The organism is Enterobacter cloacae complex sp. FDA-CDC-AR_0132 (assembly GCF_003010695.1).
GTDB lineage: Bacteria > Pseudomonadota > Gammaproteobacteria > Enterobacterales > Enterobacteriaceae > Enterobacter > Enterobacter ludwigii.
This window is the reverse complement of record NZ_CP027618.1, coordinates 2,129,271-2,186,941: the sequence shown is the minus strand read 5'-3', so window position 1 is coordinate 2,186,941 and position 57,671 is coordinate 2,129,271. Positions and strand designations below refer to the sequence as shown.

Here is a 57,671-nt window from a genome sequence, read left to right as displayed (position 1 = left end):
ACAAAACATTATGCCTATCCACTCAAAGAGTTATCAGATGAAGATACAGCGTATTGTAACTGGGCGCAGTTTATTTATGCAATTCAACTTATCGACGATGATAAGGAGGAAAAAAAAGATAGTATTTCATCTTTAATCCTTAAATTAAAAACTTTAAACCAAGGAGCTAACATTGAATATCTTCATGAGCCTACATCGAAATGGATGATAAAAAATTTAACTTTCAGTTTAGAACAAGAAAGATAAATCCCACACTCCATTTTCTAAAATGCACTATTTTAACAATGCATTTTAAAATGATTTATTTTAATAAAGCACTAAATATTATATTCACTATCACAACAAATAACCGTTAATTTTCCTTACACTTATATACTATGAAGACATCAAAGATATCCCTTGTTAAGGTTACGCTAAAAATAATAAAAACGTCTATCCTCATCATATATAATATTTGTTTGTTGCATTCCTCAAAAAAAAGAGTAAAATATCAAGATTTAGGAGTTACTTTTGGACTTATATGAAGGCAATTGACTTATTTGCGGGGGCTGGAGGGTTTAGTTTATCCGCCCACAATACAGGCGCTATAGATGTTGTTGCTGCTATTGAATTCGATAGCGCGGCTGCAAATACCTACAGAAAAAATATGTTAGAAAGGCTTGAGCATAAGACCGAACTTTTACAGGAAGATATATTACTCGTAGGCCCAAAAAAGTTAAGAAAAAAAATAAAGCTCAAGAAAGGTGAGCTTGATATGATACTTGGTGGGCCTCCGTGCCAAGGTTTTTCCAGCCATCGAATTAATGATGCAGGTGTTGACGATCCTAGAAACAAATTACTTTTAAGGTATTTCGATTTTGTTTGTGAATTTAAGCCAAAAGCTTTTTTGGTAGAAAATGTCTCCGGCTTGCTATGGAAGAGACATGAAACTCATTTGAAACGCTTTAAGTTTTTGGCTTCCAAAAATGGTTATACTTTAATTCATTGCGATGTATTAAATGCTCGTGACTATGGTGTTCCACAAAATCGCAAACGAGTTTTCATTGCAGGTGTCAGAAATGACATTTTAAAAAAAAGAAATAATATTGAGTTTCCACCTCAAGCGACTCATTTCAACCCTAATTCTAATGAAGTAAAAAACAGTTCAAAAAATACGTGGAGAACCGCATCCTCTGTTTTTGAAAAGATGAATGATAGCTTAATTCAAAGATATATATCAGAATACTTTCTTAAACATACTTCTTACTCATTTGATGAAGCACAAGAGCTACTTGAAACCCTAGAATATCAAGACGCACCAATAAGCGAAAAAGATCCATGCAATATACACATGATACCAACTGAGCGTATGGAAGAGCGTTTCAAAGCAACAAAACTCAATGGTAGTAGAAGCGATGCAGGAAAAGAATTCGAGCTAAAATGTCATTCCAATGGATACGCAGGCCACAAAGATGTTTATGGGCGCATAATGATTCACCTCCCAGCCAATACAATTACAACTGGGTGCAATAATCCATCTAAGGGAAGATTCATTCATCCATGGGAAAATCATGGCATTACTTTAAGGCATGCGGCAAGATTGCAAACATTCCCTGATGACTACATTTTTTGGGGTAATGCGACAGAGCAAGCAAGACAGATTGGTAACGCAGTTCCCCCTATGTTAGGCACAATATTAATAAATGCATTACTTAACATAATTGCACCCAATGGATAAAGCGTAATGAATGAAAGAGGTCAAAATTAGAAGCTTAAATGGACCAAAAACTCATTTGATGATTACTTACCTTATAATAATAGAAGGTGAAAAATGGTAATTTCAGCAGCTTTTCAAACAAGAGCAAGGACAATTGATCATCTAGGACGTGAGCAAATAGCTGATTGTCCAACCGCAATTTCCGAGCTTTGGAAAAATGCATATGATGCTTACGCTCGTAATGTTTCTCTAAATATATTTGACGGCGATACTCCTGTGGCAACTTTAGTTGATGATGGGCATGGTATGTCGTTAGATGATATTATCAATAAGTGGCTTACAGTAGGAACAGAGTCCAAGGCTATAAAAAAAGATATTCCATATGAAGATAGAAATGGAATAGATCATATTCGAGCAAAGCAAGGCCAGAAAGGCATCGGTCGTCTTTCTTGTGCGGCCTTGGGCTCATTAATGCTTTTAGTTTCCAAAAGGAAAGATAGTCCTCTTGTAGCTTGCCTGCTAGATTGGCGTATTTTTGAAAATCCATATTTGATGCTTAATGATATCAAGATACCAATTATGGAATGTAGTGATAAAAATGAATTAATTACTGTTATACCGGAAATGTTTGATGCGTTGATGGGAAATCTATGGGGTGACGGCGATGATATATTACGGGATAACCGTATTGAACAAGCTTGGGAAAATTATACTGAACTAGAAAAAAATGAAAGTAATGATATTACAAAAGAAGCCATCGAAAATACTGTAATTAATGCTTTCTTTGAGGAAAGGCATTTTCAATCATGGCCTGTGTGGAATAATAAAACCACTCACGGCACAGCAATGTTTATAGCCGGAATTCATGACGATTTAATAGCTCAGTTATCAACAGATGCAGGCTCAGAAGCTCAAGGTGCAGAAGTTCGTGCTAAAGAGCGCTTTCTTCAAACATTAAATAGCTTTGTTAATCCATTTAAAAGAGAAGAAGAAGAACAGATTACTGATTTCAAGACGAGCGTTATCGCCTGGAATGGTAATCTTCAAAGATTTATTATCGATGAAGTTAGAAATTTTGATATTTCTAATTTTGACCAGCTAGAACATATAGTTGAAGGGAATATTGATGAGAACGGATTGTTTTCTGGAAGAGTCAAAGCTTTTGGCGAATGGTTCGATAATATTATAGTAAAACCCAAAACTGTTTATAAGACACGAAAAGATACCCGCTTTGGCCCTTTCTTTTTAAGATTAGGCACATTTGAAGTTACAAGAAAAAATAGTACATTGTCAGATGAACAACATGCGACCTTCGATCGGATCCGTGATCAGTTTGGTGGAGTAATGGTTTTTCGTGATGATTTGCGTGTTATGCCATATGGACGTGAAGATAATGACTTTTTTGAAATCGAGAAAAGACGTTCAAAAAATGCTGGTTTATATATGTTCAGTAATAGGGCATGTTTTGGTGGTGTGTATATAACCAAAGAACAGAATCCCAACTTACGAGATAAAGCTGGTAGAGAAGGTATTATTGACAATAAAGCGTCTAAGCTATTTAGAGAAATAGTCGAAAATATTCTAATAGAAATTGCAAAAAGGTTTATTGGTCGTTCATCAGATTTACGAGAAGAAAAACTAGAGGAAATAAATGCTAAACATGCTGCTTTAAAAGCAGATGAAGATAGAAAAAAATTACTTCGTAAAGAGCAAAGAAGAATCAAAACATCGATTCAAAGAGATCGTATTTCGTTAGAACATTTAAGAAACGAATTTTATGAAATATCACAACTTCTGAGTGATAAGAACAATTTCAAAGAGCTAGAAGAGCTATTACAGCTCAAGGAAAACATCGACGTATTGGATGGTACCCTAAAAAACCTATCTTTAGGTTCTGTACCAAGGAATTTAGGAAGTATAGAGAAAGATTATCGTCAATATCGCGATTTAGAGATTGATGCTAAAAGTCTTTTAAAGCAAATTAATAATTCTGTATATTCAGCACTTGATCATTTTACAGTTAAGGATGATTATTCAATTGCTGAAAAAGACTTTCGTAGCAAAGCAGCCATATTGCATGCAAAAATAAGGAAATTCTCTAGTAAAGGACGAAATATATTAAAAGAAGAGACTTTACGTTTTGACGAGATAACAAACAATACAAATAAAGCTTTCCATGAAAAGACATCTCAGTATTTATCCGATCTACAAGAAAATAGGTCTTCACTCAAGAAAACACTTGAGAATTTAGACCTCGCTTATCAGATTCAGGATATTGAAATAAATCAAACCTATGCTCCATATATCACTGCATTAGAAAGCTTAAGAGAGGAAATTGATTTAGAAGGCCTCGCTATATCTTCAGTAAACGAAAATACTCGATTAAAGAAACAAGTAGAACAAGTTAACGCACTCGCTCAACTTGGGATAACTGTGGAGATAATTGGTCATGAAATCGAAGGGTTCGATATGACTATTGAGCGGGGAATAAATAGATTGTCATCTACAAACCTCGATGAATACCAGGAAAATGCTTTATCAAGCATTACCCAAGCACATCAGTCATTAAGCGATTCCTGGCGTTTTTTAAGTCCGCTTAAACTATCAGGTGATAAGGTAAGAGCTTTCTTGAGTGGAAAAGACATTTTTGATTATGTTAATCACTTTTTCAAAAGTAAATTCGAAAAAGATTCAATTGAATTTTCTTGCTCTACTAAATTCTTAGATATTTCACTATACGATCAACCAGCCAGAATTTATCCTGTGTTCATTAATTTAGTAAATAATTCACGATATTGGGTTAAAGAAACTAAAGAAGAACGTCGTATTATTAGATTAGATGTGCTTGATGGTTTTATTTATGTTAGTGATAATGGGCCAGGAGTCGATCCTGATGATGTATCAGAGCTTTTTACTATATTTTTCTCCAAAAAACAAAGAGGTGGCCGTGGGGTTGGCCTTTATCTTTGTAAACAAAATTTAGCGGTGGGTGGCCATAGTATTTTCTACGAAACAAGAGCAGATAAAAAAATGCTTAACGGTGCCAATTTCGTAATTAATTTTAAAGGGATTAAAAATGCCTAGTAATTCTACTTTCGATTACAAACCACATTTAAAATCTGCTTATATTGACCCAATCAGAACTGTGACAGTTATCGATGATGAATACCCAACCATTGATGATTTAATTCTGAGCAGTAAGGAAGATTTTTCCCAAGAAAATATTTATCGGCTTAAAGAGATAATTGATATCAGTCGAAGTGAAGAATACAACTGGCTTTTAGATGTTTACAATGGAAAAGAAAAAAAGGTCCAAGAAGGAACAGTATCGAACCGCCTTTATCACAGTGATTTATTAATTTTAGATTATCATTTAGATGGTGAGGATTCTGGGTATTGTAAAAAATCGATAGATATTATAAAAAACTTATCTGAGAATCGTCATTTTAATATTGTTGCGGTACATACCAAGGGCTATGATGGGCAAAAAGGTTCAGTCAATGAGGTACTTATCGATATCATTACATCATTACAGAAAAGGCCAGCAATTAGTATTTTAAATGAGAAAATTAAATCCAAGGTAGACGATGTTTTAGATGAGTGGGAAATCGATGAACCTGGAATTAGGGACGAGTTAATTGATTCTATATCAACTATAGATTTATTATTTTTAATTCATAAGCATGAAACTGAATTATGCTCAGGGAATTTTCAGAACGAAATCCTTGATGTTTTCCATGGCATCTACGAAGGTAGACCTGATAATATAAACATACAAAAACCATTAATTCTAAAGTGGATTATTTCAAAAAAACTTGAGAAATATGCTGATCAATTCAATAATAAGACTTCCAAATTTTTTGATTGGGGAATAAACAAAAATTGTAACTGGATAAAAACAGAGGACTTATTTATTACTGTCCTTGGTAAAAAAGACACACCGATCAGTGAAATACCAAATCAACTTTTAGAAGCATTATCAGACTCTAAACCACATCCGCATAAACTTATCTTATCAAAGCTCCGAAGTGAGATTGAAAGTAATGGTAGTTACGCTGCAAGCAACATACTGAATAAGAGATTCTTACAAGCCGCATGGTTAAAAGAACTTCTTCTAAACAAAGACGATAATGCAATAAAAACAGCAGCATGGCAAGCAGTTACTAAATTGTGGGAAGAATTAGCATACGAGATTAAAGTTGGTTTAGATCAATTTACAATCAATCTAGTCCAAGATCTAAAAAAAATCGACTCTCCCCTAGACTATTTTATTGATAAGTCTACACTTGCTGACGAATTAGAACAAATCAAACATGCTAATTGCTTCAGCTGCTCTAAAAAAATCACTTCTCATCATTTAGTCACCGGACATGTTTTAGAATTTAAGAATAATCACTGGTTATGTTTAACTCCGATGTGTGATCTTGTTCCAGGTCAAAAAAGCGGGGATAATTTACTTCCGGTTACGCTCGTGAAGATGTATGATGCGAAAGTTGCATTAAATAACACTCGCCAATATATGCAAAGAGAACTTAATTTAGATAGTTTACCACCAATTGACGATAATGAAGCCATTAGGCAAATCTTGAATTACTCAACTCAAAACAACCTATTATTCATTCAACCTGAATTGGACGGCAAAATACATATTCTTAGTTTTACCGTTGGACTTGATGGTAAGGCAAATCCCAAAGCAATGGACTGTTATGTAGAAAATCAGGGCATCTTCACTGAAGCGAACACAATAACACTTAAATATGTCGAGCCAATGGATAATAATATGAATGTAACATCTGTGGAAGCAAAAATAGTTGCGGAGTTACGTTATGAATACGCATTAAATTTATTGGGTAGACTTGGGGTATCCAAATCTCGAGTGGGGTTAGATTTTATCAATTAAGAGATATTAGTACAGTTCGGGCCTGACAGGTATCAATTAATTATATTGATACCTGTCAGATTACATTATATTTAATTTCCCTTATAACCAACATGATGGGTAACAATTAAATTTCACTGCTTTTGCTAGCATGATCGCATTAACATCAGCCTGTTAATCGGTTCATTCCTATGACACCACTCGAAACACTGCAATCAGCCATCTCTAACGTCTCTGTATGGCGTCAGGGAGACGTATGCGCTCCACATAAACCGTTGTTGCTACTGTATGTGCTGTCGCAGTACAAAGCAGGCCACCCACGCCTGTTCAACTACGGCCTGGAGATCCACGAACCACTCACTTGCCTGCTGAAAGAATTTGCCATAAACGACGCATAGGCTATCCCAATATGCCTTTCTGGCGGCTTAGAACTGACGGCTTCTGGGAAATAGCCAACGCAGAAGGCTGTCAACCGCGCAAAGGCAACACCCAGCCGACAAAAAAAGAGCTGATTGATAACCAGGTAGCAGGTGGCTTTGATGAAGCGGCTTACCAGCAGCTACTAGCGCATCCGGAGATGATCGACCAGCTGGCCCAGCAAATACTGATAGCTCGCTTCCCCGAGAGTATTCAGAGGATCCTCGCCAACCAACTGGGTCTGGATTTTATCGACCGTTCAAAGAACCGCGATCCGCGCTTCAGAGATATCGTTCTCCGGGCTTACCATTCGCAATGTGCTTTCTGCGGCTACGACCTACGATTGGATGGTGCGCTGGTTGGTATTGAAGCAGCCCATATCCACTGGAAATCTATGGCGGGCCGTGTGTGGTAAACAACGGTCTGGCGCTGTGTTCGCTGCACCATGATGCTTTTGATATGGGCGCATTCGGACTGGATGAAAGCCTCACTATCCGCATCTCAGGCGGCGTCAGCCGTAGCCCGATGGTGGATAACCTGTTCTGACAACGGAACGGCCAGCGGTTACATCTTCCTCATGACAAATCGCTGTGGTCCACTGAACAATACGTGGGCTGACATCGTAAGCAGATTTTCAAATCCTGAGACCATGAGCTTCACAGATATCATTGATTGCCCGATCTGTTTTATCCCCTTTAGGGGGTAAATTTCTTTTAACCCCTATAGCGGATAATTTGCGCACCAGACTGGATTCCAGAATGCTGGCGGGAGGTACAGAAGAAATTCCAGAACCTGAATCTTCACCGAAAACAAAAAAACGGCCTCAACATCTGGCACTACGCCGTTGTTCACGTCTGAAGGGATATCTGCTTGATGATCCCACGCCGCTTTTTGGAGATGACGTTCTCTTTAATAACCCTCATCTCTTGCTCAGTGAAGGAGAAGACACCCATGACCTTTGAACAGCTCCTGGAAGAGTATTTTTTTGCCCGTCTGCTGCGCCCTAATACCCAGAGCTGCTATTGCACGGCGGTAAATCAGTTTACCCACTGGCGCAACGCACTGCCCGCCGAAGTCACACCGCATAGGGTGCTGGAGTAGCGTCATTACCTGTTAAATGTGCGGTGTATCAAACCAGTAAGCTGGAATCACTATATGCGCCATATGCGTGCTTTGTATAACTTCGCCATTGAACAGGGGCTACTGGAGCAGTTCATCAATCCACTCCAGAAAACATCGCTACGGGAATCTCGTAAGAAAAAGAAAACCCTGACCCGCGAGCAAATCCTCGCATCCCGAAAAGTACTGAACCAATTTATCGAACGGGAGAAAATGCAGCGCGGCTATCGTTCGCCTTTATATCCGGCATGGTTTTGGCTGACCGTGGTTGAAACCTTCAACTACACCGCTATCCGGCTGAATCAGCTTATCCATCTGCGCATTAAGGATGTCGATCTGGTCCATGACACGCTGTTTATTCAGAGCGAAGGCAGCAAAAGCCATGATGAACACATTGTTCCTATCGCCTCACGGCTTCGACCCTATCTGGAGCATCTGCTTGAAGATGCTAAAACAAAGGGAATGCGGGCTGACGATCAGTTGTTCAACATCAATCGTTTCAGTCGGCGCACGCTGCGCCGGGGTAAACCGATGACAGAAAATCAGGTGAGTTATTTCTTTGCCAAACTCAGCGATGCCTGCCACAGCCGTTTCTCATCACATCGCTACCGTCATACCGTTGCCACAGAATTAATGCAGAAACCGGAGCAAAATTTGTATGTCACGCAGAAACTACTCGGACACCGCGATATTAAGGTGACGCTCAGTTATATTGAACACAATGTCGAGAAGCTCAGAAGTTGCGTGGAGAGAGATTGACAAAACAGGGAGTGAGTGAAAAGATCCGGCCTGAGGCTTTATAAACAAAAAAAGCCGGAGATGCGGCCATTTTGTAGTTGCCGTCAACGTCCAGCTTCATTGTACAACGTACTGACTGTTATAGATTTTCCGATTATCACAATCGTTTTTGGTGCCGAAGGCCGGACTCGAACCGGCACGTATTTCTACGGTTGATTTTGAATCAACTGCGTCTACCGATTTCGCCACTTCGGCACTGAAGGGGATGCGGAAACGTTGTGGATTATACCTGTCGCGCGCCGCCATGCAAGCGGCGACGCGCTAAACCTACGCTAAGTGTCCAAAAAACCAGCGCCCTGTCATTCTACCTCGGAAACCGCCAGCCGAATCACGCCTGCCGCCTTCTGCTCTGGCAGCGCCAGCACCTTCGCCCACATCTCCTGCACCATGTCGCAGGAGAGCTTCTCTTTGCCCACCGCCTTCTCCGGCATCTGCAGTAGCTGGATGTCCTCGCCGTACTTGTCGGCCAGCGTTTTCATAATCGAGCGGACATCCGTCACCGCGGCTTCGCGTTCTTCCGGGGTCACGGTGTGGCGATTTTTGCCGTAGGCCGCGCGCATCATGTCGGCGTCGGCCTGCATGCGCCGCGTCATCAGGTCTTTATCCAGCATGCGCATCGGGTTGACGCCCCCTTTTACCGCCGGGTAGAGGAAACGGAAACAGGCGTCGTCGCTCACCTTCTGGATGGCGGCGGTCTGCTCCATGTTGATCGTCATATAGTTCACCACGTTAGCGTCCGGCGCGTTTTGCAGGCGCGACATCTGCAGATGCAGGATCTGCGGCTGGATGGTGTCGATAATCTTCTGTTCCGGCTCGCCGGCTTTTTGCAGGGCCGCCATCTGGTCAAGAATGCGCTGATGAAGCACAGGCTCCTGCTCTTTAATCACCTGCCAGGCGGGCATTGCGTTGAGGGTGGTATCAAGCTGCTGTTCGGGGGTGTGCTGGCGTTGTTTGTCGAAGTAGACCCAGAACGCCACGACGGCGGCCAGGAGAGTCACCACGACTATACGGATCCACGTTTTATTCATCTCGCATCCTTTTCTTTTCGCTATGCCGGTTTACACCGGCACGCCGCTGTGAAAGCGAAACTCGTTGTCCGGTGTCGAGATAAGTGTGGCTTCAATTTCGCCAAAAAGCTGTATGCGCGGTGAGATATCGTCGTCGCTCACCTGTTGGGCAAGCGTCAGGTAGTCCTGATAGTGGCGCGCTTCCGAGCGCAGCAGCGAGAGATAGAACTTCTGCAGGTCGTCGTCGAGGAACGGGGCCAGCGCGGCGAAACGCTCGCAGGAGCGGGCTTCGATGTAGGCACCGCAGATAAGCTTGTCGATAAGCGTCAGCGGTTCGTGCGTGCGCACCGCTTTCAGCATCCCTTTGGCGTAGCGGCTGGCGGTGATTTTGACGTACGGAATGTCGCGCGCCAGCATCGCCTCGCGCACCTGCCAGAAGTGGTGCAGCTCTTCTTTAATCAGCAGCACCATGCTGTCGATAAGCGCCTGGCCCCACGGGTCGTCGGTTTTGGGCATGACGCTTTTGCCAATCTGCTTGTGCAGGGCCACAAAATCCGGTTCCGGGCCTTCGCGGAAGGTGAACGCTTCGTAGGGTTTGAGCCAGTCGAGCAGCGCGTCGGCACCGCTTTCATCGGCGACGTATTTGCGCACCAGCAGCAGCGCGGTCTGGGCAGCCTTGAGCTCGCACACCATGTGGTCGGTGAGCAGCAGCGGCAGGTTCGCCGGGTCGCGGGCTTTATCAATCCATGCTGGCGGGGTCGGGCACTGGAGGAAGTTAAGAACGGGGGCGAGTATCTGCGGGTAATCCATGGTTCTGCCTTGAAAAAGCGGTGGCACGCGCCACCGCCTGAAACGCTTAGTGACGCACGCCGTCGTCGTCTTCGTCGATGAAATCTTCGTCGTCGCCTTCTTCGCCGTCTTCACCGTTCGGATCTTCGAAGTAGGTTCCCCAGCCGTCGTATTCCACTTCAAACTTCTCGGCCAAGTTCATCAGCTGTTCGACCTGAGCGTCGATCAGCTCTGCTTTCAGCGCGCCTTCGCTCAGAATATCGCAGCAAATGACGGTGTCGCCCTCTTCCACTTCCAGCTCTTCCGGCTCGGTCACTTCGTAACCCAGTTTGAAAGCTTCTACCGCCAGTTTTTCCAGCGCGTCGAAATCGTCAGCAGAGAAATGGTGCTCGATGGTGTACAGCGCGTCCGGATCGCTACCGTCTTCCAGCAGTTCTTCGATAATCAGGCGCGTCTCTTCGCGTTGCTCTTCCAGGTGTTCCGGGTTTGCCATGGCTCATTCCTCTTTAAAGTGCGGCAGATACTTCTATTTTCACACACGGACGGGTTTGCCTCCACCTTTGTTGGAAAGATTTGTGAAACGGGGTTGCAAATGAATAATTAGACATATAAAGTGAATTTTAATTCAATAAGTGGCGTTTGCCATGTGAGGATAAAATGTCTGATCTGTACAAGAAACACTTTCTGAAATTGCTCGATTTTACCCCTGCACAGCTCAATTCCCTGCTGACCCTTGCCGCTCAGCTTAAAGCCGATAAAAAAAAGGGTAAGGAAGTACAAAAGCTTACTGGCAAAAACATCGCGCTCATCTTCGAAAAAGACTCAACCCGTACACGATGCTCTTTCGAAGTTGCCGCATTTGACCAGGGCGCGCGCGTCACGTATTTAGGGCCGAGCGGCAGCCAGATTGGGCATAAAGAATCAATTAAGGACACCGCGCGGGTACTCGGGCGGATGTACGATGGCATTCAGTATCGCGGTCACGGCCAAGACGTGGTCGAAACGCTGGCGCAGTATGCGGGCGTGCCGGTGTGGAACGGGCTGACCAACGAGTTCCACCCAACGCAATTGCTGGCGGACCTGCTGACCATGCAGGAGCACCTGCCGGGCAAAGCGTTTAACGAGATGACGCTGGTTTATGCGGGCGATGCGCGTAACAACATGGGTAACTCAATGCTGGAAGCGGCAGCGTTAACCGGGCTGGATCTGCGTCTGGTGGCACCGAAAGCCTGCTGGCCGGAAGAGCGCCTGGTGGCGGAGTGCAGCGCGCTGGCGGAGAAGAATGGCGGGAAGATCACCCTGACGGAAGAGGTAGCGGCCGGCGTGAAAGGGGCGGACTTCATCTATACCGATGTGTGGGTGTCGATGGGCGAGGCCAAAGAGAAGTGGGCCGAGCGGATTGCCCTGCTGCGCGGGTATCAGGTGAACGCGCAGATGATGGCGCTGACCGGTAACCCGGACGTGAAGTTCCTGCACTGTCTGCCGGCGTTCCATGACGACCAGACCACGCTGGGTAAGCAGATGGCAAAAGAGTTCGATCTGCACGGCGGGATGGAAGTGACGGACGAGGTGTTTGAATCGGCGGCGAGCATTGTGTTTGACCAGGCGGAAAACCGGATGCATACCATTAAGGCGGTGATGGTGGCGACGCTTGGGGAGTGATCCTCTGCGGTCTTGTGCCCTCACCCCGGCCCTCTTCCACCGGGAGAGGGCGTAAACCGGCGCCACTTCATTGATTTTTCCGCCTGAAAAAGGTACGTTTTCGCCTTAATTCCTGCGTGGACATACCAGCATTATGCCGATTATTCAGTCTGTTGAACGTGCGTTGCAGATCCTCGACCTGTTTAACGAGCAGGCCACCGAGCTTAAGATCACCGACATCAGCAAACTGATGGGGCTGAGCAAAAGTACCCTCCACTCGCTGCTGAAAACCCTGCAGCTTCACGGCTATATCGATCAGAACCCGGAAAACGGTAAATATCGCCTCGGCATGAAGCTGGTTGAGCGCGGTCATTTTGTGGTGGGCTCAATCGATATTCGTCAAAAGGCGAAAGGCTGGCTGACGGAGCTGTCGCAGCGTACCGGGCAGACCACCCATCTGGGGATCCTGGACGGCCGTGAAGGCGTTTATATCGAGAAGATTGAAGGCAAGCTGGCGGCTATCGCCTATTCACGCATTGGTCGTCGGCTGCCGGTTCACGCCACCGCCATCGGCAAGGTGTTGATTGCCTGGCTTGGCGAGGCCGAGCTGAACGCCCTGCTTGAGGGCTATCAGTACACCACCTATACCCCTTCCACCCTTGCCTCCCGCGACGCGTTGCTGGAGGCCCTCGCCAAGACCCGCGAGCAGGGTTACGCCTTCGACCGCGAAGAGAACGAGCAGGGCGTGCGCTGCGTGGCGGTACCGGTGTGGAACCATGAATCCCGCGTGATTGCCGCCCTGAGTCTGTCGACGCTGACGTCGCGGGTGGATGACGCCGAACTGGCCAGCTTCCGCGAGCAGCTTCAGCAGGCCGGGCTCCAGCTCTCACGCGCGCTGGGTTACCCGGCCTGAGCCGCTATTTCGCGGCCGGTTCGTAGGTGAAGTAATCAAAGTCAGCGTGGCAGCCGTCACCGCTGATGTCTTCGCAGTGCAGGCCGACAAACGCGCCGGTAAAGAAGCCGCGCCCGCCGATGTAGTCATCCGACAGTTTCCACGCTTCATACGTCACCGGCACGGTGTGCCACGTCTCACCGTCAAACGAGTAGCTGTAACGGTAAACCAGGGTGTCGACGTCAACCCGTAACCAGATGCTCTCTGCGCTGTCCGGTACCGGGATCGGCTGTTCATGCAGCGGCCACGACGGCACGTTGTGGTCAAGCTGGATCACTTTGATCGTTCTGCCCTGCCCCTCCTCGTAGTCCACAAAGCAGTAGCTCCAGTTTTTACTGTTGTAGTAGCAGGTCAGCCCGGCGCTCTGCTGGAAGTGAACCGGCAAGAACTGCATGCGCGTCTCTGCCCGGAAGGCGAAGTGCTGCCAGCGGCGGGCCACGGTCGACTGGGTAAAGGTCGAGTTAAGCGAGTCGTTGCCGTAAAGGCGCAAATAGCCCGGGCGCACGCTCAGCGAGCCGAGGGTGTCGTCGAACGGAATGCGAAGTGTCTGCAGCTCCGGGTCAAGCGTGCTGCCGTCGAAATCCTCCCGCCAGCGGTCCCGGGAGGCGGCGGGCTGCTCCGCTATCTGCGGGCCGGGGACGGTCAGCTGCGCGTGTTTGCCGCCTTCAACGTACGGCCAGCCGTCGCGCCATTCGATGCGCGCAATGCCGGTCTCGCGTCCCAGCGGGCAGTAGCCACGCCCGCCCGAGGCCAGCAGCGGTATACCCGGCAGGCGCAGCGGTCGGCTGGTGAGGTAGGCCATATACCACTCCCCGGTGTGGGTCTGCAGCAGCGAGCCGTGGCCGCTCTTCTGCAGCGGGTTCTCCGGCAGATGCCAGCTGGTCATCATCGTCACGTCCGGATGCAACTCGTACGGCCCGTCGAGCGTTTTTGAGCGCAGCACCACCACCGCGTGTTCATAGCTGGTACCGCCTTCGGCGACCATCAGGTAGTACCAGCCCTCTTTACGATAAAGGTGCGCCCCTTCGGTGTAGCAGAGCGGCGTGCCGGTAAACAGGGTTTTGCGCTCGGGCGAAAGGGTGCCGGTCTGCGGGTCAAACTCCTGCATCACGATAGTGTTATGCGGGTTGCTGTGATGGCGCGGCCCCCACGGGCGGTAGAGGTAGTATTTGCGGCCATCGTCGTCGTGGAACAGCGACGGGTCAAACCCTCCGTTGCCCATCGGGATCGGTTCGCTCCACGGCCCCTCGATGGAGGGCGCAGTGACGAGGAAGTTACGGCCATTTTTCCACGGCGAATCGACAATTTTCACGTCGGTGTACAGTAGCCAGAATTGGCCATCGGCGTAGCTCAGGCACGGTGCCCAGATGCCGCCGGAGTCCGGGTTGCCCTTCATGTCCAGCATCGACACCCTGTCCAGCGGCGTGCTGACCAGCGACCAGTTCTTCATGTCGCGGGAGTGGTAGATGCGCACGCCCGGAAACCATTCAAACGTCGAGGTGGCGATGTAGTAATCCTCCCCCTGACGGCACAGGGACGGGTCCGGGTTAAAGCCGGTGAGGATCGGGTTTGTTATCGTTGTCATGTTGCCTCCTGTTAATGGGATGCGGCTGTCGCAGCGTCGGGCACGGCGTCACCCTGCGTTGCACGGTGCTTAATCAGCTGCTGGCTGATGGCCGCCACGCGGGCGTCGGTGAGTTTGTAGAACGACAGCATGATGAACATGCCCACGTAGAGCACCACCGGCACCACGCAGAACAGAATTTTAATGGTGGTCAGCACTTCGACCGGCTGCACGCTGCTGCTGGCGGAGTAGTTCACATACGCCAGGATCCAGCCCACCACCGCGCCGCCAATCGCCAGACCGATCTTCAGGCTGAACAGGTAGGTGGAGAACACCAGCCCGTCGAGGCGGCGTCCACTGCGGCTCTCCTCGTAATCCACCACGTCAGAGGCCATCAGCCACTGCAGAGGCGTGGTGGTGTTAAAGACGAACAGGAACAGAATGTTAAGGGCGAAAATCAGGGCGATATGTTCGGCCGGGATGAAGAAAATCAGCAGGCTGATCAGGGAGTAGGCCACGATAATCCACTTGAAGGCGGTCACCCGGTCAAAGCGCCCCAGCAGGCGGGATGAGCAGAGCGAACCAAACATGGTGGCGAGGCTGCCGTAAAGCAGAAACTGCGTCGCCATCTCCGGGTGATCCATGACGTATTTCACGAAGTAGAGCGTCGCCCCGCCGCGGACCACGTTGGAGCAGGTCGCCATCATCTTGAACGCACACATAATGCGCCACTGGGTATTGCCAAACAGAAGCTTAAGGTCTTTCGACACCGACGATCCCGGCTGCACCTCAAAGGTGTAGCGCTCTTTGGTGGTGAAGAAGCAGACGTAGAGCAGCACCACACCGCTCAGCCCCAGCACGCACATGGCGCCGAAATAGCCGACCTGCTCATCGCCTTTACCAATGATGCTCACCAGCGGCAAGGCAATGCCACTGATGGCCAGCGATCCCGCCGCCGCGAGGAAAAAGCGCCAGGACTGCAGCGCGTGGCGCTCTTTCGGGTCAGCGGTGATGACGCCCGGCATGGCGCAGTAAGGGACGTTAACGAAGGTGTAGACCAGGGTCAGCAGAATGTAGGTTATGCAGGCGTAGATGATTTTACCCTGCGCGGAGAAGTCCGGCGTGTAGAAGGTCAGCACGCAGACAATCCCAAACGGGATCGCGCCCCACAGCAGGAACGGGCGGAACTGGCCGTGACGCGTGCGGGTGCGGTCAACCAGCAGCCCCATCAGCGGATCGGTGACAGCATCCAGCACGCGGGAAACTAAAAACAGCGTCCCCATAATGCCCGCCGACAGGCCAAACACGTCGGTATAGAAATAGGCCAGCAGGAACATGGTGGCCTGCCAGACAAAGCCGCAGGCGGTGTCACCCAGCCCGTAGCCAATTTTATCTTTCATGGTTAATTGCATCATTACCCCCAACGGCAGTACGTGGAACAGTGCAAACGCCAGGGTCCTGATTCAGGCAAATAAATGCCCGGTGCATCATCAGGAATACACCCTTATTTCGTGTGCTGAATTCACAACATCGTGTTAATAGAGTGTAATTAAGTGTTCAATTAACCGACAATGGTCATATCTTATTTCTGAATTATGATATTTTGCTTTTGTGACGCCACTCGATATCCTGATATCATTTAAAGACTTTGCTTTTCATGCAATTACATTATTTGCACAATAATAAAAAACAGACATGCAAAAGCCGTCCACGGAATATTTTCCGTAGACGACAAGAGCCACAAATATAATTAAAGACCGAGCGATTTTTTACCGGCGTTAATTACCTCGATGATTTTATCGGTGTCATAAATACACCCTTTCCAGGTGCCGCCGCTCACCGACTGCAAGGCCGCCCACAGGCGGGTATCGTCCGGCAAAAATGCATGGGCGTGCAGGTCAGGATGCACCGGACGCGACGCCAGCACGCGCCCCCCCTCTTCCGGCGTCAGCGGCTGTTCCGCCGTGCCGATAAAGTTAACGCTGCCCGTTAAGGACAGGCGGTCGACGCTGATCTCAATGATATCGTTGTCGCGCAGCTTGCCGATGGGGCCACCTGCGAGCGCTTCCGGCGACACATGGCCGAAGCACGCCCCGGTTGATACCCCTGAGAAGCGTGCATCGGTGATCAGCGATACCGTCTTGCCCCACGAGATATGTTTCAGCGCGGAGGTCAGCTGGTAGGTCTCTTCCATGCCGGTGCCGGACGGGCCTCCGCCAATCACCACCATAATATCGCCCTGCTGGATCGCTTCCTGCTTAATGGCCTTGATGGCCTGCGCTTCAGAGACAAACACCCGCACCCGGCCGGTATGGCGGTAAACGCCATCGTCATCCACAACAGACGTGTCGATGGCCGTGGCTTTGATCACCGACCCTTCGGGCGCGATATTGCCGGTCGGGAAGCAGACCGTCGAGGTCAGGCCTTTCGCGTGGGCGCGTTCAGGCGGCAGGATCACGTCATCCGGGTCGACGCCGTCCTGCTCGCGCAGGCACTGACGAAAACGCGCCCGACGCGCTGAGTTTTCCCACCAGTCGAGGTTCTCCCCGACCGTCTGGCCGGTAACGGTCATGGCATCTTCATGCAGCAGCCCCAGCTTGCGCAGATGCAGCATCACCTCCGGCACGCCGCCCGCCAGGAAAGCACGCACCGTCGGGTGGTAGTCCGGGCCGTTTGGCAGCACGCTCACCAGACGCGGAACCTTACGGTTGATGCGCGTCCAGTGCGCCACATCCGGAATGGTGCAGCCCGCCGCATGGGCAATCGCCGGGATGTGCAGCAGCAGGTTGGTGGAGCCGCCAAACGCCGCGTGAAGCACCATGGCGTTTTCAATGGCTTTGTCGGTCAGGATATCGCGGGTCGTGATCCCACGGTTATCCAGCTCGCTCACCGCCCGCGCAGACTGACGGGCAATCTCCAGCCACACGGCCTGCCCGGACGGGGCGAGCGCGGAGTGCGGCAGCGCCAGACCCAGCGCTTCGGCCACCACCTGTGACGTTCCCGCGGTGCCGAGAAACTGACAGCCGCCGCCGGGTGATGCACAGGCGCGGCACCCCAGCTCGGCAGCCTCCTGCAACGACAGCTCATGGTTAGCGAAACGCGCACCAATGGTCTGCACTTTTCCGGCATCTTCCCCCACGGTCGGCGGCAGCGTCGCCCCACCCGGCACCAGAATGGTCGGCAGATCATGCATGGAGGCCAGCGCAATCATGGTCGCGGGCAGCCCTTTATCGCAGGTTGCCACGCCGATCACCGCGCGCCGCGTCGGCAGGGAGCGGATCAGACGACGAAACACGATCGCCGCGTCATTACGGTACGGCAGGGAGTCGAACATGCCGTGGGTGCCCTGAGAGCGTCCGTCGCACGGATCGCTGACGAAGGCCGCAAACGGGATCCCACCATTACGGGTGATCTCCTTCGCCGCCGCCTGCATCTGCATGCCAATCTCCCAGTGGCCGGTGTGGTAGCCCAGCGCCACAGGTCGTCCGTCCCCGGCGCGAATGCCGCCCTGCGTGCCGATAATCAGCACCTCTTTGCCGGTCAGCTTGTTGGCGTCCCAGCCCATACCGGCGTTTTGCGTCATGCCAAACAGATTACCGCTGGGGGATTCCATCAGCATTTGCGGGGTCAGCGGCAGCGCCCCCTGCGGCCCGGCCGCATGGGTGATGACGGCATAAAACGCATCGTCCTGTGGGGTGAAAATTTTCTCAATGGTCATCGTCGTCTTCCGGCTCAGCAGAGCTTGAGCTGTTGCAACAGGGTTTTCAGCTGCGCCTTACGCGGCTCATCCAGTGACGACGCGGGCGGCAGCACGTATGTGGAGATCGGGCGGCCGCACAGCACAATCGCCTCTTTAATGACGTTCACAAACGGCGTATCAAGCTGATACATCTGCGGTATTTGCAGCAGGATCTGGTGGTATTCGGCCGCCTTCGCCACCTCCTGGTCACGCCAGGCCTTCAGCAGATTCACCGACACCTGCGGAGCAAAGTTACCGCTGGCCGAGATCGCGCCATCGCCCCCCAGCAGCAGGGTATTAAACAGATGATCGTCATAGCCGCACAGCACCGTGAAGTGCGGATGGGCAGATTTGACGGTGTGGATCATGCTGCGCAGATGGGCGACGGAATCGATCGTGTCTTTGATGCCGACAATATTGCTCCGCGAGTCGGCCAGGGTTTTGACCAGCGCCGGAGTCAGATCCTGCCCGGTCAGCGCCGGGAAGTTATACAGCATTACCGGCAGTGTGACGCTGTCTGCCACCTGTTCGAAATAGCGGATCAGATTCGCTTCGGACACTTTCCAGTAGTACGGGTTGATCACCACGATCCCGTCTGCGCCGGCCTGCTGCGCATGCTGGCTCAGTTCAAGGGTTTCCCGGGCATTGGTGCCACCGGTGCCAATCAGCACCGGCACCCGGCGATCGACATGATCGATAGCAAACCGGGCAATGGTTTTACGCTCTTCGGCGTTTAGCTGGGAGAACTCGCCGCCGCTGCCCAAAAAGAACAGGCCATCGACGCCTGCGGCGATCAGGTCGTCGATCAACGCGGCAGTGCCGTGTTTATCAAGCTGTCCATCGGCGGTAAAGATGGTGGAGACAGGGGGAATGATTCCCGTGAACAACGCGGTCTGCGGCATGAGATCTCCTTGCTGAATTATTTTGTTCTACATTATAGAACAGCGTTCATTAATTTTACGATCATACTATGACGCAGAAAAAGCGCAGGTAAATGGGAGGCGATGAGGGAGTGCGGAAAATATAAGCTGGATCACATAATGACGGGCTGCGGCCTGATGCTTTCACCCTCTCCCACCGGGAGAGGGAACGTTTTACCCTTCTTTAACGCTAACAGGGCTTACCCCACCAGCATTTTCACCACCACTTTACGCACCTTCGCAGGCGCGCCCACCGCGCACAGCGGCTTGTGCACTTCACCCGGATAGAACACCACAAAATCACCTTCACTTAACACCACCGTTTTCTCCTGCCCGCCCTCGGGCAAAAACGCGATGTCTTTATCCGCCAGCCAGTCGGTGTCCGGCGTACCGTGCGGCAGGGTACTGAAGGTCATCCCCTCCTGGCCTTTCATGATTATCTGAATATCCAGATAGCGTGCGTGATACTCAGCACGGCGCTCGGCAAACGGCTGGGTCATATCTTCAGACACCAGATAAAACAGGCTGTTGCCGTCGATGTCGTGTTTGCCGCAGGGGGTAGCATCGGTAACGTGCGCTTTGACGTACTCGATAGCCTGACGCAGTTCTTCAGGTAGCCAGGACTGCAGATGATGGATGTTGCCAGCGATCATAAATAAACCCTCAATATAAAACAGCGTTTCATTTTAATCTTTTATACGAGAATTCAGACTGTCCTACCACCGCTTTTTCGATGAGTTTTGCGCGAGCGCATGTTTATCGGGAAATGTGTTACTCCACTGTTAATCGCTCACAGGCATTTATGCAGTCTTTATGCATAACCTCAGCCCTCCGCTTTCAGGCCGTGATGCTAACTTACTGATCGTATACGTTTCATAGCAAAACTCTCTGTGACTTCACACTTTATCAATTTGGTAATTTGCTATTAAATCCCATAATTATTTATTGATTATTCTTAAGCCAAAAATAGTTAATGGATAATAGTGCATAGTCATTCTGCTCGCCATTTAATTATCTTCAAAATCAATAGCATAACTAAATATGTCAAAACATTAAATTCTACAAAATAATAACAACTCCAAATAATGCCAACGGATCCTGCTTAGCTATTCACCCGCAAATATAATCAAATTAATCATTATCTGATACGAATCATGCAAATGAAAACAAACTCCTTAATAGCCATTTTCACGTGAGCGACGTCACAATATTCATTATTTAAGCGCCTACTATAAATCTCGAAATCAATTGAGCTTAGCCGCCATGTAAATAAAGACATCACATGGCGCATGCCCTTTTTATTCTGAAAAACAGTTAAAGGAATAATTATGGAAAAGCATTACGTCGGTTCTGAAATTGGTCAATTGCGTAGCGTTATGCTGCACCGCCCAAATTTAAGTCTGAAACGTTTAACGCCATCGAACTGCCAGGAGCTGCTATTCGATGATGTGCTCTCGGTTGAGCGGGCGGGTGAAGAGCATGACATCTTCGCTAACACCCTGCGCGAACAGGGTGTGGAAGTCCTGCTGTTGACCGACCTTCTCACGCAAACGCTTGATATTGCTGAGGCCAAAACCTGGCTACTGGAGACGCAAATCTCTGACTATCGCCTCGGGCCAACCTTTGCCGGCGACGTGCGCGGCTGGCTGGCAGATATGCCGCACCGCGAACTGGCACGCAGATTAAGCGGCGGATTAACCTACGGTGAAATTCCGGCGGCCTTTAAAAATATGGTGGTGGATACCCACACGGCAAATGATTTTATTATGAAGCCACTGCCTAACCATTTATTTACCCGCGATACCTCGTGCTGGATTTATAACGGCGTGTCAATTAACCCGATGGCCAAAGCGGCCCGCCAGCGTGAAACCAATAATCTCCGGGCCATATATCGCTGGCACCCTGCATTTGCCGATGGCGATTTTATTAAGTATTTCGGCGATGAAAACATTAATTACGACCACGCCACGTTAGAGGGCGGCGACGTATTAGTCATTGGCCGCGGCGCAGTGTTAATCGGCATGTCTGAACGCACCACGCCGCAGGGGGTTGAGTTCCTCGCCAATAGCCTGTTCAAACACCGCCAGGCCGAGCGCGTCATCGCTGTGGAACTGCCAAAACACCGCTCCTGCATGCACCTCGATACCGTCATGACCCACATCGACGTGGACACCTTCTCCGTCTACCCGGAAGTGGTGCGCAAAGACGCTCAGTGCTGGACGCTCACTCCGGACGGCCGCGGTGGCCTGCTGCGCACCCAGGAAACGGATCTGCTGCACGCCATTGAAAAAGCGCTCGGCATTAATCAGGTACGCCTGATCACCACCGGCGGCGACGCCTTTGAAGCCGAACGCGAACAGTGGAATGACGCGAATAACGTGCTGACCATCCGCCCGGGCGTGGTGATTGGCTACGAGCGTAACGTCTGGACCAACGAGAAATATGACAAAGCGGGTATCACCGTGCTGCCTATCCCGGGTGACGAACTGGGACGCGGCCGCGGCGGCGCGCGCTGCATGAGCTGCCCACTGGAACGCGACGGAATTTAAAGGAGCCATCATGGAACGAAAACCCACTCTGGTTGTGGCGCTTGGCGGTAACGCATTGCTGAAACGCGGCGAGCCGCTGGAAGCGGAGATCCAGCGCCAGAACATCGAGCTAGCGGCCCGCACCATCGCCGGGCTGACGGAACAGTGGCGCGTGGTACTGGTTCACGGCAACGGGCCGCAGGTTGGGCTGCTGGCGCTGCAAAACAGCGCGTACGACAAAGTCACGCCCTACCCGCTGGACATCCTCGGCGCCGAAAGTCAGGGAATGATCGGCTACATGCTCCAGCAGGCGCTGAAAAACAATCTGCCCCAGCGTGAGGTGAGCGTCCTGCTCACCCAGGTGGAAGTGGACGCCGCCGATCCGGCATTTACTAACCCGACCAAATACATCGGCCCGGTCTACAGCGAAGCCCAGGCAAACACGCTGCAGGCGGAGAAAGGCTGGGTATTCAAGGCCGACGGCAGCTATTTCCGCCGGGTGGTTCCCTCTCCACAGCCGAAACGCATCGTTGAGAGCGACGCCATCACGGCACTGATACAGCGCGATCACCTGGTGATCTGCAACGGCGGCGGCGGCGTGCCGGTGGTGGAAAACGCCAATGGGTATCACGGCATTGAAGCAGTGATCGACAAAGACCTCTCTGCCGCCCTGCTGGCGCGCCAGATTGAAGCCGATGCCCTGCTGATCCTGACCGATGCCGACGCGGTGTACCTCGACTGGGGCAAACCAACCCAGCGTCCGCTGGCACAGGTCACGCCGGAACTGCTCAGGGGCATGCAGTTTGACGCCGGCTCGATGGGGCCAAAAGTGGCCGCCTGCCGCGAGTTTGTCGAGGCCTGCAACGGTATCGCCGGGATCGGCGCGCTGGCCGACGGGGCAGACATTCTGGCGGGCGAGAAAGGCACGTTGATTCGCCACTGAACCGTATTTTCCCCTCACCTTCCCTCTCTCCCTGTGGGCGAGGGTCGGGGTGAGGGCACCAGACAACACCATTTTAAAAGGGACGACCCAATGACCATCAATCTGAAAAACCGTAACTTCCTCAAACTGCTGGACTACACCCCGGCAGAAATCCAGTACCTGATCGACCTGGCCATCGAACTCAAAGCCGCCAAAAAAGCCGGACGTGAAAAACAAACCCTGGTCGGGAAAAACATCGCCCTGATTTTTGAAAAAACGTCCACGCGCACCCGCTGTGCCTTTGAAGTCGGTGCTTTTGACCAGGGCGCACAGGTGACCTACCTCGGCCCAAGCGGCTCGCAGATTGGCCACAAGGAGTCGATGAAAGACACCGCCCGCGTGCTGGGGCGGATGTACGACGGCATCGAGTATCGCGGCTACGGCCAGGCCATCGTGGAAGAGCTGGGCCAGTACGCGGGCGTGCCGGTGTGGAACGGCCTGACCGACGAGTTTCACCCTACGCAGATCCTCGCCGACCTGATGACTATGCTGGAGCATGCCCCGGGCAAAACCCTGCCGGACCTGAGCTTTGCCTACCTTGGCGACGCGCGGAACAACATGGGCAACTCCCTGATGGTCGGTGCCGCCAAAATGGGGATGGATATCCGCCTCGTCGCACCGAAATCGTTCTGGCCGGAAGCCGGGCTGGTTGAGCAGTGCCGCGCCATCGCCAAAGAGACCGGCGCACGGATCACGCTCACCGACGACGTGGAGGAAGGCGTACACGGTGCCGATTTCCTCTACACCGACGTGTGGGTCTCGATGGGCGAGCCGAAAGAGGCCTGGGCCGAGCGCGTCAGCCTGATGAAGCCTTACCAGATTAACGCCCAGGTGATGAAAGCCACCGGCAACCCGAACGTCAAGTTCATGCACTGCCTGCCGGCGCTCCACAACGAACACACCAAAGTCGGCCGTGAAATCGAGATGGCCTACGGCCTGAAAGGGCTGGAGGTGACGGAAGAGGTCTTCGAATCACCGAACTCAATCGTCTTTGACGAAGCAGAGAACCGCATGCACACCATTAAAGCGGTCATGGTGGCGACACTCGGCGACTAATCACCGCCCGGCGCGCCACGGGGTGCGCCGGGTACAGGAGAACATCATGGGCAAGTTCAAGTTTCCCTCCGCTTACACCATTCTCTTTTTTCTGATTGCCGTTGTGGCGGCACTGAGCTGGGTCGTACCTGCCGGTCAGTATCAGATGGCAATGAATGAAACCCTCGGTAAAGAAGTGCCGATTGCCGGAACGTACGCGCACGTGGCGGCGCATCCGCAGGGGCTGGTTTCCGTACTGATGGCCCCCATTGCCGGGCTGTACGATCCCGTTTCCGGCCAGGCCGGGGCGATCGACGTCGCGCTGTTTATCCTGATCATCGGGGGATTTCTCGGGATCGTCACCAAAACCGGGGCGATCGACGCCGGGATCGAGCGCGTAACCACCCGCCTTCGCGGACGTGAAGAGTGGATGATCCCGATCCTGATGGCGCTGTTCGCGGCTGGCGGCACCATTTACGGCATGGCCGAAGAGTCCCTGCCCTTTTATACCCTGCTGGTCCCGGTGATGCTGGCCGCCCGTTTCGATCCGGTTGTCGCTGCATCCACCGTGCTGCTCGGGGCGGGGATCGGCACGCTCGGCTCCACCATCAACCCGTTTGCCACGGTGATCGCCGCTAACGCCGCCGGGATCCCGTTCACCAACGGTATCGCCCTGCGCGTGGCGCTGCTGGTGATCGGCTGGATCATTTGCGTGGCATGGGTGATGCGCTATGCCCGTAAAGTGCGGCTGGATCCGTCATGCTCCATCGTCGCAGACAAGCAGGAAGAGAACCTCGCCCACTTCCTCGGCAATAAAGGCGAGCAGTCGCTGGAATTTACCCCGGTGCGCAAAATCATTCTGCTGATCTTCGCCCTCGCCTTCGCGGTGATGATCTACGGCGTAGCGGTGCTGGGCTGGTGGATGGCGGAGATCTCGGCGGTATTTTTGGCCAGCGCCATTATCGTCGGGCTGATTGCCCGCATGAGCGAAGAGGAGCTGACCTCGACGTTTATCAACGGCGCGCGAGATTTGCTGGGCGTCGCGCTGATTATCGGCATTGCGCGCGGTATCGTAGTCATTATGGATAAGGGCATGATTACCCACACCATTTTGCACAGCGCGGAAGGGCTGGTCAGCGGGTTGTCCACGGTGGCGTTTATCAACGTGATGTACTGGCTTGAGGTCGTGCTGTCGTTTCTTGTGCCTTCTTCGTCCGGCCTGGCCGTTCTGACGATGCCGATCATGGCACCCCTTGCTGATTTCGCTAACGTCAACCGCGACCTGGTGGTTACGGCTTACCAGTCGGCCTCCGGCATCGTTAACCTGGTCACGCCGACCTCAGCGGTTGTGATGGGCGGTCTGGCGATTGCCCGTGTGCCTTACGTGCGTTACCTGAAATGGGTTGCGCCGCTGCTGGCGATCCTGACGGTGGTGATTATGGTGGCGTTAAGCCTGGGTGCCTTGTTGTAATTTGCCGGCTGGCACTGCGCCTGTCCGGCCTACGGACCGGTGCGGTGCCACCGGTTATGTCGGGAACTGATATGGGAAATATGATGGATTACGAAGACTGCTCTCCCAGAGAACAACTGCAGCTAACGGTGTGCCAGCAGCTGATCGCCGAAAAGAGTTATCTCTCCCAGGAAGAAATCCGCCGCGATTTGCAGGAGAGAGGGTTTGACAGCATCAGCCAGTCGACCGTTTCGCGTCTGCTGAAATTGCTCGGTGTCATAAAAATTCGAAATGCCAAAGGGCTAAAGATTTATTCGTTGAATCCTCAGTTGCGCCCTGCTCCCGATGCCGCGCGTACCGTTTCCGAAATGGTGGTGAGCGTGGAGCATAATAGCGAATTTATCCTTGTTCATACCGTGGCCGGATATGGCCGTGCGGTGGCGCGAATTCTGGATTATCACCAGTTACCGGAAATTTTAGGTGTGGTTGCCGGAAGCAGTATCGTCTGGGTCGCTCCCCGGGTGGTGAAGCGTACTGCGCTGGTGCATAAACAAATTAATTATTTACTCAGAACGAATTAATATTCATAAAGAACCGTTTGCATTGAGTAAAGTGTGCATTAAACCCCTTGATCCGAAAATCGAGCTGCGTATAATGCCCGACAATTTGCCGGGAGGAAGCATGGTCAAGCGTGTACGACATAACGTCTTACCGCGTCTGAAATCAGACGCTGGCCTGCCGTTTTTCTTCCCGTTGCACAATCTATTCCCAGAGCCCCTCATTTGAGGGGCTTTTTTTTGCCCGGCGTCAGGAGATAAACATGAATCCGCTTTATCAAAAACACATCATTTCCATAAACGACCTCAGCCGCGAAGAGCTGGAACTGGTTCTGGAAACCGCGGCAAAACTGAAGGCAAATCCGCAACCGGAACTGCTGAAGCACAAGGTGATTGCGAGCTGCTTCTTCGAAGCGTCGACCCGCACCCGCCTCTCCTTCGAAACCTCCATGCACCGCCTCGGCGCGAGCGTGGTGGGTTTTTCAGACAGCAGCAACACCTCGCTGGGTAAAAAAGGCGAAACGCTGGCGGATACCATTTCAGTTATCAGTACCTACGTTGATGCGATTGTGATGCGCCACCCGCAGGAAGGCGCGGCGCGTCTGGCGACCGAATTTTCCGGTGGTGTTCCGGTGCTGAACGCCGGAGACGGGGCCAACCAGCATCCGACACAGACCCTGCTGGATCTGTTCACCATTCAGGAAACGCAGGGCCGTCTGGAAAACCTGAACATCGCCATGGTGGGTGACCTGAAATATGGCCGTACCGTTCACTCGCTGACCCAGGCGCTGGCGAAATTTAACGACAACCACTTCTTCTTCATCGCGCCGGACGCGCTGGCAATGCCGCAGTACATCCTCGACATGCTGGACGAAAAAGGGATCCCGTGGAGTCTGCATGCCAGCATCGAAGAGGTGATGGGCAACGTCGATATTCTGTATATGACCCGCGTACAAAAAGAGCGTCTGGATCCGTCTGAATACGCCAACGTGAAGGCACAGTTTGTGCTGCGCGCCAGCGACCTCGACGGCGCACGCGAGAATATGAAGGTGCTGCACCCGCTGCCGCGTATCGATGAGATCACCACCGACGTGGATAAAACGCCGCACGCCTGGTACTTCCAGCAGGCCGGAAACGGCATCTTCGCCCGCCAGGCGTTACTGGCACTGGTTCTGAATCGCGAATTGGCTCTGTAAGGGGAAATGACAATGACACACGATAACAAACTCCAGGTTGAAGCCATCAAACGTGGCACCGTGATTGACCACATCCCTGCCCAGATCGGCTTTAAGCTGCTGACGCTGTTCAAGCTGACCGAAACCGACCAGCGCATCACCATCGGCCTGAACCTGCCGTCGGGTGAAATGGGCCGCAAAGACCTGATCAAGATTGAAAACACCTTCCTGACCGACGAGCAGGTTAACCAGCTCTCTCTGTACGCGCCGGATGCCACCGTGAACCGCATTGACGAGTACGAAGTGGTCGGTAAATCCCGTCCTAATCTGCCGGATCGCATTGAAAATGTGCTGGTCTGCCCGAACAGCAACTGCATCAGTCATGCTGAGCCGGTTTCGTCCAGTTTTGCAGTGAAAAAACGTGCCGATGACATCGCACTCAAATGCAAATACTGCGAAAAAGAGTTTTCTCATTATGTGGTGCTGGCCAACTAATTGAGGTTGGTAAAGGATCCCGGCCTCCCTATAATGGCCGGGAACATTTAATCAGCTGTTATTCTGGAGAAATCATGACCAAAGTACTCGCGACGGAAAATGCACCAGCGGCTATCGGCCCATACGTTCAGGGCGTTGATCTGGGTAGCATGATTATTACCTCTGGCCAGATCCCGGTGAACCCAAAAACGGGTGAAGTGCCAGAAGACGTGGCGGCGCAGGCGCGTCAGTCGCTGGAAAACGTACAGGCTATCGTGGAGTCTGCGGGTCTGAAAGTGGGCGACATCGTGAAAACCACCGTGTTCGTGAAAGATCTGAACGATTTCGCGACCGTTAACGCCACGTACGAAGCGTTCTTCACTGAGCACAACGCCACTTTCCCTGCACGCTCCTGTGTGGAAGTTGCGCGTCTGCCTAAAGACGTGAAAATTGAAATCGAAGCGATCGCCGTACGTCGCTAAGTTTCAGTCAGGGGGCAGCCGGGGCTGCCTTTGCGCCCGGCAGGCAACGCGCTACCGGGCGTTTTGCTACTGATTCCGCGTCGCCCGTAGCAGCGTCTCCAGCGGATACACCGCCGCAATCACCACTTCATCCTGTATTTTCGCCGCGTTATCCAGCTCGCCCTGAATAGAGGCAATCTCGTTGTCATCCAGCGTCCCCTGACGCGCCACCAGATCCGTCAGCCGCAGGCCAATCGAGGCCAGCTTATCCACCTCCTGAATAACCGGTTTAATCGCCTTCAGTGTGTAGCTGTTTTCACTTAATGCCAGCGCATCGCTGGTGTTGCTTTGCCAGCGGTTGAAGACGTGGCGCAGCGCGTCGGCGCTTTCCGTGTCTTCCGCGTCGCTGACCAGGCGGTCAGCCCATTTGTTCATCTGGCGCACCGTGGCACTTTCGGCGTTGAGCGCATCAGCAAACCGGTTAAGCGGTTCGAACTGATGGTAATTTCCGGCCTGGAACTTAAGGTGCTGACGGGTGTAATACTGCGCCGGCTCGATTGCCTGCGCGAGGATTTGCAGCGGAAGGGTATCGGCGTTATTCGCCAGACGCGTGAACTGCACCTGCTGCTGAGTATGCTGCTGCAGCCCGACCGAGACCGTCGACCAGCTGTCCATCGCCTGCAGGCGGGTGTACATATTGTCGACATCGTTAACGTCCTGCGCGGACCATAACCGCTCCGCCACCGCAAAGGTGCGCGGCCACAGACGGATATCCAGCACCGGTGCGACCACGTTTTCCGCCCACAGCGCGGCTTCCCCGCCGAGCAGGTTGACCTGATGAGCGGCGTCCGGTACCACCGGCGGGATGCCTTTGGGGATATCGTCCAGGCGCTTGCCGTCAATGGGATAGCGGGCATTGCCCACCAGGAAATAGCCGCTCAGCTTATCGTTGTCCACCGACACCACCGGGCGCGTTTCGCCCATCCAGGTATCGACGGTAAACGTCACCTGATTGTCGTCGCGCCACGCAATATCCTGTACCGCACGACGGGATTTCCCGGCGAAATCAATAAATCCACGCCAGCCGGAATCCCCTTTCACCAGGGTGAAGCTCCCCTCCACCGGCTTGCCTTTCAGACGCGGCATGGTGAATGACCAGCTCTGGGCGCTGTCGGTGTCGCCAATCACATCCTCGCCGTTTAACCCCTGCGGCACAATTTCATTGCGGTAGTGATAGGCGGTGGACTGGGGCTGATCGAGGTAAAAGCCGGTCGAGAGAATGCCTTTATAGCCATTTTGCGCCACCTGCCCCAGCGCGTCCTGGCCCTGCCAGGACTGGATCAAGATGCTTTTTGGCAGATCAGGATGAGCAATTTCATCCCAGCCCACCATCTGCCGGTGGTGTTTTTCGAGGATATTTTCCAGCTTGCGGTTGAAATAGGCCTGCAGGGCATGGCTGTCTGCCAGTGTGTTGTCGCGCATAAACTGCTGAATGGCGGCGTTCGCTTTCCACTGGGTGTCATCCACCTCATCGCCACCGATATGCAGATACGGATCGGGGAAGATCGCCGCCAGTTCACTGACCATCGCCTCCGCAAACTGATAGGTCGCCGCTTTTGTCGGATCCAGGACCGGTTTCAGCACGCCCCAGTGGCGCGCCATCTCATACGGTCCCGGCGCGCTCATCAGTTCCGGGTAGGCCACGGCAATCGCCGAGGCGTGGCCCGGCATGTCGATCTCCGGCACCACGCGGATGCCGCGTTCGGTGGCATAGCGCACAACGTCGCGCATCTGTTCCGGCGTGTAAAACAGCCCGTCGCTGGCGAGCTGCGTGAGCTTTGGATAGCGTGTCGAGCTGAAGCGCCAGCCCTGATCGTCGGTCAAATGCCAGTGCAGCACGTTGAGTTTTGCCGCCGCCATACCGTCAATCTGCCGCTTGATATCCGGCAGCGGGATAAAGTGTCGTGCCGAGTCAAGCAGCAGCCCACGCCACGGGAAACGGGGGGAATCCTCAATAGTGACCCACGGCAGGGAGGTGTTTTCCGCCCCGTTTTGTATCAGCTGGAGCAGGGTTTCCATGGCGCGCAGCGCGCCAAAACGGGTGTTGGCGGTGATATCCACGCCACTGGCATCGACCGTGAGCGTATAGCGCTCATCGCTGTCCGGCAGCGGCTGCGGCTTCACTTTTTTGGTAATGGCAATGCGGATAGTGGGCTTGTCCGGTTTAACGGCCTGCGGCTGTAGCGTCCAGCCGGTTTGCAGGGCGATGCGCTGGCGCAGACGGTTGACCGCGTCGCCGAGGTCGTCTCCGGTAACGCTGACGGAAAGGGTGTTGCTGAGTACCAGTGCGCCCTGCGTCGTTGGACGTTCAACCTTCGCAGGCCAGGGCATCAGGGGAAGGTCGCCTGCCGGAGCGGCAAACGCTGACGCGCCGAGCATCAGCCCGGCGGTTAAGAGACTGTACCGTAACATGAATGTTCCTTATCTGACGGGCCAAATAAAGGCAAAACATTCAGTTAACATGCGCTCATTTTGTCGTCAAGCGAATGCGCTGACGGAGATCACAGGTTGTTGAATTTGGGAAGAAACGTACCCTCTCCCGTGCCGGGAGAGGGGGGAAATCACTGCCACCCATACCGACGGCTATAGAAGCCTTTGACCATCTGCGTCAGCACCATATAGCCCGCGAGGATCGCCACCAGCCACGGGAAGTAGCTCAGCGGCAGCGCCTGCAGCTGGAGGTAGCTGGCCAGCGGCGAGAACGGCAGTGCAATGCCGAGCGCCATCACGATGCCGGTCATGACAATCAGCGGCCACGCGGCCCGGCTCTGGATGAACGGGATGCGACGCGTACGGATCATATGCACAATCAGCGTTTGCGACAGCAGCCCTACCACGAACCAGCCGGACTGGAACAGCGTCTGGTGTTCCGGCGTGTTGGCATGGAACACAAACCACATCAGGCAGAAGGTCAGAATGTCGAAGATGGAGCTGATCGGGCCAAAGAACAGCATAAAGCGCCCCAGATCGGACGGATTCCAGCGCTGCGGCTTCTGGATCTGCTCGTCGTCCACGTTATCAAACGGGATGGCGACCTGAGAGACATCGTACATCAGGTTCTGGATCAGCAGGTGCAGCGGCAGCATCGGCAGGAACGGCAGAAACGCACTCGCCACCAGCACGCTGAAAACGTTACCGAAGTTGGAACTGGCGGTCATCTTGATGTACTTCAGCATGTTGGCGAAGGTACGACGTCCCTCGATAACGCCCTCCTCCAGCACCATCAGGCTCTTTTCCAGCAGAATGATATCCGCCGCTTCACGGGCAATGTCCACCGCACCGTCTACGGAGATACCAATATCCGCCGCACGCAGGGCGGGCGCATCGTTAATGCCGTCGCCCATAAAGCCCACCACATGCCCTTCCCGGCGCAGCAGGGTGACAATGCGCTCCTTGTGCATGGGTGTCAGCCGGGCGAACAGCGTGGTGCGCTGCGCAAGCGTCGCCAGCGCATCATCGGAGAGGGGCTCAATATCACTTCCCACAACGACGTCACCCGCATCCAGCCCCACTTCATGACACACTTTGGCGGCCACCAGCTCGCTGTCGCCGGTAAGGATTTTCACGGTGATGCCGCTGGCCTTTAATGCTTTCAGCGCAGGCGCGGTGGTCTCTTTCGGCGGATCGAGGAATGCGATATAACCCTCGAGGATCAGATCGGATTCGTCGATACGCTGATAGTCCCCTTCGCGTGCAGGCAGGAATTTGCTCGCCACCGCCACCACGCGCAGCCCCTGACGATTCAGGTTATCGGTGACGCGCTTGATACGGCGCAGCATGGTTTCATCCAGCGGCACAATGTCGCCGTTATAGCGCACCTGGGTTGAGACATTGAGGATCTCCTGCAATGCGCCTTTGCAGATCAGCTGATGCACGTCCGGATGCTCGCTCACCACCACCGACATGCGGCGGCGCTCGAAGTCGAACGGGATCTCATCCACTTTCTGCCAGCGCCCGGAGAGCGTGCGGGCAGATTCTTCATCCACGCCTTCGAGCACGGCGACGTCGAGCAGGTTTTTCAGCCCGGTCTGGTAGTGGCTGTTCAGCCAGGCGCTGTGCAGCACGCGATCGCTGGTTTTGCCGGCGATATCGGTGTGGTTCTCCAGCACAATTTTGTCCTGGGTCAGCGTGCCGGTTTTATCGGTGCAGAGAATGTCCATCGCGCCAAAGTTTTGAATGGCATCCAGGTGTTTGACGATCACTTTTTGTTTTGACAGTTTGACCGCCCCGCGCGCTAGCGTGGAGGTGACAATCATCGGCAGCATTTCAGGCGTTAACCCCACGGCGACGGAGAGTGCAAACAGCGCCGCTTCCCACCAGTCGCCCTTGGTATAGCCGTTGATCAGCAGCACAATCGGCGTCATCACCATCATAAAGCGGATCAGCAGCATGCTGACGCGGCCAATCCCCTTCTGGAAGGCATTCGGTTCGCTCTCCTGCTCGCTCACGCGCCCGGCCAGCTGTCCAAACCAGGTGTTGCCGCCGGTAGCGATGACCATTGCCTGCGCCGTGCCGCTGACCACCGTAGTGCCCATAAAGCAGAGGGTGTCACACTCGAGCGGGTTCATCTGCTGCGGGTCGCGGGTGCGCGCCACTTTTTCCACCGGCAGAGATTCGCCGGTCAGCGAGGCCTGCGCCACGAACAGATCCCGCGCCTGAAGAATACGTAAATCCGCGGGGATCATGTCGCCGGCCGCCAGCTTCACCAGATCGCCCGGCACCAGCTGGTCGATGGGCAGCTCAACCCAGGCGTTCTCCCCGAGATCGTTAATGACGCGCGAGACGGTTGCAGTGTTGCTTACCATCGCTTTCAGGGCGTCTGCCGCGCGGGTAGAACGGGCCTCCTGAATAAAGTTCAGCAGCGTGGAGATCCCCACCATCAGGGCGATAACCCCGGCGGCAAACAGATCTTCGGTGGCATAGGAGATAATGCCAAGCACGGTCAGCAGCAGGTTGAACGGGTTACGGTAGCAGGTCCACAGATGCACCCACCACGGCGCCGGTTTTTGCGCCGGAATTTGGTTATCGCCATGCACGGCACGGATTTTTTCCACTTCCGCCGCGTTCAGCCCCTCCGGATGCCCGCCAAAGGCACGCCAGACTTCGTTTTCATCCATCGCCGCCACGTTCAGGCAGCGTTGGCTCAGGGAAGCAGGGATCGCTGCAGAGGCCATATTTTTGGCATTTGGCAGCGGGTCGCGCTGAACAAGACGATGTGGCAGGTGGCGGCTCAGCATCGCCTGCAGCTGCCGGGTGATATTTTTAAACATAGTCATTCCCCCGCGCCCGCAAACGCGGACACAGTATTTCCTGCAGGCGTGGCAAGGCCGTACCTGACAGGCACTTAATGTTTTAAGCAGGAACGTGCAGGACGTTGCTGCCTCACATACCGGTGAGACAGCACAAAGGCTGGCTTACCGGAAAGAAAGAACGCTCCCGTTCAGGAGAAGCGTGGGATCGGGATCCATGTCACCTCCGGTAAGTAAAAAAGTAGGGTGCCGCCGCGCAGTATAAGGATTTAACCGTACCGTTTGCGGCGATTCGGGCGGTATTATACTCCCCCGCAAATAAACCGAACGTAAACCAGACTTTGCCCATAGCGAAAACACGCTATAGCATTAGGCTCTACTGACCACGTTGTCATTGTTACAGGGAATACAGCATGCAGAACCGCCTTACGATAAAAGACATCGCGCGTTTAAGCGGCGTGGGGAAATCCACCGTATCGCGCGTGCTCAACAATGAGAGCGGTGTCAGCGAACGCACCCGCGAGCGCGTCGAGGCGGTAATGAATCAGCACGGTTTTTCCCCTTCCCGCTCTGCGCGCGCCATGCGCGGGCAAAGTGACAAAGTGGTTGCCATTATCGTCTCGCGTCTGGATTCCCTGTCCGAAAACCTCGCCGTTCAGACCATGCTGCCCGCCTTTTATGAGCAGGGCTACGACCCGATCATGATGGAGAGCCAGTTCTCCACGCAGCTGGTTGAAGAGCATCTGGGTATGCTCCAGCGGCGCAACATTGACGGCGTGGTGTTGTTCGGATTTACCGGCATCAAAGAGGAGATGCTGAAGCCCTGGCAGGCGTCGATGGTGATGCTGGCGCGCGATGCCCACGGTTTTGCCTCCGTCTGTTACGACGATGAGGGGGCGATTATTACCCTGATGCAGCGTCTGTACGATAAAGGCCATCGCCATATCAGCTACCTCGGCGTACCGCATGCGGACGTTACCACCGGCAAACGGCGTCACGAGGCCTACCTGACCTTCTGTAAACAGCACAACCTTTCCGCCGTCGCGTCTCTGCCGGGTCTGGGAATGAAACAGGGCTACGAGCAGGTCGCCAGCGTGCTGACCCCGCAGACCACGGCGCTGGTGTGCGCCACCGATACCCTGGCGCTGGGCGCGAGTAAATATCTCCAGGAGCAACGCATAGAGGGACTGCAGATCGCGAGCGTAGGCAGTACGCCGCTGATGAAGTTCCTGCACCCGGAGATTATCACCGTCGACCCGGGCTACGCCGAGTCAGGCAGGCAGGCCGCTGCACAGCTGATCGAGCAGATCAACGGGCGTGCTGAGCCGCGTCAGATCGTGATTCCCGCCCACCTTTCATAACCCTCGTTTATCAGTTTATTGTGATCTTCGCCTGATTTCGGGAACGTTCCCATTTTCGCCGTCACGCTGAAGGAGTAGGCTTGCGCTCAGGTCATTACCCCCCTCACCATCGGTCATGAGGTTTCATGATGAGTAAAGTCAAACAAGAAGATATCGACCAGTTGATTGTCCTGGTAGGCGGCCGTGAAAACATCGCGACCGTCAGCCATTGCATTACCCGCCTGCGCTTCGTGCTGAACGACCCGTCCAAAGCCGATCCGAAAGCCATTGAAGCGCTTTCCATGGTTAAAGGCTGCTTCACCAACGCCGGTCAGTTCCAGGTCGTCATTGGTACCGAAGTGGGCGATTACTATCAGGCTCTGCTGGCGACAACCGGGCACAGTTCAGCCGATAAAGAGCAAGCCAAGAAAGCTGCACGCCAGAATATGAAATGGCACGAGCAGTTAATTTCCCACTTCGCGGAGATTTTCTTCCCGCTGCTCCCGGCGCTGATCAGCGGCGGTCTGATTCTGGGCTTCCGCAACGTTATCGGTGATGTGCCGATGAGCGACGGCAAAACCCTGGCGCAGATGTACCCGGCGCTGAAAACCGTTTACGACTTCCTGTGGCTGATTGGCGAAGCGATCTTCTTCTATCTGCCGGTCGGGATTTGCTGGTCAGCGGTGCGCAAAATGGGCGGCACGCCGATTCTGGGTATCGTGCTGGGCGTCACGCTGGTCTCTCCGCAGTTAATGAACGCTTACTTACTTGGTCAGCAGGTGCCTGAGGTGTGGAACTTCGGTCTGTTCACCATCGCGAAAGTGGGCTATCAGGCGCAGGTGATCCCAGCCTTGCTGGCCGGTCTGACGCTGGGCTTTATTGAAACGCGCCTGAAACGCATCGTACCGGATTACCTCTATCTGGTGGTGGTGCCGGTTTGCTCCCTTATTCTGGCCGTCTTCCTCGCCCATGCGTTTATCGGTCCGTTTGGCCGCATGATTGGCGACGGCGTTGCCTTCGCGGTACGTCACCTGATGACCGGCAGCTTCGCGCCGATTGGTGCCATGCTGTTTGGCTTCCTGTACGCCCCGCTGGTGATCACCGGCGTGCACCAGACCACGCTGGCGATTGATATGCAGATGATTCAGAGCCTGGGCGGTACACCGGTCTGGCCTATCATCGCGCTGTCTAACATTGCGCAGGCCTCGGCGGTCACGGGCATTATCCTGGTCAGCCGCAAGCATAACGAGCGTGAGATTTCTGTTCCGGCCGCCATCTCCGCCTATCTCGGCGTCACCGAACCGGCGATGTACGGTATCAACCTGAAATACCGCTTCCCGATGCTGTGCGCGATGATCGGCTCCGGTCTGGCAGGCCTGGTATGCGGTCTGTACGGTGTGATGGCGAACGGGATCGGTGTCGGCGGTCTGCCTGGTATTCTCTCCATCCAGCCCGCTTTCTGGCAGGTGTTTTCCCTGGCGATGGTCATCGCGATTGTCGTCCCAATGGCTCTCACCACCGTGGTTTACCAGCGTAAGTACCGTCAGGGCGCGCTGCAGATTGTTTAACTTCATCTTTCGGGGCGCAGTTGCGCCCCTTCGCATTTGCAGGAACGCATTATGAATACCCTTCCTCACTGGTGGCAGAACGGCGTTATCTACCAGATCTATCCAAAGAGTTTTCAGGACACGACGGGCAGCGGTACCGGCGATTTACGCGGCGTCACGCAGCGGCTGGACTACCTGCAAACCCTCGGCATCGACGCCATCTGGCTGACGCCGTTTTATATTTCCCCGCAGGTAGATAACGGGTACGACGTGGCGAATTACACCGCCATCGATCCGGCCTACGGCACGCTGGATGATTTTGACGAGCTGGTCGCGCAGGCCCATCAACGCGACATTCGTATCGTGCTGGATATGGTGTTCAATCACACCTCAACGCAGCACGCCTGGTTCCGGGAATCGCTGAATAAAGAGAGCCCGTATCGCCAGTTCTACATCTGGCGCGACGGTACGCCGGAACAACTGCCCAATAACTGGCGCTCCAAATTTGGCGGCAACGCCTGGCGCTGGCACGCTGAGAGCGAGCAGTACTATCTGCACCTGTTCGCCCCCGAGCAGGCGGACCTCAACTGGGAAAACCCGCAGGTGCGCGCTGAGCTGAAAAAGGTGTGCGAGTTCTGGGCCGACCGTGGCGTGGACGGTTTACGCCTCGATGTGATTAACCTGATTTCCAAAGACCAGGATTTCCCGGATGACGCCGTGGGCGATGGCCGTCGCTTCTATACCGACGGACCGCGCATTCATGAGTATCTTCAGGAGATGAGCCGCGACGTCTTTACCCCGCGAAACCTGATGACGGTAGGCGAGATGTCGTCGACCTCGCTGGAAAACTGTCAGCAATACGCCTCTCTCGACGGGCGCGAGCTGTCGATGACCTTCAACTTCCACCACCTGAAAGTGGATTACCCCGGCGGCGAAAAGTGGATCCTGGCCAGGCCGGACTTCGTGGCGCTGAAAACCCTCTTCCGCCACTGGCAGCAGGGCATGCACAACAAGGCCTGGAACGCGCTGTTCTGGTGTAACCACGATCAGCCGCGCATTGTGTCGCGCTTTGGCGATGAAGGGGAGTACCGTCCCCACGCCGCGAAAATGCTCGGCATGGTGCTGCACGGAATGCAGGGCACCCCGTATATTTACCAGGGCGAAGAGCTGGGTATGACCAACCCGCACTTCAGCCGTATTACCGATTACCGCGACGTTGAAAGCCTTAATATGTTCGCTGAACTGCGGGCCAACGGTCGCGCCCCTGAAGAATTGCTGGCTATTCTGGCGAGTAAATCCCGCGATAATGGCCGCACGCCAATGCAGTGGGATGCCACACACAGTGCGGGCTTTACCGAGGGTGAGCCGTGGATTGGCGTTTGCGACAATTACGAGACGGTCAATGCCCGTGCCGCACTGGACGATACTGATTCGGTGTTTTACACCTACCAGACGCTGATTCGCCTGCGCAAAACCCTGCCGGTGCTGACGTGGGGAGATTATGAAGATCTGCTGCCCGACCACCCTTCCCTGTGGTGCTATCGCCGGCGGTCGCAGGGCCAGACGCTGATGGTGGTGGCAAACCTGAGCCGTGAGCGCCAGCAATGGATTCCCGCGTCAGTACAGGGGGCCTGGCGGGTCGCACTGAGCAACTATGCGGATGCTCCCCCTCAGCCCGACAACCTGCTGTTGCGCCCGTTTGAAGCCATCTGGTGGATACAGGAATAACCCTCAAGAGATACAGCAGGCTGTATCTCTTTTTTTTTATGTTTAGCGATACGCTAAATGTACGACGATAACTTTTACTTCACGGTGTGCCAAAATAAGAATAGCCCTGCCATTTAAATAACCTCGGCAGGACATTATGAAAAAGACAATTATTAAAGCAACATGTATTAGCGCATTATTATTAAGTACCCAGGGATGGTGCGGAAATACCTCCGTCGATCTTCGCTTTGGTCATAATACGCGCTCAGACGTAAATGATTCACGTATTAAAGTGATGCATCAGGCTGATAACGGTTTTTACTTCTCCGTCGAAGCGGCGCAAAACCATAACGATACGTTCTTTGGTGATACCGACCGATATAATCCGGACGAAAAAGGGTTAACGGAGGCAGCACAGGAAATCGAAACGCGCTGGCGTTTTGATCTGGGAAATGGGTTCGCCATCGCGCCAGGGATGGTGACCGTCTTTACCGCCAGCAATACGCATTACCGCCCCTTCATCCAGGGCTGGAAAGCATTCGATAATGGCCTGAACCTGTCTGCCCGCTACCGCTATAATACCGTTAACGACGCGCACAGCGACAAACGCCTGGACGGCAGCGGCTACACCCGCCGCGAGTCGCACCAGTTCGACCTGTGGTTCGCGTACAACATCGGGAAATTCGGCATGTCCTATAACCCGCGCTTCCGCTGGCAGGATAATGTCGATCAGGGAACCGGGGATGATACCTACTGGGAGCACACCGTAGCGTTCAACTACAAGCTCGACGACGGCTGGACGCCTTACGTCGAACTGGTGTCGCTGGATAAAACCTACCTTACTCAGGATGGCAATCATGAAAATGATTACGCCATTCGTCTGGGTATCGTGAAACAGCTCTGACGGCCTGCCTACTCCGTATCGTGCTGCAGAAGCCTGCAGCCGATACGATCGACGGCGCTTAACAGGTCCAGCTGTCCCTCTCGCTGATATAAAGAGACGGCATTTATATCAATCGACAACGGCCAGCACAGCGTAGAAAGCCCGGCCAGCGTCGAACCCTGACGGGTAATCGCAATAATCTTTAGCCCCTTACGCAGGGCGTTACGCGCCATTTCTATCAGCGACTGCGTCTCCCCGGATTTACTGATCAACACCAGCGTGCCCTTCGATACCCGGGTCAACTGGTGCATATCATTCAGAATCAGGTGCGGCAGGCTCGCCAGTGACAAAAAACGCGACAGGTAGTTGAGGCTGGTGAGAGATGCCCCGCGTGCATATAAATAGATATGGCTGGAATGGGTCAGTAACCGGGACACGTCCACCACGATATCGTCTGCCTGCAGCCCCATCGCAGGCTCGGCAGGGACAGACGTAAAATGGTCGCGTAAAAACCGATAGCGAAGCTCGGTATAGCTTTTATAGCCCATTTTCTTACAGACACGATTCACCGAGGTGGTTGTCGTAAAAGTATCACGCGCAATCTCTTTTGCCGATATATCAGAAATATTGCGTGCGTGGTGCTGAATGTATTCAAATATCAACCGTTCACTTCCCTGAAATGAATTCATTTATTACGTCCTGTTAAAACCTAACAGGATATTAGCAGAATAGCGAAATAGTCTCTGGAAGGCGCTTCACATATTGCAACATAGCGTATGACGATACGTAATTAGTATTAGCAAACCTTAAACACTGTTTTAAGTTCTCTTTATACTTTCGCTATTTTCACACCCAGGGAATTATTACAATGATGAATCAAAAAATTATCGCTGTAACGGCTTGTCCTACAGGGATCGCGCACACGTTTATGGCGGCAAGTAAAATTATTGCATGGGCAAAAGAGCATAATATTGAGGTCAAGGTCGAAACGCAGGGCAGCGACGGCGTAAAAAACAGATTAACAAAACAGGATATTGCCTCCGCCACGGCCATTATTCTTGCAACCGACGTTCCCATTCAGGACGCAGAACGTTTTGAACACGTTCCTCACCTTCAGACCCGCACGCAGGAGCTGATTAAAAATACCGACCGCTACCTGCGTCAGGCGCTGGCCATGCAGAAAAACGTCACCACTGTGGCGGACGAAGACGCCATTCAGCGTTCGGCTTACCAGATTTTTATCGGCCATATCATGGCGGCCATCAGCTATATGTTACCGGTCGTGGTGATGGGCGGCCTGATGATGGCGACGGCCAAAATTACCGGGCAGTTTATAAACATTGAGCATTCGCCGTTCAGCGTGCTGGATAAAATGGGCTTTATGACCATCAAGTTCATGTACCCGGTCTTTGCGATGTATCTGGCCTTTTCCATTGCCGGTAAACCGGCGCTGATCCCCGGACTGATCGGCGGCATCATGTCAGATGAGGTCTACAAACGCTTCTTTGATATTGAAGGCTTTATGCCCTCCGGCTTTTTCGGCGCAATTGGCATCGGCTTTTTTGTCGGCTATCTGGTGCGCTGGCTGAATGATGCCATTCACGTCCGACAGCAGCTTACCACCCTAAAAACCATGCTGGTCGTTCCGCTGATCACCGGTATTACGCTGGTGATGGTAATGGAATATCTGATCAACCCGATTTTTGGTTCGCTTAACCAGCTGATGGTGGTCTTTTTTACCTCGGCGGGTGATACCGGACGCGGCTTCTATTCGGCCATGATCGCCGCGGGTACCGCGTTCGATCTCGGCGGCCCGGTCAACAAGGCGGCAGGATCGGTCGCGCTCGGCCTGAACGGCATGAGCGAGACTTTTGATTTAACCGCCCGCGAGCTCTCCATCGTGATTCCTTCTATTGGGGTAGGCCTCGCCGCGTTCCTCAATGGGCGTTTTGGCCTGCCGGACGTGTTCAGCCGTGAAGAGAAAACCGTTGGCAGCACTTCGTTATTGCTGGGCTTTATCGGTATTTCAGAAGGCGCTATCCCGTTCATCCTGAAAAACCCACGCCTGATCCCCGTGTTCATGACAGGAGCCGTCGCGGGTGCGCTGGTGGCGATTACCCTCGGCGTGAAGCAGACGTTGCCCCTGCCGGCTATCTGGGGCTGGCCGCTGGCGACCAATGTGGTCGGGTACCTGGCAAGCGTCTTTATTGGCGCACTGATTTGCGCCCTGGGCGTGCTTTATCTCAGCCCAAAGAACGCCAGATAAGGAGAGCGCAATGAGCCAGATCCACGTCATAGCCCATACCCACTGGGATCAGGAGTGGTATTTCACCCGCCAGGACAGCATGGTGCTGGCGTCATATAACTTTGCGGAGGTCATCGAGACGCTGGAGCAGGACCCGGCCTGGCAGTGCTATCACCTTGACGGGCAGATGGCGGTGGTGGATGACTTTCTCGCCATCAATCCCGATTACCGGCCCCGGCTGGAAAAACTGGTCAGGGAGAAAAGCGTGTTTGTCGGGCCGTGGTTCACCCAGACGGATACCTACAACGTTCACGGCGAATCGATTATCCGCAATCTCAAATACGGCATCTTCGCCGCTCGGGCGCTGGGGCATGCCATGCAGGTCGGTTATCTGCCGGATACCTTTGGGCATAACGCGCAGATGCCCACGATTTTGCAGGGCTGCAATATCGATAACATCGTTTTCTGGCGCGGTATCGACCACGACACTCAGGCCAAAAACAGCCAGTTTCTCTGGCGCGCGCCCTCAGGTGCAACCATCTTCGCCTGTGCAATGGCGCTGGGGTATGGTGCGGCCAAGAACATGCGCGCGGAGGCCAGCCATCTGCACGGCAAGATCTACCCGATGGTGGATCTGCTGCGTTCACGGTCGCAGATTGACGACCTGCTCCTGCCCTGCGGCGGCGATCAGGTCAGCATCGACCCGGCGCTGCCGCATATCCTGCAGGCTGCCAGCGCGCACTCTCCCACGCAGGACCGTTACGTCCTCAGCTCGCTGGAGCAGTACGTCGCTCTGCTGCGCACAAAACGGGAACAACTGGCATTATGGGAAGGTGAGCTGAAATCGCCGCGCTACACCCGCATTCACAAAACGATCGGGTCTGTGCGTTACGATATCAAAAAGAAAAATGCCGACATTGAGCAGTTCATCCTGCGACAGCTGGAGCCCACCATCGCCATGGCGCGTCATCAGGGCATTCCGGTCACGCTCCCGATTGTGGACACCCTCTGGAAGAAGCTTCTGCGAAGCCATGCCCACGACTCCATGGGCGGCTGCAACAGCGATGCCACTAACCGCGACATTCTTCATCGACTCGAGCAGACAGAGCAGCTTTGTCACAGCCTGTGGAATCTGGTGGTGAAGTCACTGGCCGCCACATGCTGTCAGGAGGGTGACCTGCTCATTTTCAACCCGCTGGCCACCCCGACCCGCTGCGTGATCCACACCACCCTGTACAGTCGGGCCGACAATATCACCCTGACGTATCAGGGCCAGCCGCTGCCCTTCGACGTTCTGGAATGCGAGACGTTACCCGGAGGAACGGCCATCTCCCTCACCTGTGAGGGTGAACGCGAAACGCACCTTCCGCCTTATTTCCGCTGGCATGTTGTTCTGCAGACGCCTCTCCTGCCGCCGGTGGGCTATATCACCGTCAACCTAAAAGACACGCCGGCTCCGTTTGCCAGGACCCGCGCCGCGAAAGGAGAGGCGATAGAGAATACGGTTTATCGACTGACGCTGGAGGCCGGTACGCTGGTGCTTGAAGACAAACGCAACGCCAGGCGCATCACGTCGTTATTCAGTCTTGAAGACTGCGCGGATGCCGGAGACAGCTATGATTTCTCGCCGCTCGCGGGCGATGTACCGACGCGCTGCGCGCATTTCACGCTGATCGACTGCAGCAAAACCCCTCTTTGCCAAACGATGGTGCTTGAGGCGGTCATGTCGCTGCCGCCGGATCTCGCTGGACGCCGGGAAAATACCCGCACGCCGTTATCGATACGCATAGTGTGCGAGTTACGTCACGACGATCCGAACCTGCATGTTGATAGCTCGCTGGTAAACAGCCACTGCGATCACCGGCTGCGTTTACTGATCAACAGCGATATTTGCACCCGTCACTCCCTCGCCTCGCAGCCGTTCTCGATAATCGAGCGCGAAACGGGGTACGACGATACTCACTGGCAGGAGCGCTATCGTGAGAAGCCCGTGGATATCGAAACCAGCGAGGGCATTATCGCTATCGCGCAAGCGGGCAAAGCGCTGGTCGTGAATAGCCGCGGCATGAAAGAGTTTCAGGTTATTGGAAGCGATCCGGCAGTCATTGCCCTGACCTTATTCAAATCAACCGGCGTACTGGGGCGCAGCGATCTTGACTGGCGACCTGGCCGGGCGTCTGGCATTAACAATACGGTGGTCGACACGCCCGATGCGCAGCTGCTCAAACCGCTGCACTTTTCCTTCACCGTGGCGCTGGCCGATAACGCAGACCATCTGACGCTGCGCCAGCTGGAGAATCAGGCGACGGGTCACCCCTTCACCTATCAACGGCAAACGCTGCATACCCTCGATAACCGGCTTGAGCGTTTTTCGCTGCGCCTGCCCGAACGCACGCTGCCGGCAGAATTTTCGTTATTCGCCTTACCGGAACCGCTCGTTCTTTCAGCCCTGCCTCATGCGCAACGATCGCCTGGCACGATCGCCCGCGTGTTCAACGCCGGGACGCAGCCTGTCCCTGTTCCGGCTGGCCTGGCAGAGCGTCCCCAGCTCAATTATCTGGAAGAACACGTGCCATCGGTGACGACGATCCCTCCTTCTGCGACCTGTGATTTTTTGATTGAGGCTTAACATGAACTTGCTTGAACTCACGCACCCCGAACTGGTGTTTATTAACCCACCCTGCCGCACGCCTGAAGCGCTGATCCGCTGGCTCTCCGAACCGCTTGTCGGGCGAAACGTCATCACCGATAAAGACGCCTTTATCCAGAGCGTCTTACACCGCGAAAGTGAAGGTCCCACCGCGCTGGGCGAAGCGCTGGCCGTTCCGCACGGTAAATCAGACGCGGTGCAGCAGGCGGCGTTTTGCCTGGCGCTTTTTGATGAGCCGGTTATCTGGCCGGGGCTGGAAGGCGATGAAGCGGTCAGGATGGTTTTTCTGCTCGCCATCCCGCACGCCGAGGCCGGCAGTACGCATATGCAGCTGCTGACGACGCTGACCAGTTCGCTGGCGGAAGAGCGCGTGCGTAACGCGCTTCTGGCGGCGCGTACCGGCGAAGAAGCGTTGTCCGCGTTGCGCAGAGAAACGCCACAAAACGCGGACGCCGAACCCGGGCGCTCACTTGTTATCCCGCTGATACTGGGGAGTATTGCGGCGGCAGCCTTTCTCCAGGCCGGACTGAACTGGGCATGCGGTGTGAGTTAACCGACTGGCGCTCGGCACATGCTGCTGAGCGCTTGTTTTTGTTGAATAATTAATCAGAATTTTCCCTCTCGTCTTTACAAACGCTGGAGTGCCCGTCGTTTGTACTCTCGTCTTTTTACTTTGTTCTGAATCAAATAAATCGCAAACATGTTTGATGCAAATCACTATATGTAGCACTTAAAATGCACGCCGACCCAACATATTGTATTTATCGTCTACTATTCCAACAACAAGACGGCGACTCAGCTCTCCGGAATTGTGGATAACACGCGTTGGGAACGAGGGAAGTCTCTGGCCTGGCTGACAATACGCCCGGTGAACACTTCTCCACCTCTGTGGATAACCTGTTTTTAAAAATGGAGTGATCATGACACCGCATGTGATGAAACGTGATGGCTGTAAAGTGCCGTTTAAATCAGAGCGCATCCAGGAAGCCATTCTGCGTGCAGCTAAAGCAGCGGGTGTCGATGACGCAGATTACTGCGCCACCGTCGCAGAAGTCGTTAGCAGCCAGATGAACGAACGCAGCCAGGTCGATATCAATGAGATCCAGACCGCGGTTGAAAACCAGCTGATGGCGGGCCCCTACAAGCAGTTAGCCCGCGCCTATATCGAATACCGCCACGATCGGGACGTTCAGCGTGAGAAACGCGGTCGTCTTAATCAGGAGATTCGTGGCCTGGTGGAGCAGACCAACTCCGCCCTGCTGAATGAAAATGCCAACAAAGACAGCAAAGTGATCCCCACCCAGCGCGACCTGCTGGCCGGCATTGTTGCCAAACACTATGCCCGTCAGCACCTGCTGCCGCGCGACGTGGTCTCGGCGCATGAGCGCGGTGAGATCCACTACCACGATCTCGATTACTCGCCCTTCTTCCCGATGTTCAACTGCATGCTCATCGACCTGAAAGGCATGCTGACCCACGGTTTTAAAATGGGGAATGCCGAGATTGAGCCGCCAAAATCGATCTCCACGGCCACTGCGGTCACGGCGCAGATTATCGCTCAGGTCGCCAGCCATATTTACGGCGGCACCACCATTAACCGCATTGATGAAGTACTGGCACCGTTCGTCACGGCAAGCTTCAATAAACACCGTCAAACCGCTGAAGAGTGGCAAATCCCGGACGCCGATGGCTACGCGCACTCCCGTACCGAAAAAGAGTGCTACGACGCGTTCCAGTCGCTGGAATACGAGGTGAACACCCTGCATACCGCCAACGGTCAGACGCCGTTTGTGACCTTCGGTTTTGGTCTGGGTACCAGCTGGGAATCACGCCTGATTCAGCAATCTATCCTGCGCAACCGTATCTCCGGGCTTGGTAAAAACCGTAAGACAGCGGTGTTCCCGAAACTGGTGTTCGCTATCCGCGACGGCCTGAACCACAAGTTTGGCGATCCTAACTACGACATCAAACAGCTGGCGCTGGAGTGTGCGAGCAAGCGCATGTACCCGGACATTCTGAACTACGACCAGGTGGTCAAAGTGACCGGCTCGTTTAAAACGCCGATGGGCTGCCGCAGCTTCCTCGGCGTGTATGAAGACGAAAACGGCGAACAGGTTCACGACGGCCGTAACAACCTCGGTGTGATCAGCCTCAACCTGCCGCGTATCGCCCTCGAAGCCAAAGGCGACGAAGCGGCCTTCTGGGCGCTGCTGGACGAACGTCTGCAGCTCGCACGTAAGGCCCTCATGACCCGTATCGCGCGTCTGGAAGGGGTGAAAGCCCGCGTTGCGCCCATCCTGTATATGGAAGGGGCCTGCGGCGTACGCCTGAAGGCGGACGATGACGTGTCGGAGATCTTCAAAAATGGTCGCGCGTCGATTTCTCTGGGCTACATCGGTATTCACGAAACGATCAACGCGCTGTTCGGCAACCAGCACATGTATGACAGCGACGCCCTGCGTGAAAAAGGTGTCGCCATTGTTCAGCGCCTGCGCGATGCGGTTGACCAGTGGAAAGACGAAACCGGCTACGGCTTCAGCCTGTACAGCACCCCGAGTGAAAACCTGTGTGACCGTTTCTGCCGCCTGGATACCGCTGAATTTGGCATTGTCGAAGGGGTAACCGACAAAGGGTACTACACCAACAGCTTCCACCTCGACGTTGAGAAGAAGGTGAACCCTTACGACAAGATCGACTTTGAAGCCGCGTATCCGCCCGTCGCGAACGGTGGCTTCATCTGCTACGGCGAGTATCCGAACATTCAGCACAACCTGAAGGCGCTGGAAGATGTCTGGGATTACAGCTATCAGCACGTACCGTATTACGGGACCAACACCCCGATTGACGAGTGCTACGAGTGTGGCTTTACCGGTGAGTTTGAGTGCACCAGCAAAGGCTTCACCTGCCCGAAATGCGGTAACCACGATGCGGCTCGCGTCTCGGTGACCCGCCGCGTGTGTGGCTATCTCGGGAGTCCCGATGCGCGTCCGTTTAACGCCGGTAAGCAGGAAGAGGTTAAGCGACGCGTGAAGCATTTGGGGAATGGGCAGATCGGTTAAGGCGTCGGGGGTTTCCCCTCACCCTACCCCTCTCCCTCAGGGAGAGGGAACCGAACGCGCACCTACGTTTTCCCCTTCTCCCGGTGGGAGAGGGCTGGGGTGAGGGCACCCGCGCACACACACTCTGGACATCTTCTTATGCGATATCATCAATACTATCCCGTCGACATCGTCAACGGCCCCGGCACCCGCTGCACTCTGTTTGTCTCAGGCTGCGTCCATGAATGCCCCGGCTGTTACAACAAAAGCACCTGGCGCGTAAATTCAGGCCTGCCGTTCACCGCGGAAATGGAACAGCGGATCATCCACGATCTCAACGACACGCGCATTCCCCGCCAGGGGATTTCACTCTCCGGTGGCGACCCGCTTCACCCGCAAAACGTGCCGGACATTCTGAAGCTGATAAAACGCATTCGCCGCGAATGTGCAGGAAAGGATATCTGGGTCTGGACGGGTTATAAGCTCGAAGAACTGAATGCTGAACAGAGGGAAGTGGTGGATTTGATTAACGTGCTGGTTGACGGCAAGTTTGTGCAGGATTTAAAAGACCCTGCGCTGATCTGGCGCGGCAGCAGCAACCAGGTTGTGCATCATTTGCGGTGATCGCTAAAGCCGTTTGTTTACGTCATGATAAACGGCTGATTTCTCTCTCTTACCGATAGCAATAACACATACCGTCACAACGTTGTCCTGAACCTGATAGACCAAACGATAACCCTGGGATCTGAGTTTTATCTTGTCGCAATCAGGCAGGCCATGCAGGCGAGCCGATTCAACCCTGGGGTTCACCAACACGTTCGCAAGCTTCTACTTAAACTGATTTTTTACAGTATCACCCAGCCTGGTCCACTCCTTGAACGCCCTCGGATCAAATACGAGTTCATAAGTCATCCAGCCTAACCTTAATTCCTTTTTGCGGATTAGCCAGCCGCTCCCGGACTGTGTGTATGAGTTCATCTTCACTGTCGCTGACAGTGACCGTTTTCACCGGCATACGCCCCGTCTCCGCAACGTACTGAAACAGTAACCGAACGGCTTCCGTTGGCGTGATATTGAGTTTTTCAAGCACGGCATAAGCCTCGTTTTTGAGTTTGTCATCCAGACGGACGTTCAGCGTGGCCATTATGTCTCCAGTGAAATCGAATGTGTAATGCATTTTAGCATTACATTTGCATTACATAGAATTCTGGATAACGTCTCTCAAAACCGGCTCACACTCTCCATCGCCACCGCTTTAAACCCGGCGAAATCATTGCAACTGCACAGCCGTGACATGGCGCGCTCACGCAGGAAAGTCACGAAAATATCGTAAATCGCCATCGCCTCTTCGTACTCGCGCTTGCTGATGGCGAGCAGGAAAATCACATGGGCAGTTTCATCCCCCCAGGCAATACCCTGCGGTGCCAGCACGGTGTAAACCACCGTTTTTTGTGCCAGTAGCCCGAGGGAGTGCGGTAGCGCAATGCCGTCGCCCAGCATGGTGCTGACGATGGCCTCTCGCTCCACGACCGAATCCAGAAACTCCGCGCCAACAAACCCCTCTTCTTCGAGCTGCTCGCACAGCTCCCGGAACAGCGTTTGCTGGTCAATCGGCCTGTCGATAATGCGGAAATGGGCGGCATCGAAGTATTTATCCAGCATCCACGGGCGGGTTCGGTCCACCAGCACCAGCTTACCTATCTGCTCAAGCTGGTAGTCCGTCGGGAACGGGGCGATCATCACCACCGGTTTAGACTTTTCGCTCACCCGGGCGGTCGAGATAACAAAGTCTTCGCCGATCGGTTCCGCCAGCTCATACTCGCGCAGCGTGAGCGTGCGGGTCACCTCAATCTGCGGATATTTGCGCTGCAACACCGCTTCAATCATCCGGACCATCGCATTCCCGGCATCGCAAACTAACAGCACCCGCGGCTGGCGCTGGTAGCCGATGTTGTAGTGGCGCTCCAGCCCGACACCGATATGCAGCACCAGGAAACCGATCTCGTTTTCGCTGATCACATACGGCGTGTATTTCCCCCAGCTCGACACTGCCGCGAGGGTCATATCCCACGCCATCGGGTAGTGCTGCTTGATGTTATCCAGAAGCGGATTCGGGATCATGATTTGATAGCGCACACGGGTGATCATGGTTTTGATGTGGGTGAGCAGATCCGCATGCAGTTGCTCGTCGCTGAGCAGGTTGTAGTTATAGTGGGTATTGATGTAGCGCAGGATGTAATTGACCAGCGCTTCGTCGTCATCGGCATTGATGGCACTGGGGGCAATCTCCTGGATCTGACGTGCCGCGATGTGAACGCAGAGCCAGCTCTCTTCTGAAGGCGAAAGCGCTTTATCCGCCAGCTGTTGAATGGTCACAGCGATGTCTTTCGCCGCCTCACGGACATTCTCGGCCACATCTTCTGCGTGAAATTCCGGCAGCGGATAGCCTTCGCTGATGCGACGCACCGACACCGCACAGTACAGGCGCAGGAACAGCTCGCCCTCGTCAGTCAGACGAATGTGATGCCGCGTCAGCGCATCATGCAGCACGGGAACCATCTGCTCCGCGACCCCCGCATTGAGCGCAACGTCGGTCACCAGCGGGTTCAGGCTATCCTGCTGCGCCAGCTCCCAGAGCAGATCGGTGAGACAGGCGCGGGTCGCCATCTCGCTGCCAAACAGCTTCATGCCGTGGCGCGGTCGGGTTTCCAGCGTCAGGTTGTAGCGGTGGAACCACTCGCGCACTTCCACCATGTCACTTTGCAGCGTCGCACGGCTGACAAACCACTCATCCGCCAGATCCTCCAGCTTGAGCGAAAACGCGGAGGTAAGAAAACGGACCACCAGATAGTGCACGCGCTCCGGCCCGGTGCGGGGAATGCGCAGCGCGCGCGGGTGGGAGGACTGAAGCTGCTGATAGCGTTCTGCATCGTCAATTTTGAGCTGATAGCCATTGCCGCGGCTGAGAATAAACTGCGCGCCGTGGCTCGCCAGCAGCGCGTTCAGGGCGGTGATATCAGCGCGGACGGTTCGCGTGGAGACCGACAGCCGCTGCGCCAGTTCGTCCTGCGGCAGCGTCTCGTTTTGCAACAGATCGAAAAGTTGCGCTAAACGTTGGTTCGGAAATCGCACGGGGTTGTCCTCTTACGGCTTAGGGTGAAATGACCATCTGGGATGGGCTGCCGACCGGGGTATAGTCCGGCTCGGCGCTGAGTTTGCCGTCCTGCGCCACGCGAAAACGGGTAATGTTGTCGCTGCGCTGATTCATGACGTACAGCCAGCGCCCCTGTTTGTCGAGCGTCAGGGTGCGCGGGTAATCACCACGCGTCCACACATCGTCCTGATGCGTCAGCGTGCCATCCGCTGTTACGGTAAAGTGCCCGATGCTGTTATGCAAACGGTTAGCCACATACAGCTGTTTGCCATCGGCACTGAGCGCCAGCCCGGCGGCAAAACTGGTGCCTTTATAGCCGTGTGGCAGGGCGGAGAGGGTTTTCCCCTCCTGCAGCCTGCCTCGCGCATCCAGCGTATAGTGCGTGAGCGTGGATGCCTCTTCGTTAATCAGCCATAACGCATCGCCTTTCGGCGTAAAGACGAAATGCCGCGGACCGGCCCCTTTCGAGGAGGCACTGATAAACGGCGGATCGTTCGGGGTCAGCTTGCCTGTTTGATCGTCAAAACGGTACTGGTAGATACGATCCAGACCCAGATCGGTAGAAAAAACGTATTTCCCGCGCGGATCGGCGGCGATCATGTGCGCATGGGGGCCATTGTGATCGCTAATGGCAAAACTGCCTTCCACCGCCGCCACCGGTTTCGCCGCGCCCGGCTCTCCCCGATCCTGATGCGTGTCCGTGGTCTCCCCCAGACTGCCGTCTGCATTAACGGGCAGAACAGCAATCGAGCCGCTGACGTAGTTCGCCACCAGCAGGTGGTGACCCTTTGGCGTCAGGGAGAGATAGACCGGCCCTGCACCGCCGGACGCCATCTGATTAAGCTCGCTCAGTTCGCCGTTATCGCCCACGCGCAGCGCCTGCACCACGCCCTGCTCCACTTCGCTCGCCAGATAGAGCGTCTTACCATCCTGCGAGACGGTGAGCTGCGCGGCGTTTGGCAGCGTGCTGACCAGCGTTTTATTCGACAGCGCGCCAGTGTGAGGATCGACCGTAAAGCGGTACAGCCCCTCGCCGTTGGGGTTGTACGTCCCGACCCAGGCGTACTGCGTCTGGGCGATGGCGGTGGTAGCGAGTAACGAGAGTGAAGCGACGAGCAGATTGCGGGTGTGCATGGTGGCTCCTTTGGTTTTGTGCGGTTTGTGCCCCTCACCCTAACCCTCTCCCCAAAGGGGAGAGGGGACGATTACACCCTCTCCCCTTTGGGGAGAGGGCCGGGGTGAGGGGTAAAGACTACTTAGCCAGCTTCTTCGTCATCTCCAGCAGCGTACGCACATCTTCCGGACGCGTGTCGCCGCTGGCTTTGTCGATAATCGAGCTGTAGATATGCGGAATGATTTTACTCACGCCCGCATCAAGGGCGATCTGCAGGATCGCTTCATAGTTCTCCAGATCGATCCCACCGGTCGGCTCCAGCCAGAAATCGTGACGGGCGCAGGCTTCCGCCACTGCCTGGTATTCGTCCCGACACGCCAGGCCTCCCATCGGGAAGTATTTGATGGAGCTGCCGCCAAAATCTTTCAGCAGGGCAATCGCGGTTTCAACCGGCACAATGCCGTCCGGCGCCGTGCTGCTCAGCGGACCGGTGGAGATTTTCACCTTGCCAACGGTGCCGGTCGGAGAGACCAGGCCGTTGACCACGGATTCACTCTGCCCCAGCAGCGCACGGCTGGTTGCCACGCCGGTGAACACCTGGTTAACGTGCTGCGGCTGCACCTGACGGGCGATCTCACTGACCATCGCGGACTGGTTCGGATCGCCCGCGCCGAGGCCCACAGAGAGCGCATTATCGATAAGCTGAGCGTAGTCGCGCATATCGGCAACCGCACTGGCGACATCCGGGTAATTTTTGGAGAGCACGCCCACCAGCACGTGGCCTTCCGCCGCCTCGTAAATGGCGCTGGCGTTGGCTTTCGATCCTGCCAGCACGTTCAGGCAGACGCGGTCACGGTAAAAGTTGGGGGTCAGTTTCATGCCTTTTTCTCCTGTCCTAACACTTCACTCATGCGGCGATAAACAATGTTCAGCTGATCGGCATTCACGCTGCGCACGTCCGCTTCGATAATCCCTTCGTTGGCCTTGTAGCCACGGAAGTAAATGGCGTACTCGCCCTGCTTCAGCGCGGTCACCAGGTCGCCGGTGCCAACACCGGTGGTGGCTTCATCAAACTTAATCTCGGTACGGGCGATATCGCGACCGGCACTGTCCCAGACCACGCGTGCCGTCACGCCGTTAAGGGTATTAAGCGCGTCAATAAATGGCGTCATCTTCGCCACCATCTCTTCGCCGCTCTCTTTGGTCGCCGTCAGGTAGTGTTCGATGGCACAGGTGAGGCCGAGGATCCCCTCTTTACCCACTTTCATTGCGCGGCCAATCCCCGCCGTCTGGCGTTTCACCCACTCAACATACTGCGTTTTGCCGATCACCAGCCCGCTGGTTGGCCCTTCAATCGCTTTCGCACCGCTGTAGATAACCAGATCGGCACCGGAGCGGTAGTAAACGTGAAGATCTTCTTCCGCGGCCGCATCCACGATCAGCGGCAGATCGTGCTTACGCGCCACCACCGCCGCCTGCTCTACGCTGAGCATGCTTTTCTGCACGCAGTGGTGAGACTTGATGTAAAGAATGGCCGCGGTACGTGGCGTGATGGCCGCCGCCAGCTGATCGGCGGAGCATTCGTTCGCGTAACCCGCTTCCACCAGCTTGCCGCCGCCCAGCGCCACCATAGTGCCTACCGGTGCGCCAAAGTTAACGTTATGGCCTTTCGGCAGCACGATTTCGTTGTTCTCAATCGGGGTGACGTGCAGGTTCTCCAGCAGCCAGTCGCTGTCTTTGACCAGCACCGCCGCCACGGACTGGGCGATGCCCGCTGACGCGCAGGAGACCACCGTCGCCCCTTCCACATCCAGCAGCTTCGCGATGTATTCGCCGGTTTTGTTGACCAGATCCTTCATCTCGAAATAGTGATTCATGCCATCCATCGCCGCCTGCACCACGTCCGGGCGCGGCGTGGAAACCCCCAGCGCCGTCATACGGCCTGAGGTGTTGATGACTTGCTTTAAGTGATACTTCTCATAAATCGAAGGCATGTTCCGTGCTCCCTTGTTCGGTCATGTAGCCCTTGCCTGCGCGGATGGCGGCAAGCGGCACCAGAATGTGTTCAGCCTGCAGGCTGTCATTTTCAGCATCCACCAGCAGCGTTGGCTGGCGTTTTATCGTGAACAGCGTCAGGTCGGCATCGAGGCCTGGCTGAATACGGCCTTTGTGCGTCAGACGCAGCCCGTCGGCGGCATTCGCGGTGACGCACTCAATCACCTGCGGCAGCGACATGCCGATGGCGAGAAACTTCGACATCACGCTTGCCAGCGACCCTACCGGGCCGTTAATGCGGTTGCGGCAATAAATATCCGAGCTGATGGTGTGTGGCAGAATGCCCATCGCAATGGCGCGTCTCGCCACCTCAAAGCTAAAGCTCGCGGTACCGTGCCCGACGTCCAGGCGCACGCCGCGTTTCAGGGCGGAGGTGATGGACGCACGCAGTTCACCGGAGGGCGTCAGAATGCGGTTCGGCTTGCCGTTGTAGCAGTGGGTGATGATGTCACCTGAGCTGAGCAGGTCGGCAATTTCATCGAGGTTGGGCGGGTTGTTGCCGATGTGCACCATCAGCGGCAGGTCGCCGTTCTCTGCCTGGATGGCTTTCGCGCGCTCAAGCGGCGTTATGCCGTTTTCGCCGACCACGCTGCTGCTCATGCGCGCTTTCAGGCCAACGATAAAATCCGGGTAGCGCGTAACGGCCTGCTTCACGGCCTTCGCATCAATGTTGGCCATATTGGCCAGTTCGTTCTGGGCAATCAGCCCCACGCGGGAGATGTTCAGTAAGGCATAAACGTCGGTTGAGGCTTTACGGGTGATTTCATAAAAATCGTCCACGTCATCCGCGCCGGTACTGCCGGCATCCACCACCGAGGTCACGCCGGTGGCGATGCCCACGCTGTCCGGTTCGTCGTGATAAATAGGGGAGTTCGGGTAGCAGTGAACGTGGGAGTCAATCCAGCCTGCGCTGACGAACACTTCACCGTTCAACTCAACCGTTTTGCGGGCGGGCGCGGTAATGTCGCCCAGCGCCGCGATTTTTCCGTCCTGAATGGCGATATCGGTCAGGGTATCGTCGGTGAGGCGCGCACGGCGCAGGAGTAAATCAAACATGAGGATCTCCTGATAAGGCGGGCGCCGAAGCGCCCGCGGGCATTAAAGGGCGACCGGGAACAGCCAGCCCAGAATCATTGCACCGAGAATGGCACCACCGGTAATCGGCTTCTGCCAGATATAGAACAACAGCGCACCTACCAGAGAGCCGACGCCAATAGGAATGGAGGCGGTCATGGCGCTGAGGATAATCAACGGCCCGAGGAAACGACCGGAGGCGTTACCGGCCCCCATCATCACGTCCGCCCCGTAGGTGGAGTTGCTCTGATTGATGGTGAACTTACGCGCCAGGATGATGACGTAGCCAATTGCCAGGCCAATCACCAGGCCGGTGATCAGCGCGGCGATAAAGTTGGTCACCGGGAACATGATGCCCGCGCCCAGCAGCAGCGCCGGAACCCCGAGGCCCACCCCGGTCTGGATCGCCCCGCCGATATCAAGGATACCGACCAGCGACCCTTCGATAATACGGGCGAACAGGAAGCTCGCACCGAACGCCGCCACCGCGCCGTAAACGCCGGTATCCATCCCCGCTTTCAGCATCGCCACGAAGGCCACTTCGTTGAACGCGCCGATGCCGTAGAGGTAGTACATATGCGTCCCGGCGAAAACACCGGAAGAGAGCAGGCCAACGAAGATCGGGAACGACCAGTCGGCATACCAAAAACCTTTATTCTGTTCCATGTCGAGGCTCCTGTTATTTACCGCTGAGCGCGTTGTGGATCATGTCGAGCCAGTTCGGCACGGTCAGATGGAAGGATTCGATCATCTTCATGTCGAAGCCACGGAAGAAACCGCTCAGCACGAACAGCGCCACGATGGCCGCCATCATCACTTTGGTGACGTGGTTCCATCCGCTCTCTTCAACGCCCTTACCGATCAGGATACCCAGCACCAGACCCGGTACGGCGTTACCCATGATCAGCTGCGCCGCGCCGCCAAAAATGGTGGCCCAGAAGCCCGATTTTTTACCCGCATCGATGGCGGCCAGCCAGAAGATCACCGGCATCACGGTGTTGACCAGCAGGTTTGCCGCAGGCACCAGCACCTTCACGGCGGTCACCTGAAGCGCAGCCGGAACAGAAGAGGCGGTGAGGTTAAGGAAGGTGACGACAATCATGCCGATTACGCCGCAGGCAATCGCCATTTTGCGCGGATCGTGCAGCGTTTCGCCGACGTTACGGTTTTTAATCATCAGTGCTGCAGCACCCCAGTTCGGGATGATGCGGTGATCAACGTCCTGTGTGAATGCACCTGCGGCCACGGAAGAGGCCCAGGCGTTAAAGAAGAAGCCTAACCCAAAGGAGAAGTGAGAAGCCGGATCCCCTTCACAGGAGTTCAGTTCCCCCAACGTACGAAACGCGCCCATACCCTGAGTGGTAGGCGCATGAAACATGCGTGCAGCCCCGGCCCCCACACCGACGCCAACCAGGCCGCCAATGATGAGCGATTTTATTAATATAATTAAGAACATCAGTCTGCCCTTTTATGAATAATCAGCGTTGCGTGACGAAATCCACCTGGTCGAGATTGATGGCAGTCACGTTGACGGTCACATCCAGCTCCACGCTGTAGGTGCGTCTTTCCCGGCGCAGAAAGAAGAACAGAAAAGCTTCTTTACGCACCGCTTCTTGCGCCTGAACGACCTGCACATCCTGTGGCTCAATACGCAGTAAGATATGCGGTGAGGCTTTCATCACCGCGGCCTGAACGTGGTTGAGCGCATCAGCAAAGGCGCGCGCTTTAGCGTCGCCTTTGCCCTTCACTCTCACCGTGGTTGTGAACTGTTCTTTCATGCTTATGCGCCGTGTTTCTTCTGCCACGCCTGAACCAGACGCTCGCCCAGCTCTTCTTTATCCATAAAGCCAAAGCCCAGCACATTGCAGCCTTCATTGATGGCGGTGACGCCTTCATCCACTGAACGCATGCCGTATTTGGCTTTGTAGCCATATTTGGTTTGTGCGGTGATGGCACCCGCGCCGCCGCTGCCGCAGAAGGAGATGCCGAAGGTGGCATTTTCCGCTTTCATCACGTCACCGAGCTTCATGTCTGCCGCCACACCCGGCACGACAACCGCGCGTCCACCGGCTTTTTCAACACCTGCCGCCACTTTCTGACCTTTACCCAGGCGATCGCCAATCACGACTGTAATCTGTTCCATGTGTTGCTCCTTAAAGGTTGTCTTTTGCGACTTCGAAGTGAACGGAGAGCAGCCAGGCCTCTTCATCAGGAAGGTTGCCAAACTGCGCGACCACTTCACGGGCAAGCCGCATTGAATCGGGAGAAATTTCGTCGAACAGCTCGGCTTCAACCTCCGGCAGCGGCTCGCCGGTCACGGACCGGTGCGCCATCGCGCGAACGTGGGAGGTGAGCATCTGTTCCTGTACTGCGTTGGGGATGATGTTGTGCCGGGCCAGCAGGGCATACACCTGCGCCAGCATGGTGTTAGCGAGCTGCTCTGTTTGCACCGCCTGATCTCCAACGTCGTTCATTACCGCTCCGTTAATCACTCGTCTTACCCCGTTAATGGCTCTGGAATAAAACTAACGTTGGGGGGGAATTGTTTGTAGCGAGTTGTTTTCCACTTCGAAGTGGAAAGGCGAGCACCGGCAGTGATCTGTGCCACATAAATATGCTGAATATAGATAAATCACTGTATTTACGTGATGAATATCACGCTATCTGACGGCAATTAAGGGGGCGTGGGAGCGAAAAAGATTATGGGCAGGCGTGCAAATATGTGAGGTGGATAAGGTTTTCTTATGCCCGGAAAGCAAACATGCGGGGGCGATTAACCGCCCCCGCACGGGGAAAGCGCGTACCGAGAATTAACGATACTTTTTGTGATAGGTATTACGCGTGGTCACAAACTGGTCGGCTGCCGCCTGGGCTTCCTTCACTTTGCCTTCGTTGGCAAGCTTCAGTGCACCGTCAATCTGGCCGACCAGCACGTCAAAGCCGTGGCGGTAGTCTTTCATCTCAGCGCTGTCTGCCGCTTTATTTTCCAGCTTTGGCGGCGTGGATTTCTGCGCGTCCAGTGCCGCTTCACGCATTTTGGTCAATGCGCCTTTCATTTCCGCCGCATTGTCCGTTTTCTGCACCACCTTCAGGTTTTCACTGAGGATGCCCATGTCGTCTTCGAGATCGGCAGCAAACGCAGAAGAACCAAGAACCAGCGTTGACGCTGCGACGATCGCTAACAGGTGTTTACGCATTGCTCACTTCCTTTTTTATTATTAAACGCCTTTACGGGTATTACTGCCCGGCGATTTTCATCTCCGGTAAGAGGACTGAACCACACTGTATATTGCTACGTGTTTCAATATCGTTACCGACAGTAACAATATTGCGCCACATGTCTTTCAGGTTGCCGGCGATGGTAATTTCGCT

General features: G+C 54.3%; 51 protein-coding genes, 1 tRNA gene and 4 pseudogenes (2 of these 56 cut by a window edge). 29 read left to right on the top strand and 27 right to left on the bottom strand.

Features of this window, described 5'->3' with window-relative positions; translation table 11 throughout:
• The 8 genes and pseudogenes from AM379_RS10575 to AM379_RS10545 form a co-directional block, all read left to right on the top strand.
• Positions 1-246: the final stretch of a hypothetical protein gene (locus AM379_RS10575; RefSeq protein WP_106503684.1), read on the top strand. 1,485 nt of this gene lie to the left of the window's left edge; the window shows 246 of its 1,731 coding nt (coding positions 1,486-1,731); its start codon lies off the left edge, out of view; its stop codon occupies positions 244-246.
• 274 nt (positions 247-520) lie between these two features.
• The gene (locus AM379_RS10570; protein ID WP_106503683.1) at positions 521-1,717 is read left to right on the top strand and encodes a DNA cytosine methyltransferase; all 1,197 of its coding nucleotides are present in this window, start codon (positions 521-523) and stop codon (positions 1,715-1,717) included.
• Positions 1,718-1,810: 93 nt separating this feature from the next.
• Positions 1,811-4,780 carry an ATP-binding protein gene (locus tag AM379_RS10565; protein ID WP_106503682.1) on the top strand — a complete coding sequence of 990 codons (2,970 nt, stop codon included), beginning with the start codon at positions 1,811-1,813 and terminating at the stop codon, positions 4,778-4,780.
• Positions 4,773-6,596 carry a response regulator receiver domain gene (locus AM379_RS10560; protein ID WP_106503681.1) on the top strand — a complete coding sequence of 608 codons (1,824 nt, stop codon included), beginning with the start codon at positions 4,773-4,775 and terminating at the stop codon, positions 6,594-6,596. The genes AM379_RS10565 and AM379_RS10560 overlap by 8 nt, the downstream gene beginning before the upstream one ends.
• 170 nt (positions 6,597-6,766) lie before the next feature.
• A pseudogene (locus AM379_RS10555) lies at positions 6,767-7,610 on the top strand (phosphorothioated DNA-binding restriction endonuclease).
• Between the two features lie 138 nt (positions 7,611-7,748).
• Positions 7,749-7,954 (top strand): annotated as a pseudogene (locus tag AM379_RS24625) (conjugal transfer nickase/helicase domain-containing protein); the annotation flags it as partial.
• Positions 7,944-8,093 carry a hypothetical protein gene (locus AM379_RS24320; protein WP_236900328.1) on the top strand — a complete coding sequence of 50 codons (150 nt, stop codon included), beginning with the start codon at positions 7,944-7,946 and terminating at the stop codon, positions 8,091-8,093. The pseudogene AM379_RS24625 and the gene AM379_RS24320, both read left to right, overlap by 11 nt.
• A 9-nt stretch (positions 8,094-8,102) precedes the next feature.
• On the top strand, positions 8,103-8,870 hold the full coding sequence (locus AM379_RS10545) for a tyrosine-type recombinase/integrase (RefSeq protein ID WP_335673695.1): 768 nt from the start codon (positions 8,103-8,105) through the stop codon (positions 8,868-8,870).
• Between the two features lie 149 nt (positions 8,871-9,019).
• On the opposite strand, the gene AM379_RS10540 is transcribed toward AM379_RS10545, so the two are convergent.
• From AM379_RS10540 to rraB, 4 genes are all read right to left on the bottom strand, one after another.
• Positions 9,020-9,104: transfer RNA gene (locus AM379_RS10540), tRNA-Leu, on the bottom strand.
• Positions 9,105-9,208: 104 nt separating this feature from the next.
• Positions 9,209-9,937, bottom strand: a complete 729-nt coding sequence (locus AM379_RS10535; RefSeq protein WP_106503680.1) for a topoisomerase II — start codon at positions 9,935-9,937, stop codon at positions 9,209-9,211.
• A gap of 30 nt (positions 9,938-9,967) precedes the next feature.
• The gene (gene miaE / locus AM379_RS10530; RefSeq protein ID WP_047954973.1) at positions 9,968-10,726 is read right to left on the bottom strand and encodes a tRNA isopentenyl-2-thiomethyl-A-37 hydroxylase MiaE; all 759 of its coding nucleotides are present in this window, start codon (positions 10,724-10,726) and stop codon (positions 9,968-9,970) included.
• A gap of 46 nt (positions 10,727-10,772) precedes the next feature.
• Positions 10,773-11,198 (bottom strand): ribonuclease E inhibitor RraB, encoded by a 426-nt coding sequence (gene rraB / locus AM379_RS10525; protein WP_014168417.1) that lies wholly within the window; start codon positions 11,196-11,198, stop codon positions 10,773-10,775.
• Positions 11,199-11,318: 120 nt separating this feature from the next.
• Here rraB and argL point away from each other — a divergent pair, with 120 nt between their 5' ends.
• The 3 genes from argL (at position 11,319) to xynR (ending at position 13,259) form a co-directional block, all read left to right on the top strand.
• Positions 11,319-11,393 carry a putative translational regulatory protein ArgL gene (argL, locus tag AM379_RS24255; protein ID WP_223399268.1) on the top strand — a complete coding sequence of 25 codons (75 nt, stop codon included), beginning with the start codon at positions 11,319-11,321 and terminating at the stop codon, positions 11,391-11,393.
• Positions 11,363-12,367, top strand: coding sequence for an ornithine carbamoyltransferase (gene argF, locus AM379_RS10520; protein ID WP_032679528.1), 1,005 nt, complete (start codon positions 11,363-11,365; stop codon positions 12,365-12,367). Before argL ends, argF (AM379_RS10520) begins: the two co-directional genes overlap by 31 nt.
• 133 nt (positions 12,368-12,500) lie before the next feature.
• The gene (gene xynR / locus AM379_RS10515) at positions 12,501-13,259 is read left to right on the top strand and encodes a DNA-binding transcriptional repressor XynR (RefSeq protein WP_025205733.1); all 759 of its coding nucleotides are present in this window, start codon (positions 12,501-12,503) and stop codon (positions 13,257-13,259) included.
• Between the two features lie 4 nt (positions 13,260-13,263).
• Here xynR and AM379_RS10510 read toward each other — a convergent pair whose 3' ends face one another.
• The 5 genes from AM379_RS10510 to AM379_RS10490 form a co-directional block, all read right to left on the bottom strand.
• The gene (locus AM379_RS10510; RefSeq protein WP_106503679.1) at positions 13,264-14,883 is read right to left on the bottom strand and encodes a glycoside hydrolase family 43 protein; all 1,620 of its coding nucleotides are present in this window, start codon (positions 14,881-14,883) and stop codon (positions 13,264-13,266) included.
• Between the two features lie 11 nt (positions 14,884-14,894).
• Positions 14,895-16,277 (bottom strand): MFS transporter, encoded by a 1,383-nt coding sequence (locus tag AM379_RS10505; RefSeq protein WP_072126504.1) that lies wholly within the window; start codon positions 16,275-16,277, stop codon positions 14,895-14,897.
• Positions 16,278-16,612: 335 nt separating this feature from the next.
• The gene (gene yagF, locus AM379_RS10500; protein ID WP_106503678.1) at positions 16,613-18,580 is read right to left on the bottom strand and encodes a xylonate dehydratase YagF; all 1,968 of its coding nucleotides are present in this window, start codon (positions 18,578-18,580) and stop codon (positions 16,613-16,615) included.
• A 14-nt stretch (positions 18,581-18,594) separates the two neighbouring features.
• Positions 18,595-19,503 (bottom strand): 2-keto-3-deoxygluconate aldolase, encoded by a 909-nt coding sequence (gene yagE, locus AM379_RS10495; RefSeq protein ID WP_063925714.1) that lies wholly within the window; start codon positions 19,501-19,503, stop codon positions 18,595-18,597.
• Between the two features lie 218 nt (positions 19,504-19,721).
• Positions 19,722-20,174, bottom strand: coding sequence for a YhcH/YjgK/YiaL family protein (locus AM379_RS10490; protein ID WP_014168409.1), 453 nt, complete (start codon positions 20,172-20,174; stop codon positions 19,722-19,724).
• A gap of 675 nt (positions 20,175-20,849) precedes the next feature.
• Here AM379_RS10490 and arcA point away from each other — a divergent pair.
• The 5 genes from arcA (at position 20,850) to AM379_RS10465 (ending at position 26,097) form a co-directional block, all read left to right on the top strand.
• Entirely contained in the window at positions 20,850-22,070 is a 1,221-nt protein-coding gene (gene arcA, locus AM379_RS10485; RefSeq protein WP_020885388.1) for an arginine deiminase, read from the top strand.
• Between the two features lie 10 nt (positions 22,071-22,080).
• Complete coding sequence (arcC, locus tag AM379_RS10480) at positions 22,081-22,992, top strand: carbamate kinase (RefSeq protein ID WP_040018496.1); 912 nt, start codon at positions 22,081-22,083, stop codon at positions 22,990-22,992.
• A 90-nt stretch (positions 22,993-23,082) separates the two neighbouring features.
• Positions 23,083-24,087, top strand: a complete 1,005-nt coding sequence (gene argF, locus AM379_RS10475) for an ornithine carbamoyltransferase (RefSeq protein ID WP_106503677.1) — start codon at positions 23,083-23,085, stop codon at positions 24,085-24,087.
• A 46-nt stretch (positions 24,088-24,133) separates the two neighbouring features.
• Positions 24,134-25,537 (top strand): YfcC family protein, encoded by a 1,404-nt coding sequence (locus AM379_RS10470; protein WP_020885390.1) that lies wholly within the window; start codon positions 24,134-24,136, stop codon positions 25,535-25,537.
• An 80-nt stretch (positions 25,538-25,617) separates the two neighbouring features.
• Positions 25,618-26,097, top strand: coding sequence for an arginine repressor (locus tag AM379_RS10465; RefSeq protein ID WP_025205741.1), 480 nt, complete (start codon positions 25,618-25,620; stop codon positions 26,095-26,097).
• A 3-nt stretch (positions 26,098-26,100) separates the two neighbouring features.
• Here AM379_RS10465 and AM379_RS24620 read toward each other — a convergent pair.
• Positions 26,101-26,218 (bottom strand): annotated as a pseudogene (locus AM379_RS24620) (hypothetical protein).
• On the opposite strand from AM379_RS24620, the gene AM379_RS10460 reads away from it, so the two are divergent.
• The 4 genes from AM379_RS10460 (at position 26,198) to ridA (ending at position 28,204) form a co-directional block, all read left to right on the top strand.
• Positions 26,198-26,302, top strand: coding sequence for a pyrBI operon leader peptide (locus AM379_RS10460; protein WP_168769597.1), 105 nt, complete (start codon positions 26,198-26,200; stop codon positions 26,300-26,302). The pseudogene AM379_RS24620 and the gene AM379_RS10460 overlap by 21 nt on opposite strands.
• 34 nt (positions 26,303-26,336) lie before the next feature.
• Positions 26,337-27,269 (top strand): aspartate carbamoyltransferase, encoded by a 933-nt coding sequence (pyrB, locus tag AM379_RS10455; RefSeq protein ID WP_106503676.1) that lies wholly within the window; start codon positions 26,337-26,339, stop codon positions 27,267-27,269.
• Between the two features lie 12 nt (positions 27,270-27,281).
• Entirely contained in the window at positions 27,282-27,743 is a 462-nt protein-coding gene (gene pyrI, locus AM379_RS10450; RefSeq protein WP_025205744.1) for an aspartate carbamoyltransferase regulatory subunit, read from the top strand.
• Between the two features lie 74 nt (positions 27,744-27,817).
• Entirely contained in the window at positions 27,818-28,204 is a 387-nt protein-coding gene (gene ridA, locus AM379_RS10445; RefSeq protein WP_014168399.1) for a 2-iminobutanoate/2-iminopropanoate deaminase, read from the top strand.
• Positions 28,205-28,270: 66 nt separating this feature from the next.
• On the opposite strand, the gene AM379_RS10440 is transcribed toward ridA, so the two are convergent.
• Together AM379_RS10440 and mgtA are read right to left on the bottom strand one after the other, a co-directional pair.
• Positions 28,271-30,655: a beta-N-acetylhexosaminidase gene (locus AM379_RS10440; RefSeq protein WP_106503675.1), complete on the bottom strand. Its 2,385-nt coding sequence runs from the start codon at positions 30,653-30,655 to the stop codon at positions 28,271-28,273.
• Positions 30,656-30,804: 149 nt separating this feature from the next.
• Complete coding sequence (gene mgtA / locus AM379_RS10435) at positions 30,805-33,513, bottom strand: magnesium-translocating P-type ATPase (RefSeq protein ID WP_020885394.1); 2,709 nt, start codon at positions 33,511-33,513, stop codon at positions 30,805-30,807.
• 392 nt (positions 33,514-33,905) lie between these two features.
• On the opposite strand from mgtA, the gene treR reads away from it, so the two are divergent.
• The 4 genes from treR to AM379_RS10415 all read left to right on the top strand — a co-directional run bounded on the left by treR (position 33,906) and on the right by AM379_RS10415 (position 38,990).
• Positions 33,906-34,853: a trehalose operon repressor TreR gene (gene treR / locus AM379_RS10430; protein WP_014168396.1), complete on the top strand. Its 948-nt coding sequence runs from the start codon at positions 33,906-33,908 to the stop codon at positions 34,851-34,853.
• Positions 34,854-34,981: 128 nt separating this feature from the next.
• Positions 34,982-36,400, top strand: a complete 1,419-nt coding sequence (treB, locus tag AM379_RS10425; RefSeq protein WP_020885395.1) for a PTS trehalose transporter subunit IIBC — start codon at positions 34,982-34,984, stop codon at positions 36,398-36,400.
• Between the two features lie 51 nt (positions 36,401-36,451).
• A complete protein-coding gene (gene treC, locus AM379_RS10420; protein WP_106503674.1) occupies positions 36,452-38,107 on the top strand; it encodes an alpha,alpha-phosphotrehalase in 1,656 nt (551 codons plus the stop codon).
• A 136-nt stretch (positions 38,108-38,243) separates the two neighbouring features.
• Complete coding sequence (locus AM379_RS10415; RefSeq protein ID WP_025205757.1) at positions 38,244-38,990, top strand: oligogalacturonate-specific porin KdgM family protein; 747 nt, start codon at positions 38,244-38,246, stop codon at positions 38,988-38,990.
• A gap of 8 nt (positions 38,991-38,998) precedes the next feature.
• Here AM379_RS10415 and AM379_RS10410 read toward each other — a convergent pair whose 3' ends face one another.
• A complete protein-coding gene (locus AM379_RS10410; protein WP_032679520.1) occupies positions 38,999-39,658 on the bottom strand; it encodes a MurR/RpiR family transcriptional regulator in 660 nt (219 codons plus the stop codon).
• Positions 39,659-39,837: 179 nt separating this feature from the next.
• Between AM379_RS10410 and AM379_RS10405 the strand changes: the two genes are divergently transcribed.
• The 5 genes from AM379_RS10405 (at position 39,838) to nrdG (ending at position 47,526) form a co-directional block, all read left to right on the top strand.
• The gene (locus AM379_RS10405) at positions 39,838-41,235 is read left to right on the top strand and encodes a PTS fructose transporter subunit IIC (RefSeq protein ID WP_072031469.1); all 1,398 of its coding nucleotides are present in this window, start codon (positions 39,838-39,840) and stop codon (positions 41,233-41,235) included.
• 10 nt (positions 41,236-41,245) lie between these two features.
• Positions 41,246-43,843, top strand: a complete 2,598-nt coding sequence (locus AM379_RS10400; RefSeq protein ID WP_032679518.1) for a glycoside hydrolase family 38 C-terminal domain-containing protein — start codon at positions 41,246-41,248, stop codon at positions 43,841-43,843.
• 1 nt (position 43,844) lies between these two features.
• Positions 43,845-44,417, top strand: a complete 573-nt coding sequence (locus tag AM379_RS10395) for a PTS sugar transporter subunit IIA (protein ID WP_032679517.1) — start codon at positions 43,845-43,847, stop codon at positions 44,415-44,417.
• Between the two features lie 367 nt (positions 44,418-44,784).
• Positions 44,785-46,923, top strand: a complete 2,139-nt coding sequence (gene nrdD / locus AM379_RS10385; protein WP_032679516.1) for an anaerobic ribonucleoside-triphosphate reductase — start codon at positions 44,785-44,787, stop codon at positions 46,921-46,923.
• A gap of 138 nt (positions 46,924-47,061) precedes the next feature.
• Complete coding sequence (nrdG, locus tag AM379_RS10380; RefSeq protein ID WP_032679514.1) at positions 47,062-47,526, top strand: anaerobic ribonucleoside-triphosphate reductase-activating protein; 465 nt, start codon at positions 47,062-47,064, stop codon at positions 47,524-47,526.
• A 3-nt stretch (positions 47,527-47,529) separates the two neighbouring features.
• Here the strand turns inward: nrdG and AM379_RS10375 are convergent.
• From AM379_RS10375 to pmbA, 14 genes and pseudogenes are all read right to left on the bottom strand, one after another.
• Positions 47,530-47,814: pseudogene (locus AM379_RS10375) on the bottom strand (type II toxin-antitoxin system RelE family toxin).
• A complete protein-coding gene (locus tag AM379_RS10370; RefSeq protein ID WP_032679513.1) occupies positions 47,804-48,046 on the bottom strand; it encodes a type II toxin-antitoxin system RelB/DinJ family antitoxin in 243 nt (80 codons plus the stop codon). The pseudogene AM379_RS10375 and the gene AM379_RS10370 overlap by 11 nt, the downstream one beginning before the upstream one ends.
• 77 nt (positions 48,047-48,123) lie before the next feature.
• Positions 48,124-50,034, bottom strand: a complete 1,911-nt coding sequence (locus AM379_RS10365; RefSeq protein WP_014168384.1) for a BglG family transcription antiterminator — start codon at positions 50,032-50,034, stop codon at positions 48,124-48,126.
• A gap of 19 nt (positions 50,035-50,053) precedes the next feature.
• The gene (locus AM379_RS10360; RefSeq protein WP_106503673.1) at positions 50,054-51,190 is read right to left on the bottom strand and encodes a lactonase family protein; all 1,137 of its coding nucleotides are present in this window, start codon (positions 51,188-51,190) and stop codon (positions 50,054-50,056) included.
• A 118-nt stretch (positions 51,191-51,308) separates the two neighbouring features.
• Positions 51,309-52,049 carry a 2-dehydro-3-deoxy-phosphogluconate aldolase gene (gene dagF / locus AM379_RS10355; RefSeq protein WP_014168382.1) on the bottom strand — a complete coding sequence of 247 codons (741 nt, stop codon included), beginning with the start codon at positions 52,047-52,049 and terminating at the stop codon, positions 51,309-51,311.
• The gene (locus AM379_RS10350) at positions 52,046-53,164 is read right to left on the bottom strand and encodes a DgaE family pyridoxal phosphate-dependent ammonia lyase (protein ID WP_014168381.1); all 1,119 of its coding nucleotides are present in this window, start codon (positions 53,162-53,164) and stop codon (positions 52,046-52,048) included. The genes dagF and AM379_RS10350 overlap by 4 nt, the downstream gene beginning before the upstream one ends.
• Positions 53,148-54,281 (bottom strand): amidohydrolase/deacetylase family metallohydrolase, encoded by a 1,134-nt coding sequence (locus AM379_RS10345; protein WP_032679511.1) that lies wholly within the window; start codon positions 54,279-54,281, stop codon positions 53,148-53,150. The genes AM379_RS10350 and AM379_RS10345 overlap by 17 nt, the downstream gene beginning before the upstream one ends.
• A gap of 42 nt (positions 54,282-54,323) precedes the next feature.
• Complete coding sequence (locus AM379_RS10340; protein WP_014882285.1) at positions 54,324-54,965, bottom strand: DUF4310 family protein; 642 nt, start codon at positions 54,963-54,965, stop codon at positions 54,324-54,326.
• 13 nt (positions 54,966-54,978) lie between these two features.
• Positions 54,979-55,755 carry a DUF4311 domain-containing protein gene (locus AM379_RS10335; RefSeq protein ID WP_014168378.1) on the bottom strand — a complete coding sequence of 259 codons (777 nt, stop codon included), beginning with the start codon at positions 55,753-55,755 and terminating at the stop codon, positions 54,979-54,981.
• A gap of 22 nt (positions 55,756-55,777) precedes the next feature.
• Positions 55,778-56,077: a DUF4312 family protein gene (locus AM379_RS10330; protein WP_006810338.1), complete on the bottom strand. Its 300-nt coding sequence runs from the start codon at positions 56,075-56,077 to the stop codon at positions 55,778-55,780.
• A 2-nt stretch (positions 56,078-56,079) separates the two neighbouring features.
• Positions 56,080-56,442 (bottom strand): SFCGS family glycine-rich protein, encoded by a 363-nt coding sequence (locus tag AM379_RS10325; RefSeq protein ID WP_003830384.1) that lies wholly within the window; start codon positions 56,440-56,442, stop codon positions 56,080-56,082.
• A 10-nt stretch (positions 56,443-56,452) separates the two neighbouring features.
• Positions 56,453-56,791 (bottom strand): glycine dehydrogenase, encoded by a 339-nt coding sequence (locus AM379_RS10320; RefSeq protein ID WP_014168376.1) that lies wholly within the window; start codon positions 56,789-56,791, stop codon positions 56,453-56,455.
• A 318-nt stretch (positions 56,792-57,109) separates the two neighbouring features.
• Complete coding sequence (gene cybC / locus AM379_RS10315) at positions 57,110-57,496, bottom strand: cytochrome b562 (RefSeq protein ID WP_014168375.1); 387 nt, start codon at positions 57,494-57,496, stop codon at positions 57,110-57,112.
• A gap of 40 nt (positions 57,497-57,536) precedes the next feature.
• Positions 57,537-57,671 carry the end of a metalloprotease PmbA gene (gene pmbA / locus AM379_RS10310; RefSeq protein WP_032679509.1) on the bottom strand. Its footprint extends 1,218 nt past the window's final position, so 135 of the gene's 1,353 nt are visible here — the last part of the coding sequence; its start codon lies beyond the right edge, outside the window; its stop codon occupies positions 57,537-57,539.

What these genes read in the sequence shown, in the direction of transcription:
- AM379_RS10570 (WP_106503683.1), top strand. Translation starts at nt 521, where the DNA reads ATGAAGGCAATTGACTTATTTGCGGGGGCTGGAGGGTTTAGTTTATCC.
- AM379_RS10565 (WP_106503682.1), top strand. Translation starts at nt 1,811, where the DNA reads ATGGTAATTTCAGCAGCTTTTCAAACAAGAGCAAGGACAATTGATCAT.
- AM379_RS10560 (WP_106503681.1), top strand. Translation starts at nt 4,773, where the DNA reads ATGCCTAGTAATTCTACTTTCGATTACAAACCACATTTAAAATCTGCT.
- AM379_RS24320 (WP_236900328.1), top strand. Translation starts at nt 7,944, where the DNA reads ATGACCTTTGAACAGCTCCTGGAAGAGTATTTTTTTGCCCGTCTGCTG.
- AM379_RS10535 (WP_106503680.1), bottom strand. Translation starts at nt 9,937, where the DNA reads ATGAATAAAACGTGGATCCGTATAGTCGTGGTGACTCTCCTGGCCGCC.
- miaE (WP_047954973.1), bottom strand. Translation starts at nt 10,726, where the DNA reads ATGGATTACCCGCAGATACTCGCCCCCGTTCTTAACTTCCTCCAGTGC.
- rraB (WP_014168417.1), bottom strand. Translation starts at nt 11,198, where the DNA reads ATGGCAAACCCGGAACACCTGGAAGAGCAACGCGAAGAGACGCGCCTG.
- argF (WP_032679528.1), top strand. Translation starts at nt 11,363, where the DNA reads ATGTCTGATCTGTACAAGAAACACTTTCTGAAATTGCTCGATTTTACC.
- xynR (WP_025205733.1), top strand. Translation starts at nt 12,501, where the DNA reads ATGCCGATTATTCAGTCTGTTGAACGTGCGTTGCAGATCCTCGACCTG.
- AM379_RS10510 (WP_106503679.1), bottom strand. Translation starts at nt 14,883, where the DNA reads ATGACAACGATAACAAACCCGATCCTCACCGGCTTTAACCCGGACCCG.
- AM379_RS10505 (WP_072126504.1), bottom strand. Translation starts at nt 16,277, where the DNA reads ATGATGCAATTAACCATGAAAGATAAAATTGGCTACGGGCTGGGTGAC.
- yagF (WP_106503678.1), bottom strand. Translation starts at nt 18,580, where the DNA reads ATGACCATTGAGAAAATTTTCACCCCACAGGACGATGCGTTTTATGCC.
- yagE (WP_063925714.1), bottom strand. Translation starts at nt 19,503, where the DNA reads ATGCCGCAGACCGCGTTGTTCACGGGAATCATTCCCCCTGTCTCCACC.
- AM379_RS10490 (WP_014168409.1), bottom strand. Translation starts at nt 20,174, where the DNA reads ATGATCGCTGGCAACATCCATCATCTGCAGTCCTGGCTACCTGAAGAA.
- arcA (WP_020885388.1), top strand. Translation starts at nt 20,850, where the DNA reads ATGGAAAAGCATTACGTCGGTTCTGAAATTGGTCAATTGCGTAGCGTT.
- arcC (WP_040018496.1), top strand. Translation starts at nt 22,081, where the DNA reads ATGGAACGAAAACCCACTCTGGTTGTGGCGCTTGGCGGTAACGCATTG.
- argF (WP_106503677.1), top strand. Translation starts at nt 23,083, where the DNA reads ATGACCATCAATCTGAAAAACCGTAACTTCCTCAAACTGCTGGACTAC.
- AM379_RS10470 (WP_020885390.1), top strand. Translation starts at nt 24,134, where the DNA reads ATGGGCAAGTTCAAGTTTCCCTCCGCTTACACCATTCTCTTTTTTCTG.
- AM379_RS10465 (WP_025205741.1), top strand. Translation starts at nt 25,618, where the DNA reads ATGATGGATTACGAAGACTGCTCTCCCAGAGAACAACTGCAGCTAACG.
- AM379_RS10460 (WP_168769597.1), top strand. Translation starts at nt 26,198, where the DNA reads ATGGTCAAGCGTGTACGACATAACGTCTTACCGCGTCTGAAATCAGAC.
- pyrB (WP_106503676.1), top strand. Translation starts at nt 26,337, where the DNA reads ATGAATCCGCTTTATCAAAAACACATCATTTCCATAAACGACCTCAGC.
- pyrI (WP_025205744.1), top strand. Translation starts at nt 27,282, where the DNA reads ATGACACACGATAACAAACTCCAGGTTGAAGCCATCAAACGTGGCACC.
- ridA (WP_014168399.1), top strand. Translation starts at nt 27,818, where the DNA reads ATGACCAAAGTACTCGCGACGGAAAATGCACCAGCGGCTATCGGCCCA.
- AM379_RS10440 (WP_106503675.1), bottom strand. Translation starts at nt 30,655, where the DNA reads ATGTTACGGTACAGTCTCTTAACCGCCGGGCTGATGCTCGGCGCGTCA.
- mgtA (WP_020885394.1), bottom strand. Translation starts at nt 33,513, where the DNA reads ATGTTTAAAAATATCACCCGGCAGCTGCAGGCGATGCTGAGCCGCCAC.
- treR (WP_014168396.1), top strand. Translation starts at nt 33,906, where the DNA reads ATGCAGAACCGCCTTACGATAAAAGACATCGCGCGTTTAAGCGGCGTG.
- treB (WP_020885395.1), top strand. Translation starts at nt 34,982, where the DNA reads ATGAGTAAAGTCAAACAAGAAGATATCGACCAGTTGATTGTCCTGGTA.
- treC (WP_106503674.1), top strand. Translation starts at nt 36,452, where the DNA reads ATGAATACCCTTCCTCACTGGTGGCAGAACGGCGTTATCTACCAGATC.
- AM379_RS10415 (WP_025205757.1), top strand. Translation starts at nt 38,244, where the DNA reads ATGAAAAAGACAATTATTAAAGCAACATGTATTAGCGCATTATTATTA.
- AM379_RS10410 (WP_032679520.1), bottom strand. Translation starts at nt 39,658, where the DNA reads ATGAATTCATTTCAGGGAAGTGAACGGTTGATATTTGAATACATTCAG.
- AM379_RS10405 (WP_072031469.1), top strand. Translation starts at nt 39,838, where the DNA reads ATGATGAATCAAAAAATTATCGCTGTAACGGCTTGTCCTACAGGGATC.
- AM379_RS10400 (WP_032679518.1), top strand. Translation starts at nt 41,246, where the DNA reads ATGAGCCAGATCCACGTCATAGCCCATACCCACTGGGATCAGGAGTGG.
- AM379_RS10395 (WP_032679517.1), top strand. Translation starts at nt 43,845, where the DNA reads ATGAACTTGCTTGAACTCACGCACCCCGAACTGGTGTTTATTAACCCA.
- nrdD (WP_032679516.1), top strand. Translation starts at nt 44,785, where the DNA reads ATGACACCGCATGTGATGAAACGTGATGGCTGTAAAGTGCCGTTTAAA.
- nrdG (WP_032679514.1), top strand. Translation starts at nt 47,062, where the DNA reads ATGCGATATCATCAATACTATCCCGTCGACATCGTCAACGGCCCCGGC.
- AM379_RS10370 (WP_032679513.1), bottom strand. Translation starts at nt 48,046, where the DNA reads ATGGCCACGCTGAACGTCCGTCTGGATGACAAACTCAAAAACGAGGCT.
- AM379_RS10360 (WP_106503673.1), bottom strand. Translation starts at nt 51,190, where the DNA reads ATGCACACCCGCAATCTGCTCGTCGCTTCACTCTCGTTACTCGCTACC.
- dagF (WP_014168382.1), bottom strand. Translation starts at nt 52,049, where the DNA reads ATGAAACTGACCCCCAACTTTTACCGTGACCGCGTCTGCCTGAACGTG.
- AM379_RS10350 (WP_014168381.1), bottom strand. Translation starts at nt 53,164, where the DNA reads ATGCCTTCGATTTATGAGAAGTATCACTTAAAGCAAGTCATCAACACC.
- AM379_RS10345 (WP_032679511.1), bottom strand. Translation starts at nt 54,281, where the DNA reads ATGTTTGATTTACTCCTGCGCCGTGCGCGCCTCACCGACGATACCCTG.
- AM379_RS10340 (WP_014882285.1), bottom strand. Translation starts at nt 54,965, where the DNA reads ATGGAACAGAATAAAGGTTTTTGGTATGCCGACTGGTCGTTCCCGATC.
- AM379_RS10335 (WP_014168378.1), bottom strand. Translation starts at nt 55,755, where the DNA reads ATGTTCTTAATTATATTAATAAAATCGCTCATCATTGGCGGCCTGGTT.
- AM379_RS10330 (WP_006810338.1), bottom strand. Translation starts at nt 56,077, where the DNA reads ATGAAAGAACAGTTCACAACCACGGTGAGAGTGAAGGGCAAAGGCGAC.
- AM379_RS10325 (WP_003830384.1), bottom strand. Translation starts at nt 56,442, where the DNA reads ATGGAACAGATTACAGTCGTGATTGGCGATCGCCTGGGTAAAGGTCAG.
- cybC (WP_014168375.1), bottom strand. Translation starts at nt 57,496, where the DNA reads ATGCGTAAACACCTGTTAGCGATCGTCGCAGCGTCAACGCTGGTTCTT.